We start from the raw sequence: 56,633 nt of genomic DNA on the forward strand, positions 1-56,633 counted from the left end.
GAGGCCGGGCCGCGCCGCGTCGTGGTCGCCAACCGCACCCTCGCCAAGGCCATCGCGCTGGTTCAGCGCCACGCCGCACTCGCGCTGCAGCACCACGTCGCACTCGAAGCGCAGGAACTCCGCGCCGTGCCCGGCACCTTCGACGTGGTGGTCAACGCCACGGCGTCGAGCCTGGCTGGCGGCGAGGTGCCGGTCGACGGCAGCGTGCTGAAGCCCGGTGCACTTGCGATCGACATGATGTACGGCCCCGCGGCGGCCGGCTTCATGGCGTGGGCCCGCGCGCACGGCGCCCTGCCGCGCGACGGACTCGGCATGCTGGTCGAGCAAGCGGCCGAAGCCTTCGAGACCTGGCGCGGCGTCCGGCCGCCCACGGCCACGGTGCTGGCCGAGCTGCGCGCCATCGTCGACGCGAAGTGAAGCCCCTTCTTCGCTGGCTGGGCTGCCTGCTGATCGCGGCCTTCGCGCTCGAGCTCTTCTTCATCCTGCGGATCGCCGCGATGGCGGCCATCGATCCCGAATCCACTGCATTCCAGCGCTCCGAGGCATGGCAGGTCGCCGTCCATGGACGCAGCAACGGCGAGCGCGACTGGAAGCAGCAATGGGTCCCGTATGCGCAGATCTCCGACTCGCTCAAGCGCGCCGTGATCGCCAGCGAGGACGGCGAATTCATCTACCACCAGGGCGTGGAATGGGAAGCCATCGAGCGCGCCCGCCAGCGCAACGCCAAGGCCGAGGAAATCGCCGCCCGGCGCGCCGCCCAGATGCGCGCGCGGGGCAAGGAGCCACGCGCGCCCCAACTGCGCGGCGGCTCGACCATCACCCAGCAACTGGCCAAGAACCTGCTGCTCTCCGGCGAACGCACGCTGCTTCGCAAAGGCCAGGAGCTGGTGCTCACCATGGCGCTCGAAGTGATGCTGAGCAAGCAGCGCATTCTGGAGATCTACCTCAACAATGTGGAATGGGGCGAAGGCATCTTCGGTGCCGAGGCAGCCGCCCAGCACTACTTCAGGAAGCCTGCTTCCCGGCTCACCGTCAGCGAGGCGGCACGGCTCGCCGTGATGCTGCCCAGTCCGAAATCCTTCGAACGCCGACTGGGCTCCAGCTATCTCGCCAGCCGGTCGGCCACGATCGCGGCGCGGATGCCCGCCGCCGAACTGCCTTAGCTCAACCTATCATCAGCCTCATGCTTGCCAAGTTCACGGGGTGGGGATTGCTGGCCTTGATCCGGTTGCTCACCGGCGCCCAGGCGCGGTGGTGGGGCTGCCCGCCCAAGGCCGAACAGCGGATCTACTTCGCCAATCACCAAAGCCATCTGGATCTCGTCATGATCTGGGCAGCCCTGCCCGAGGAACTGCGCGGCATCACGCGCCCGATCGCCGCGCGCGACTACTGGGCCAATACGCCCTTCAAGCGCTGGATCACGACTGAGGTTTTCAACGCGATCTACGTCGAGCGGGGTGGCGGTGCGCCGGTGGTGCCTCCCGCCCCGCCTGCGCAGCCACCTGCCGAGCGCATCGAACCGTCGTTCGACGACGTCCCGCCGCCGGACCCGGCGCCCGTCGAGCCATGGACGTCACAGGGCGAGCTGCCGCTGTCGCAGCCGGCCGCTGAGCCCGTACCGGCCGCGACGCCCGGCAGCCTCGAAGCACTCGCGCCACTGCAGCCCCTGATCGAGGCCCTGCAAAGCGGCGACTCGATCATCATCTTTCCCGAAGGCACGCGCGGCCACACGGGCATGCCGCAGAAATTCAAGTCGGGCCTCTTCACGCTTGCGCAGATGTTCCCCGAAGTGGTGCTCGTGCCGGCCTGGATCGACAACGTCCAACGCGTCATGCCCAAGGGCGAAGTGGTGCCGGTGCCAATCCTCTGCTCGGTCACCTTCGGCGCGCCGATCCAGCTGGAAGAAGGTGAAGAGCGCCGTCCCTTTCTCGATCGGGCTCGCGAGGCGGTGGTTGCGCTGCGTGAGGTCTAGATGAACCAGTACCTCCGCAATCTTTCATCGACCCATCAGGTCGCCGCGCTCTTCTTCATCGTGTTCGGGCTGCTCTTCGTCGTGAGCACGATGGTGTTCCTGCTGAGCTTGAGGGAACGCCGCAACCCGGTTCACGACGAGATCTGGCAGCGCGAGCTCCAACATTTCCGCTCGCTGCTGCGCACGACCTGGGTGATGGTGATCGTGTTCTGGGTCGGCTGGGCACTGGGCGAGAAGGTCGCGACGCTGCTCTTTGCGCTCATCTCCTTCTTCGCGCTGCGCGAGTTCATCACCCTGTCGCCGACGCGGCGCGGCGACCACCGCAGCCTGATCCTGGCCTTCTTCGTCGTGCTGCCGATCCAGTTCTGGCTGGTGGCGACCGCGCACTTCGACTTGTTCACTGTGTTCATCCCGGTGTACGTCTTCCTCGCGATTCCGGTCGTGAGCGCGCTGGCCGACGATCCGAGCCACTTCCTCGAGCGCAATGCCAAGCTGCAATGGGGAATAATGGTCTGCGTCTACGGCATGAGCCATGTGCCAGCGCTCCTGCTGCTGTCCTTTCCGGGCTACCAGGGCAAGAACGCGTTCCTTGTCTTCTATCTGGTGTTCGTGGTGCAGACGTGCATGCTGGTGCAGCACCTGGTTTCGCGCCGCAAGACAATGCCTGTGGAAGGCGCGCCACCGCCGGAGCCGCCCAGAGGTTGGCTGGCGAAGGCCCAGTATTGGCTCTTCATGCAGCCGCCCTTCGCACCGAACGTGAGCCGCAGCTTCAACTGGACCAGCTGGGCGCTGGGCATGGCGATCGCGAGCGTGGTCGGCGCGCTTCTTTCCTTCATCACCCCGTTCAAGTATGGCCAGGCGCTCGCGATGTCACTGATCGCTTGCGCAGCGGGCTCGATGGGCCATCTCGTGATGAAGGCCCTCAAGCGCGACCGCGGCATCCCCAACTGGGGCCGGCGCGGTGTCGGCGTCACGGGCGCCAACGGCTTGCTGGACCGCGTCGATGCGCTCTGCTTCGCCGCGCCGGTCTTCTTCCACGCGGTGCGCTGGTACTTCGACGTGTGAGCCTCTGATGCGCATCCTCGGCATCGACCCCGGACTGCAGACCACCGGCTTCGGCGTGGTCGACATGGACGGCCATGCGCTGCGCTACGTCGCGAGCGGCACCATCAGCACCAAGCACCTGGCACGCGGCGAACTTCCTGCGCGTCTCAAGGTGCTCTTCGACGGCATCGGCGAGATTGCCGAGCGCTACAAGCCCGATGCGGCGGCAGTGGAGATCGTGTTCGTCAACGTCAATCCGCAATCCACGCTGCTGCTGGGCCAGGCGCGCGGTGCCTGCATCACCGCGCTGGTCACCAGCAACCTCACGGTGGCCGAATACACGGCCCTGCAGATGAAGCAGGCCGTCGCGGGCCATGGAGGCGCCGCCAAGGCGCAGGTGCAGGAGATGGTCAAGCGGCTTCTCCAACTCCCCGGCGTGCCCGGCAGCGATGCGGCCGATGCACTGGGCATCGCGATCACGCATGCGCACGTCGGAGCATCGATGGCGCGACTCGGGCAAGCCACGGCGCTTGGGCGGAGCACCAGCGGGATGTATCGACAGGGGCGGACGCGCTAGAACGCCCGCTCGGCAATGAGCACCGCGAAGAAGCCGAAGGCTGCAAGCAAGGTCCACTTGAGCACGATCCAGCCGAAGCGGCGGTACTTGAGCTGACCGGTGCCGGCATAGAACGCGAAAGACATCCCGGCCACGAGCAGCAGCAGCAGGATGGCCCAGCGGAAGATCAGCATCGGATGGAGGGGCCGGGCTACCAGGCGCGGGCGACTTCGGCGAAGCCGACCGGTGCGCGCTTCTCATCGTCGAAGGTCACGATCTCGTGGGCGTCGTCGTGCGCGAGCAGTTCGCGCAGCAGCTTGTTGTTGAGCGCATGGCCCGAGCGGAAGGCGCTATAGGCGGCCAGGAGCGGCTGCCCGATGACGTAGAGGTCGCCCATCGCGTCCAGGATCTTGTGCTTGACGAACTCGTCGTCGTAGCGCAACCCGCCCGCATTGAGCACCTTGGTGTCGTCCATCACGATCGCGTTGTCGAGCCCGCCCCCGAGCGCCAGTCCCCTCGACCGCATGTACTCGACTTCCTTGGTGAAGCCGAAGGTGCGTGCGCGCGCGATGTCGCGGCTGTAGGAGCCGCTGCCGAGGTCGAACTCGACCCGTTGGCCGGTCGAGTTGACGACGCGATGGTCGAAATCGATCTCGAAGCTGAGCTTGAAGCCATGGTACGGGTCGAGCCGTGCCCACTTGGCATCGGCGCCCTCTCCCTCGCGTACCTCGACCGGCCGGGTGACGCGGATGAAACGGCGAGGCGCGCTCTGGAGTTCGATGCCCGCGCTTTGCAGCAGGAACACGAAGGACGAGGCGGAGCCGTCGAGGATTGGCACCTCGTCGGCCGTGATGTCGATCTGCAGATTGTCGATGCCGAGGCCTGCGCAGGCCGACATCAGATGCTCGACGGTCTGGACCTTGGCGCCGCCCGACGACACGGTCGAGGCGAGCCGGGTGTCGGTGACGGCCTCGGCCGTCATCGGGATCTCGACCGGTTCGGGCAGGTCCACACGGCGGAACACGATGCCGTGGTTCACCGGCGCCGGCCGGAGCGTGAGTTCCACGCGCTGCCCGCTGTGCAGGCCGACGCCTACCGCACGGGTAATGGATTTGAGGGTTCTTTGTGGAAGCACGGGCGAGATTTTAGAAGCGCGAGGCGTCCGGCGCACCGTCCGCCTCGCTATGTCCGCAATAGCCTCCACCGGGAACCCGTCAGTCGGCTTGGCGACGGAGGAAGGCCGGGATCTCGAAATCGTCCATGCCGCCCGACGACAGCGCGTCCACCTTGGCCGCGGCCATGGTGCGATTGGTGCGCCACACGCTGGGCACGGCCATGCCGTCGTAGTTGGGCTGGCTGCTTGCATGCCCATGTCCGCTGCCGAGCGTCGGGACGTTGAAAGGGATGTTGTCGGTGCCGGTGCGGATGACTTCGAGCGTCGGTGCCTGACGGCGTGCATCCTGGCGCGAGAGGCCGGTCGCGACCACGGTGACGCGCATCTCGTCGCCGAGGTTGTCGTCGTAGGCGGCGCCGTAGATCACGTGCGCATCAGGCGAGGCGTAGGCCCGGATCGTGTTCATCGCGAGCTTGGATTCGCTCAGCTTGAGCGAGGACTTCGACGCGGTCACGAGCACCAGCACGCCCTTGGCGCCCGATAGGTCGATGCCTTCGAGCAGCGGGCAGGCCACGGCCTGCTCGGCGGCGATGCGCGCGCGGTCCGGGCCGCTGGCGGCGGCCGTGCCCATCATGGCCTTGCCGGGTTCACCCATCACGGTGCGCACGTCTTCGAAGTCGACGTTCACGCCGCCGTACTCGTTGATGATCTCCGAGATGCCGCCCACGGCGTTCTTGAGCACGTCGTTGGCATGCGCGAAGGCTTCGTCCTGAGTGACGTCCTCGCCCAGCACGTCGAGCAGCTTCTCGTTGAGCACGACGATCAGCGAATCGACGTTGGCTTCGAGTTCGGCCAGGCCGGCATCGGCATTGGTCATGCGGCGGCCGCCTTCCCAATCGAAGGGCTTGGTCACCACGCCCACCGTGAGGATGCCCATTTCCTTGGCGACGCGCGCGATCACCGGCGCAGCGCCGGTGCCCGTGCCGCCGCCCATGCCGGCCGTGATGAACAGCATGTGCGCGCCGGCGATCGACTCTCGGATGTCGTCGATCGCCGCCTCTGCGGCGTCGCGGCCCTTCTCGGGCTTGCTGCCGGCGCCCAGCCCGTTGGTGCCGAGCTGGATGGTCTTGTGCGCATTGCTACGCGACAGGGCCTGAGCATCGGTGTTGGCGCAGACGAACTGCACGCCCTGCACGCCACGCTCCATCATGTGGGCGACCGCGTTCCCGCCACCGCCGCCGACGCCGATCACCTTGATCTGCGTACCTTGGTTGAACTCTTCGATCTCGATCATTTCGATAGCCATTTTTCTGACTCCTTGAATTTGCAGTTGCCGTTTGATTGCGAATGAATTTGTTGTTGGAACCGAGAACGCTTATGGCGGTGGACCTGTTCGTCGCCATCGCTCGTTGAAATGACGCGGCGGCCCGGCACGGGCCAGCCAAAGGGGAAAAGCATTCATCGCAGCGCCCCCATTCCAGAAACGCCATGGATCCGGCTCCGCCGGTCCGCCGGCGTTGCCCCCTGCAAGGGGGTGGGCGACCACAAGCAGTGGGCAAGCCTGGGGGTCATCAAAAGTTCCCCACGATGAAGTCCTTGAAGCGGCCAAAAGCCGTCTTCACGGAACCGTTCTTTTGTGCAACCTTGAAGCCGCGCAGGCGTGCGTAGCGCGCTTCCTCGAGCAGGCCCATCACTGTCGCGGCGCGCGGCTGGGCGACCATGTCCGACAGCGCACTCGAATACTTCGGGATGCCGCGACGCACGGGCTTCAGGAAGATGTCTTCGCCCAACTCGACCATCCCGGGCATCACCGCGCTGCCGCCGGTGAGCACCACGCCCGAAGAGAGCACTTCTTCATAGCCCGACTCGCGGATCACCTGCTGGACGAGCGAGAAGATCTCCTCGATGCGCGGCTCGATCACGCCGGCCAGCGCCTGCTTGCTCAGCATGCGCGGGCCGCGGTCGCCGAGGCCCGGCACTTCGACCTGCGTGTCAGGATCGGCCAGCAGCTGCTTCGCATAGCCGTTCTCGACCTTGATGTCTTCGGCGTCCTTGGTCGGCGTGCGCAGCGCCATTGCGATGTCGCTGGTGATCAGGTCCCCGGCGATCGGGATCACGGCCGTGTGTCGGATCGCGCCGTTGGTGAAGATCGCGACGTCCGTCGTGCCGGCACCGATATCGACCAGCACCACGCCGAGCTCTCGCTCGTCCTCGGTCAGCACTGCCTGGCTGGAAGCCAGCGGATTCAGCATCAGCTGGTCGACCTCGAGCCCGCAGCGGCGCACACACTTGATGATGTTCTCGGCCGCGCTCTGCGCGCCGGTGACGATGTGCACCTTCGCTTCCAGGCGCATGCCGCTCATGCCGATCGGCTCCTTCACGTCCTGGCCGTCGATCACGAATTCCTGCGGCTCGACCAGCAGCAAGCGCTGGTCGCTGGAGATGTTGATCGCGCGCGCCGTCTCGACCACGCGGGCTACATCGGCTGGCGTGACTTCCCTGTCCTTGACCGCGACCATGCCGCTCGAATTGATGCCACGGATGTGGCTGCCGGTGATGCCGGTGTAGACACGGCTGATCTTGCAGTCGGCCATCAGCTCGGCTTCCTTGAGCGCCTGCTGGATGCTCTGCACCGTGGCGTCGATGTTCACCACCACGCCGCGCTTGAGCCCGTTGCTCGGGGCGATGCCGAGACCGGCCAGTTTGAGCTCGCCGTTGGACTGCACCTCGGCTACCACCGCCATCACCTTGGCGGTGCCGATGTCGAGGCCGACAACGAGATCTTTGTACTCTTTGGACATGAAGCTTCCTCTAATCGCTATTTCTTCTTGGGGTCGGGAACGACCGTGGTGACGCCGCGCAGCCGCAGCGCGTAACCCTCGTTGTGCCGCAAGTCGGCACCCTCGACCGCCGCAACCGTGCGCCCGTACTGGCTCGCCACCGGCGTCACGGTCCGCAGAAAACGCTGCGTGCGGGCGGCGACCTCGTCGCCCTGCCCGCGCCCCAGTTCGATGACGGCCCCCGAATCGAGCACCGCCCGCCAACTGCCGCGGCTCGACAGGCTCAACTCTTCGATCGACAGGTCGTAGGGCTGGAACAGCGGCGCGAGCACCCGGTACATGCCCAGCACCTGGCCCGCCTGTTCGGTCGGTCCGTCGAGGTGAGGGAGACGGTCGTCCACCTCCGCCACATTGGCCTCGAAGACTTCGCCGAAGCCGTTGATGAGCTTCGAGCCGGCTTCGTCGCCCCAATGCGCGACAGGCACATGCTCGGTCAGCGTGGCACGCAACTTGTTCGGGAACTCGCGGCGCACGACCGCCTTGCGCACCCAGGGCACCGTCTCGAAGGCGGTGCGCGCGCGCGCCAGGTCGACCGTGAAGAAGTTGCCCGCCAGCTGCGGCGCGACATTGGCGCGCAGCGTGACGACGTTGTTGTGCGTGACCTCGCCGTCCACCTTGATGCCGGCAAGCGGGAAGAAAGGCTGGCGCAGCACCCACCATGCACCCGCAGCCAGCAGGGTGAGCGCGAACAGCGCGAACACCAGTGTCGCGGTCACGTTCATCAGCTTGACGTCGAAGGGCACGGGGATGCTGTCGCTCACGGGCTGGCCTCTTTCAGTCCAGAGCCGGAATCCAGCGTCGCGGTGGCGAGCACGCGCAGGCACAGGTCCTCGTAGCCGATGCCTGCCGCGCGCGCCGACATGGGCACCAGCGAGTGCGAGGTCATGCCCGGCGATGTGTTCATCTCCAGCAGGAAAGGCTTGCGGTCGCTGGCGCGGATCATCAGATCGGCGCGCCCCCAGCCGCGGCAACCGAGCTGGTGGTAGGCCGCCAGCGTGATGCGCCTGATCTCATGCTCCTCGTCGGCCGGCAGGCCGCTCGGGCAGTGGTACTTCACGTCGTCGGTGAAGTACTTGTTCTGGTAGTCATAGGCGCCTTCGGGTGCGGCGATGCGCACCACCGGCAGCGCGACGGCGTCCAGGCCGCTGCCCAGCACGGCACAGGTGACTTCCTCGCCCTCGATGAATTCCTCGCAGAGCACATCGGCGTCGTAGCGGATCGCGAGCGAGACGGCGTCCTGCATCTGCGAGTACCCGACCACCTTCGTCACGCCAATGGATGAGCCCTCGCGCGGCGGCTTCACGATCAGCGGCAGGCCCAGCACGTCGGGGACGGCGTTGATCTGCTCGCGGCTTTGCTGGTCGAAGGCCAGCCGCACATAGCGCGGGGTCGGCAAGCCGTCGGCGTGCCAGATGCGCTTGGTCATGACCTTGTCCATCGCCACGCTCGACGCCATCACGCCGGATCCGGTGTACGGAATGCCGAGCAGTTCGAGCGCGCCCTGCACCGTGCCATCTTCGCCATGGCGGCCGTGCAGCACGACGAAGCAGCGCGCGAAGCCCTCGCGCTTGAGTTCGCTCAGCTCACGCTCTGCCGGGTCGAAGGCATGCGCGTCGACGCCGCGCGATCGCAACGCCTCGAGCACGCCCGTGCCGGACATGATGGAGATCTCGCGTTCGGCCGAACTGCCGCCAAAAAGGACGGCGACCTTGCCGAAGCCCTTGGGATCCACAAGGCTCACAGCGCCCTCCCTTCGCCCGTCGGGCGCTCTGATTTCGGAGGCACCGTGGCGCCACCCAGTTCAACCACTTTCGCGGGCACGGCGCCGATCGAGCCCGCACCCATGCAGATCACGACGTCACCCTCGCGCGCGTTGTCCAGGATCGCCTGAGGCATCGCGGCGATTTCGTCGACGAACACGGGCTCGACCTTGCCCGCCACGCGCAGGGCGCGCGCCAGCGAGCGGCCGTCCGCCGCCACGATCGGCGCTTCGCCGGCCGCGTAGACCTCGCCCAGCAGCACCGCATCGGCCTGCCCGATGACCTTCACGAAGTCCTCGAAGCAGTCCCGCGTGCGCGTGAAGCGGTGCGGCTGGAAGGCCAGCATCAGGCGCCGGCCCGGGAAGGCACCGCGCGCGGCGGCGATCGTCGCCGCCATCTCGACTGGATGGTGGCCATAGTCGTCGATCAGCGTGAAGCTGCCCGCGTCGTGCGACGGGACTTCGCCATAGCGCTGGAAGCGCCGGCCCACGCCCTTGAAATCGGCGAGGCCGTGTTGCACCGCCTCATCGGGCACACCGAGCTCGACCGCCACCGCGATCACCGACAGCGCATTGCGCACGTTGTGCTCGCCGGGCAGGTTCAGCACGATGTCCAGGTCCGGCAACGTCACGCCGTTGCGGCGCTGCGCGGTGAAGTGCATCTGCGAACCCACTGCGCGCACATTGACCGCGCGCACCTGGGCGTCCTCGCCGAAGCCGTAGCTCGTCACCGGGCACGACACTTCCGTGACGATCTCGCGCACGGCAGGATCGTCGGTGCACAGGATCGCGACGCCGTAGAAGGGCATGCGATGCAGGAAGTCGACGAAGGCCTTCTTGAGCTTCGCGAAATCGTGCCCGTAGGTCTCCATGTGGTCGGCGTCGATGTTCGTGACCACCGCCATCACGGGCAGCAGGTTCAGGAACGATGCGTCCGACTCGTCGGCCTCGACCACGATGTAGTCGCCGCTGCCGAGTTGCGCATTGGCGCCCGCGCTGTTGAGCCGGCCGCCGATCACGAAGGTCGGATCGAGCCCGGCGGCCGCGAGCACGCTCGCGACCAGGCTCGTCGTCGTGGTCTTGCCGTGAGTGCCGGCAATGGCGATGCCCTGCTTCAGCCGCATCAGCTCGGCCAGCATCAACGCACGCGGCACCACGGGGATGCGCTTCTCGCGCGCGGCAACCACTTCAGGGTTGTCGGCCTGCACGGCGGTCGAGGTGACGACCGCGTCCGCGCCGGCGATGTTCGTCGCGTCATGGCCTACGCAGGTCGTGATGCCGAGGCCGGCGAGGCGCCGCAGCGTCGCGCTGTCGGAAAGGTCCGAGCCCGAGATCTTGTAGCCAAGGTTGAGCAGCACTTCGGCGATGCCGCTCATGCCCGATCCTCCGACGCCGACGAAATGGATGTGACGAATCGCGTGCTTCATTTGGCAAGCTCCTCGCAGGCGCGGACGACGATGTCGACCGCTTGGGTTTTCTGCATCGTCTTGGCCTTCACGGCGCGTTCAATGAGCGCTTCGCGCCCGGTCTTCTTTAGCAAATCGGCCAGCAATTGAGGTGTGAGTTCGGTTTGTTGAACGAGCCAGCCGCCACCCGCGTCGACAAGAAAGCGGGCGTTGGTGGTCTGGTGATCGTCCACAGCGGATGGGAAAGGCACGAACAGCGCTGCTGCGCCGACGGCCGCGATTTCGGTGACGGTGCTTGCGCCGGCGCGCGCGACGATCAGGTCGGCATCGGCGTAAGCGCGAGCGGTATCCTCGATGAAGGGCGTCAATTCGCCTTCGACGCCCGCGGCCGCATAGTTGGCCCGGAGTTCGTCGATCTGCTTGGCGCCGCTCTGGTGCGTGACACGGGGGCGTTGTGCCGGCGCGATCAGGGCCAGCGCCTTCGGCACCACGGCATTGAGCGCCTTCGCACCGAGACTACCGCCGACCACGAGCAATTGCAGCGGACCCGTGCGGTTCGCAAAACGCGTCGCCGGGTCGGGCTGCGAAGTGAACGCTGCGCGCAGCGGATTGCCGACCCATTGCGCTTTCTTGAGCACATTGGGGAACGCGGTGAAGACCCGGTCGGCCACGCTCGCGAGCACCTTGTTGGCAAGCCCGGCCACCGAGTTCTGCTCGTGCAGCACCAGCGGCTTGCCGAGCAGCACGCTCATCATGCCGCCCGGAAAGGTGATGTAGCCGCCCAGGCCGACCACCACGTCCGGCCGCACGCGGCGCACGACGCCGATGCTCTGCCAGAAGGCGCGCAGCAGGCGCATGGGCAGCAGCGCCAGCGTGATCGGCCCCTTGCCCCGCACGCCGCCGAACTGCACCGGCTCGAAGGCGAAGCCGCGCGGCGGCACGAGTTGATGTTCCATGCTGCCGGGCGCACCCAGCCAATGCACGCGCCAGCCGCGCTCGCGCAGAGCCTCGGCCACGGCGAGACCCGGGAAGATGTGCCCTCCGGTGCCGCCGGCCATGACGAGCGCGGTCCGCGTCATACCCTGCCCCCACGCATCAGCACACGGTTTTCGTAGTCGATGCGCAGCACGACGGCCAGCGCCACCACGTTCATCAGGATGGCCGAGCCGCCGAAGCTCATCAGTGGCAAGGTCAAGCCCTTGGTCGGCAGCGCGCCGAGGTTCACGCCCATGTTGATGAAGGTCTGAAAGCCGATCCAGATGCCGACACCCTGCGCCACCAGGCCGGAGAACACACGGTCGAGCGCGATGGCCTGGCGGCCGATGTGCATGACCCGCCGCGTGAGCCAGAGAAACAGGCCGATCGCGAGCAGCACGCCGACCAGGCCGAATTCCTCGCCGATCACGGCGAGCAGGAAGTCGGTGTGCGCTTCGGGCAGCCAGTGGAGCTTTTCGACGCTGCCACCGAGGCCGACACCGAAGACTTCGCCGCGCCCGATCGCGATCAGCGAATGCGAGAGCTGGTAGCCCTTGCCGAGCGCGTGCTCTTCGCTCCAGGGATCAAGGTACGCGAAGATCCGTTCGCGCCGCCATGGGCTCGTCGCCACGATGGTGCCGAAGGCGATGACCACCAGCGTGGCGATCACGAAGAACATGCGGGCGTTGACGCCGCCCAGGAAGAGGATGCCCATCGCGATGACCGCGATCACCATGAAGGCGCCCATGTCGGGCTCGGCCATCACGAGCATGCCGACCACCACGACCGCTACGCCCATCGGCAGCACGGCGCGGAAGAAGCGCTCCTTGATCTCCATCTTGCGCACCATGTAGCTGGCGGCATAGAAGATCATTGCGAGCTTGGCCAGCTCCGAGGGCTGGAAGCGCATGAAGCCGAGCGGCAGCCAGCGGCGCGCGCCATTGACGTTGATGCCGATGTGCGGAATGAGCACTGCCATCAGAAGCAGCAGCGACACCACGAAGAGCCACGGCGCCGCGCGCTCCCAGGTCTTCATCGGCACCTGGAAGGTCAGCAGGCCCGCCACGAAGGCGATCGCGAGCGAAGCCGCGTGCCGCGTAAGGAAGAAGGTGGGGCTGTAACCGGCGCGCGCGAACCGCGGGTTGTCGGGCAGGGCGATGGATGCCGAATACACCATCACCAGCCCCCATGCCAGGAGCGCAAGCGTGACCCAGACCAGGGCCTGGTCGAAGCCGAGCACGCGGACGGGCACCGCCTTGGTCTGCGTCATGCCGGCGTTGCCGAGGCGCACCGGCAGATGCATGGGCAGTGCGTCGATGCCGCTCTTGGCGCGGCTGAACCAGCCGCTGAAGCGGCCGGTCTTGTTCGGCGTTGCGGCTGCCGTCGTGGTCATGCCGCCTCCCCCGTGTCGTCGCCACGCGGCGTTTCGGCAAGCGCCTCGACGGCCTCGCAGAAGACGGCGGCGCGGTGGGCGTAATCCTTGAACATGTCGAAGCTCGCGCAGGCCGGCGACAGCAGCACGGCATCGCCGGGATGCGCGCGGCCGGCGGCCATGGTCACGGCTTCGGGCAAGGACGCGGCGGACTGCACCGAGATGCCGGTGGACGCGAGCGCGGCCTCGATCAGTGGCGCATCGCGGCCGATGAGAACGACAGCGCGCGCGTACTCGCGAACCGGCACGGCCAGCGGCGCGAAGTCCTGGCCCTTGCCCTCGCCGCCGAGGATCACGACGACCCTGCGTTCCTCGCCGAGCCCGACCAGCGCCGCGACCGTTGCGCCAACGTTGGTGCCCTTGCTGTCGTCGAAGTACTCGACTTCGTCCACGACGGCTACCGGCTCGACCCGGTGCGGCTCGCCGCGGTACTCGCGCAAACCATAGAGCATCGGTGCGAGCTGGCAGCCGGCCGCCGTGGCGAGCGCCAGCGACGCCAGCGCGTTGAGCGCGTTGTGGCGGCCGCGGATGCGCAAGGCATTGGCTGGCATCAGGCGCTGGAAGTAGATCTCTTCTTCTTCGGCGGCGGCGCCGCGCTTGCGCTTCTGCGTCTCGTCGGCTTCCAGCGCGCGGACCAGCCAGGCCATGCCGTTGAGCCGCTCGATGCCATAGTCGCCGGGGCGCGTCGGCATGTCCGCGCCGAAGGTGATGACGGTGCGCGCAACCTGGCCCTTGGGCAGCTTGACGGGCGAGGGCCGCATGGCCATGACCGCGTCGTCGTCGCGATTGAGCACCATCGTGCCCTTCTTGCCGAAGACGCGTGCCTTGGCGCCCGCATAGGCGGCCATGTCGCCGTGCCAGTCGAGGTGGTCTTGCGACAGGTTCAGCACCGTGGCCGCCGTCGGCTCGAAACCCTCGACGCCGTCGAGTTGGAAGCTGGACAACTCCAGCACCCAGACGTCCGGCAGTGTCTCGGCGTCCATGCGGGCCGACAGCGTGTCGAGCAAGGTGGGGCCGATGTTGCCGGCGACCGCGACCGTCTTGCCAGCGCGCTCCACCAGTTGGCCCGTGAGCGCGGTAACCGTGGTCTTGCCATTGGTGCCAGTGACCGCCAGCACCGCCGGGGTGTAGCCCTTGGGCTCCGGCGGCGGGATGATGACTTCAGGGGTCGGCGCGAAGGAGTCGTCGTCCTCGTCGGGCGTTGCGACGGGCTCGGCGGCTTCGGCGGCATCCTGGACTGGGGTCTCCGATTCTTCCGTCGGCAACGCCTCGGCCGGTTCCACGACGGCATCGACCGTCTCCGGCACCTCCGCAACTTCGACAATGCGCAAGTCCGCGAGCGCGCGTGCAAACAGATCCAGTTCGCCTCCCACCGGCAGGCCCACCGCCTTGGCCGCGTTGACCACGACAGCCACCGATTCCGGAGACAGCCCCGGCGAGCGGTACACGGCGCGAATCGGCGTGCCTTCCACCATCGCGGCCGAGAACGGCCCGCCGACGAAGTCCACATCGGGCAACTCGTCGTGCAGCCTTGCCAGTTGCGGCGGCGCTTCGCGCGTATCGGCTACCGTGACCTTCGCGCCGTGACGCACGCACCAGCGCGCCATCGCCAGCCCGGACGCACCGAGGCCCAGGATGAGAATGTGGAGATCCTTGAGGTGTCGCATCGACTTAGCGCAACTTCAAGGTGGAAAGGCCCACGAGGCACAACAGCATCGTGATGATCCAGAAGCGCACCACGACCTGCGTCTCGCGCCAGCCGCTTTTCTCGAAGTGGTGGTGCAGCGGTGCCATCTTGAGCACGCGCCGTCCTTCGCCGAAGCGCTTCTTGGTGTACTTGAAGTACGTGACTTGCGCCATCACCGAGATCGCCTCGACCACGAAGATGCCGCCCATCACGAAGAACACGATCTCCTGCCGCACGATCACGGCGATGGTGCCGAGCGCGCCGCCGAGCGCGAGCGCGCCCACGTCGCCCATGAACACCTGCGCCGGATGCGTGTTGAACCACAGGAACGCGAGGCCCGCGCCGGCCATGGCCGAGCAGAACACCAGCAGTTCGCCCGACCCCGGGATGTGCGGGAAGAGCAGGTAGCGCGAATACACCGCGCTGCCCGTGACGTACGCGAACACGCCGAGGGCGGAACCAACCATCACGACCGGCATGATCGCCAGGCCGTCCAAGCCGTCGGTGAGGTTCACCGCATTGCTCGCGCCGACGATCACCAGATAGGTCAGGATCACGAAGCCGATGCCGCCCAGCGGGTAGCTCACTTCCTTGAAGAAGGGCACCAGCAGGTTGATCTTCGGCGGAAAGTCCAGGTCGAAGCCCGAGCGGACCCAGGTGAAGAACAGTTCGAGCACGCGCCAGTTGGAGCTCTCGGAGATGCTGAAGAGCAGGTAGAAGCCCGCCACCAGCCCGACCACCGACTGCCAGAAATACTTCTCGCGCGAACGCATCCCCTCCGGATCCTTGCGCACCACCTTGCGCCAGTCATCGACCCAGCCGATCGCGCCGAAGCCCAGCGTGACCCACAGGACGATCCAGACGAAGCGATTCGAGAGGTCGAACCACAGCAGGGTCGAGAAGGCGATCGAGAACAGCACGAGCACGCCACCCATGGTCGGTGTTCCGCTCTTGGTCAGGTGGGTCTCCATGCCGTAGCTGCGTACCTGCTGGCCGATTTTGAGCGCCGTGAGGCGACTGATCACATAAGGGCCGGCGGCCAGGCCGAGCAGCAGCGCAGTCAGCGCCGCCATCAGCGCACGGAAGGTGAGGTATTGAAAGACGCGCAGGAAACCGAACTCCGGCGAGACCGTCTGCAGCCATTGGGCGAGGGTCATCAGCATGATGCGAATGGGCGCGGTTCATGCGGCATGACCGGCCTCCTTGTCTTGTTGTTGTGAGGCAGCGGCAATGGCCTGGACCACGCGCTCCATCTGCATGAAGCGCGATCCCTTCACCAGCACGCTCGCAGTGCCCGGCAATTGCGCGAGCACGGCCGCATTGAGAGAGTCGATGTCGTCGAAGTGGCGGGCGTCGGCGTCGCTCGCGCCCGCGAAGGCGGCGATGCTGTGCACCGATTCCTTGCCGAGTGCGAAGACGGTCTCGATACCGCGCTCGCGCGCCCACGCACCGACTTCGGCATGGAACTGCGGGCCCTGGTCACCGACTTCGCCCATGTCGCCGAGCACCAGAACGCGCGGGCCCGGCAGGCTGGCGAGCACGTCGACGGCGGCGCGCATCGAATCAGGGTTCGCGTTGTAGGTGTCGTCGACCAGGGTGATCGTGCGCTCGCCGGCAAAGCGGAGTTCAGTGGCCTTGGAACGCCCCTTGACCGGCTCGAACGCAGCGAGACCCTCGGCGATCTTGTCGAGCGATACGCCGCTCGCCAGCGAACAGGCGATCGCCGCCAGTGCATTGACCACGTTGTGGCGGCCGGCGATGCGCAGCGTGCTGCGCACCTCGCCCAGGGGCGTGCGGGCCTCGAACTGCCAAGCGCCGTGCTGCCAGTCGGCGGCCACCAGCGCGATGTCGGCGTCCTCATGCTCGCCGAAGGTCAGGCAGCGGCGGGTCGCGCCTTCGTGCGCGATCTCGTTCCACAGCGGTGTGAATTCGTCGCCGTACGGGAACACCGCGGTGCCCTCGGTTGGCAGGGCGGCGAAGATGGACGCGTTCTCGCGCGCGACGGCCTCGACCGTGGCCATGAATTCCTGGTGTTCACGCTGTGCGTTGTTGACCAGCGCGATATTGGGCCGCGAGATCGCGGCCAGCCGCGCGATCTCGCCCGGATGGTTCATGCCCAGCTCGACCACCGAACGCTGGTGGCGCGGGCGCAGGCGCAGCAGGGTCAGCGGCACGCCGATCTCGTTGTTGAAGTTGCCCGCCGTCGCAAGAGCGCCTTCGCCACAGGCCGTGCGCAGGATCGACGCGATCATCTGCGTCACGGTGGTCTTGCCGTTGCTGCCGGTAACGGCAATCAAGGGCAGTTCGAACTGGGAGCGCCAGCCGGACGCCAGCGCGCCGAGTGCGGCCAGGGTATCCGGCACCTCGAGTCCGGCGAGCCCGGCGGCTTCGAGCCCACGATGGGCAATGGCCGCCACCGCGCCGTGCGAGCGCGCGTCGGCCAGGAAGTCGTTGGCATCGAAACGTTCGCCCTTCAGCGCGACGAACAGGTCGCCAGCCGCGAGGGTGCGCGTGTCGGTGTGCACGCGGAGGATCGGCGTGGCGGCATCGCCGACGAGGCGTGCCCCGGGGATCCACGCCTGGGCCTGGCCGAGGGTCATCATGGGCACGGGTGCATCGGTCATACCGCGCTCCTCCGTGTCAGTGCATCGATCGCATGAGTGCGATCGGAGAAGGCGATGCGTTCGCCCGCGATTTCCTGCCACGCCTCGTGGCCCCGCCCTGCGAGCAGCACCACGTCTTCGGGCCGGGCCTGGGCCAGCGTGTCGGCAATCGCCTTCGCGCGATCGGGCTCGACCTGGGCGGCCTCGGGCCGTGCCAGGCCCAGCAAGATCTGGCTGATGATCGCTGCGGGCTTCTCGCTGCGCGGGTTGTCGCTGGTGACAACCACGCGGTCGGCCTGAGCTTCCGCCACCGCGGCCATCATGGGACGCTTGGCGTTGTCGCGATCGCCCCCGCAGCCGAATACGCACCACAGCGCGCCGCCGCGCTGCTTCGTCAGTGGCCGCAGACCGGCGAGCGCTTTCTCGAGCGCGTCCGGCGTGTGTGCGTAATCGACGACGGCCAACGGGTGGCCGGGCACGCTCAGGCGCTCCATGCGACCCGGCACGCTATCGAGCCCTGTGCACGCTTGCACGGCCTCTTCGAGCGACAGGCCGAGCGCGCGCAGAGTGCCTAGCACGCCCAGCAGGTTCGCTACGTTGTACTGGCCGATCAGTTGCGTCGACAGATGCTGCGTCGCCGCGCCCTGCTCCACCACGGAGAAGTGGAGGCCTTGCGCGTCGTAGCCGACGTCCTCGGCCCTCAGCCGCGCCGGGGCGCCTTCGGCCGATACAGTCCAGATATCGAGTGCCCCGACACCGGTTTCGACGAGATTGCCGACGAGGGAGGCACCGTGCAGGTCATCGATGTTGACGACAGCCGCGCGCAGTCCTGGCCAGCGGAAGAGTTCGACCTTGGCTTGCCAGTAGGCGTCCATGCTGCCGTGATAGTCCAGGTGGTCCTGCGTGAAATTGGTGAACACCGCAACGGCGATGCGCGTGCCGTCGAGCCGGCGCTCCACGATGCCGATGGACGAGGCCTCGATGGCGCAGGCGCGGAACCGGCGGTCCGCGAAGCCGCGCAGCTCGCGCTGCAGCAGCACCGGGTCGGGCGTGGTCAAGCCGGTGTAGGTGAGTTCAGGCGGAACGCCGACGCCCAATGTGCCAACGACGGCGCACGGCGTATCGACCGAATGTGCCGCCGACGACGACAAGGCTTGTGCCAGCCACCACGCGGTGGAAGTCTTGCCATTGGTACCGGTGACGGCCAGGACGTCGAGCTGCGTCGACGGCATGTGGTAATAGGCTGCGGCGATCGGTCCGGTTGCGGCCTTCAGGCCGGGGTAAGTGGCGATGGCCTCACCCTCGAAACCGAATGCTGCGCAGCCCTCCTCCTCGACCAGGCAAGCCACCGCGCCTTGCGCCAGCGCGGCTGCCACATAGCGCCGGCCGTCCGTCGCGGCGCCGGGCCAGGCGATGAAACCATCGCCCGCAGCCACCGCGCGGCTGTCGGCGTGCAGCACGCCGCGCACGCGGGACCGGAGCCAGCGTGCGGCTTCGTCGGGGCTGCGAAGCGTCATCGTCATCAGAAGCTCTCTTCCACACCCTTGGTCACGACCAGGGGTTTGACCGCGAGGTCGGGCGGTACGTTCATCATGCGCAGCGTCTGTTGCACGACTTCGCTGAAGACGGGCGCTGCGACGAGGCCGCCGAAATACTGGCCGTTGCTCGGCTCGTCGATCATGACCGCCACGATGATGCGCGGCTTGTCGATCGGCGCCATGCCCGTGAACCAGGAGCGGTATTGCTTGCTGGCGTAGCCCCTGCCGACCTGCTTGTGGGCCGTCCCGGACTTGCCGCCCACCGAGTAGCCGATGGTCTGCGCGAGCGGGCCGGTGCCGCCCGGGCCGGCCGCCATCTGCAGCATCTTGCGCACCGCCAGCGCGTTCTGCGGGGAGAAGACCTTCACGCCGACCGCCGGCTCGCTGCTCTTGAGAATGGTCGCCGCGATGACGTCGCCATCGTGCGCGAAGGCCGTGTACGAGTGCGCCATCTGGAACAGCGACGCCGACAGGCCGTAGCCGTAGGCCATCGTCGCCTGCTCGACCGGTTTCCAGGACTTCCACGGACGCAGGCGGCCCGTGACCGCCCCCGGAAATTGGACCTGCGGCTTCTGTCCGTAGCCCAGCGCCGTGTAGGTGTCCCACATCTCGTGAGGCGTCATCTTCTGGGCGATCTTCAGCGCGCCGATGTTGCTCGACTTCTGGATCACGCCCTCGACTGTCAACGACCCGTAGTTGTGGGTGTCGCTGATGGTGAAGCCCCCCAGGCTGTATCGGCCCGGCGCGGTATCGATCACGGTCTGCGGCTTGACCCGGCCGGCTTCGAGCGCCATTCCGACGGTGATCGGCTTCATCGTCGAGCCGGGCTCGAAGACGTCGGTCATCGCCCGGTTGCGAAGCTGCTCGCCGGTGAGGTTCTGGCGCTTGTCGGGCACGTAGCTCGGGTAGTTGGCCAGCGCCAGCACCTCGCCCGTGATCGTGTCGAGCACGACCACGCTGCCGGCCTTGGCCTTGTGCATCGTCACGGCGTCGCGCAGCTTCTGGTAGGCGAAGAACTGCACCTTGCTGTCGACGCTGAGCTGGATGTCCTTGCCGTCCACCGGCGGCACCTGCTCGCCCACGCCCTCGACGACGCGTCCGAGCCGGTCCTTGATCACTCGGCGCGAACCGGCCTTGCCCGCCAGGTCCTTGTTGAAGGCGAGTTCGATGCCTTCCTGGCCGTTGTCCTCGACATTGGTGAAGCCCACCACGTGCGCGGCCGCCTCGCCCTCGGGGTACTGGCGCTTGTATTCCTTGCGCTGGTAGATGCCCTTGATGTTGAGCGCGGCGATCTGCTTGGCGATGGGTTCGTCGACCTGGCGCTTGATCCAGACGAAGGTCTTGTCCTCGTCTTCCAGCTTCTTGTCGAAATCCTTCTGCGGCATGCCGAGCAGCTTCGCGACCTGCCTGAGCTTGGCCTTGACTTCGGGATCGTCGCGCTCGACGTCCTCCGGGATCGCCCAGATGCTGGGCGCGACGACGCTCGAAGCCAGCAGCAGGCCGTTGCGGTCGAGGATGCGGCCGCGATTGGCCGGCAGTTCCAGCGTGCGGGTGAAGCGAACTTCCCCCTGGCGCTGGAAGAAGGCATTGCCGATCACCTGCACGTACGCCGCGCGTGCGGCCAGCACACCGAAGCCGAGCGCGATGCCGGCGACGATGAACTTGCTGCGCCAGACCGGCGTCTTGCTCGCGAGCAAGGGGCTGGTCGTGTACTGGACGCTGCGGCTGCGGCGAGGCATTTAATGAGCCCCCTTCGTCGAAGCCGTGCGCGGTGCCGGCGCCGTCGGCGCCGGTGCGGCGACCGCCGGAATCACGGTGCCGTCCTGCCGCACGTACTGCGTGATGGCCGGCGTGGTCGTGCGCATCTTGAGCTGCTCCTTGGCCAGCTTCTCGACGCGCAGGGGCGTGGCCTGCGCGCGCTTCTCGACCTGTAGCCGATCCTGGTCCAGCTCGAGGCGACGAGCCTCCAGCTCGATGCGGTGCAGTTCGGTATAGAGCTGGCGCGACATGTACTGCGTATGGACGAGAAAAATCGCCGAGGCCAGCACGGCGATCAGAAGAAGCAGGTTGAGTCGAGTCATGTCAACTCTCCGCCGTGCGCTCGGCCACGCGCAGGATCGCGCTGCGTGAGCGCGGATTGCCGTCGACTTCGGCCTGCGAAGGCTTGATGCGCCCCAGGGCACGCAGTTTCATCGCTTTCGGCACGGCAAAAGGCGCGCGGCGGTCGTAGACCTCGCGCGAATGCCTGGCGATGAACTGCTTCACGATGCGATCTTCCAGCGAGTGGAAGCTGATCACCGCGAGCCGGCCTTGGGGTTGCAACACGGCAAGACTCGCTTCTAGCGCCTGTTGCAGCTCTTCAAGCTCGGCGTTGATGAAAATCCGAAGAGCCTGAAATGTGCGCGTTGCAGGGTTCTGGCCCGGCTCGCGGGTTTTGACCGTGCCAGCCACGAGCTCGGCCAGCTCGGTGGTGGTTGAAACTGGGCCCCGTTCTTGTCGGCGAGCAACAATCGCCTTTGCAATCTGAACAGCAAACCGTTCTTCGCCATAGTCACGAATCACCTCCGCAATCTGCTGTGTTTCGGCCGTTGCCAGCCACTCGGCCACGCTCTCGCCGCGCGTGGTGTCCATGCGCATGTCGAGCGGGCCGTCGAAACGAAAAGAAAAACCCCGTGCGGGGTTGTCGATCTGGGGAGAGCTGACACCGAGGTCCATCAGAAGACCTGACACACTCGCTGGCGGTAATTCCCCCAGGTCCTTGAATCCCTGGTGGCGGATGGAAAAACGCGCATCTTCGATGCGCGCTGCTTCGGCCACCGCTTCCGCGTCCTTGTCGAACGCAATCAGCCGGCCCGACGGCCCTAGCCTTTCCAGGATCGCGCGGCTGTGGCCGCCACGCCCGAAGGTCGCATCCACGTAGGTGCCGGTGACGTCCGAACCTTCCGGAAAGAGGGCGTCCACCGCTTCGTTCAACAAGACGGTCGTATGAATCCATGGCTGTTCCACGTTGGGCCTCAGAACGAAAAGTCCTGGAACACGTCAGGCATTTCGCCTTGGGTGGCTTCTGCTTCCTTGGCCTCGTAGGTGGCCTTGTCCCAGAGCTCGAAGTGGTTGCCCATGCCGAGCAGGAGCGCATCGCGGGTGATGCCTGTGGCAGCGCGCAGCTCGGGCGACACGAGCACGCGGCCGGTGCCGTCCATTTCGACATCCATGGCATTGCCGAGAAAGACGCGCTTCCACCACTGTGCCGACATCGGAAGTGCCGCGATGCGCTCGCGAAACTTTTCCCACTCGGGGCGCGGGAACACCATCAGGCAGCCGTGGGGATGCTTGGTGATCGTGAGCTGGCCGGCCGCGGTCGCGCTCAAGACGTCACGATGCCGGGTCGGCACGGAGAGCCGACCCTTTGCATCCAGACTGAGCGATGAAGCGCCTTGAAACACGAACACGAGACCCCGGTGTTGGGAGGCGTCGCGCGCCCGAAAGAGGCACTGCTCGACACTTTTTCCCACTTAACTGCACTTTTTTGCACTGTAGCAGGAAACGCCTACTGAGCAATGGAAGGCTGTGGGAATTTTTTGTAATGGAATCAATGACTTAGCGGTGTTTTTGCAACCACCAAAAACCGAATCCCGTTGCAAATGAAGCACTTAGCTCACGCAGTGAATGTGTTGCGTGAAGCGCCGGTAAGCAAGGGCCTACATCAGAGGATGAATCTGGAAAGGTCTTCGTCGTGACTTAGTGCCGCCAGCCGTGCGTCGACATAGGCCGCATCGATGTGCACGGCTTGGCCGCCAAGCTTGGTGGCGCCGAAGCTCACTTCGTCGAGCAGGCGCTCCATGACCGTCGACAACCGGCGCGCGCCGATGTTTTCGGTGCGCTCGTTGACGTCGAAAGCGATGCTCGCGAGCCGTGTGATGCCTTCCGGCGTGAACTCCAGCGTCACGCCCTCCGTGGCGAGCAGCGCCTGGTACTGCTTGACCAGCGATGCCTGCGTCTGCGTGAGGATGCTTTCGAAATCGGCGACCGACAGCGATTGCAGTTCCACCCGGATCGGAAAGCGCCCTTGCAGTTCGGGAATCAGGTCGCTCGGCTTGCTCAGGTGGAACGCGCCGCTCGCGATGAAGAGGATGTGATCGGTGCGGACCACGCCGTACTTCGTGCTCACTGCCGTGCCCTCGACCAGCGGTAGAAGGTCGCGCTGGACGCCCTGGCGCGACACGTCGGCGCCCTGCGCCTCGCTGCGCGTGGCGACCTTGTCGATCTCGTCGATGAAGACGATGCCGTTTTGCTCGGCGTTGTGGATGGCCTGGGCGCGGATCTCGTCCTCGTTGACCAGCTTGGCGGCCTCCTCATCGATCAGCAGGCGCATCGCCTCGGCGATCTTGAGCTTGCGCGTCTTGCGCTTGCCCTGCCCGAGCTGGCCGAACATGCCGCGCAGTTGCTCGGTCATTTCCTCCATGCCGGCCGGCCCCATGATCTCGAGCGGCGTGCGCGCGTCGGCGAGATCGATCTCGATCTCCTTGTCGTCGAGTTCGTGCTGGCGCAACTTCTTGCGGAAGGCCTGCCGCGTGGCATTGCTGCCGTCTGCGACCGTGCCATCGACCGTACGGGCCGGCGGCAGCAGCACGTCGAGGATGCGCTCCTCGGCGCCGTCCTCGGCCCGCATTCGGACCTTGGCGCTTTCGGCCTCGCGCGTCTGCTTGACTGCAATCTCGGCCAGGTCGCGAACGATCGAATCGACGTCCTTGCCGACATAGCCCACTTCGGTGAACTTGGTCGCCTCGACCTTGATGAAGGGTGCGTCGGCCAGGCGCGCCAGCCGGCGCGCGATCTCTGTCTTGCCCACGCCGGTGGGGCCGATCATGAGGATGTTCTTGGGCGTGATCTCTGAACGCAGCTTTTCCTCGACCTGCTGGCGGCGCCAGCGATTGCGCAGCGCGATGGCCACGGCGCGCTTGGCGTCCGGCTGGCCGACGATGTGGCGATCGAGCTCGGAGACGATTTCCTGGGGGGTCATGGACATGGGTTCACTCGATCCGTCTCACAGGGTTTCGACTGTGTGGTGCATGTTGGTGTAGATGCAGAGTTCGCCCGCGATTTCCAGCGCCTTCTTGACGATCTGGTCGGCGGGCATCTCCGTGTGGTCGACCAGCGCCTTGGCCGCTGCCTGCGCGTAGGCGCCGCCAGAGCCGATCGCGATGATGCCGTTCTCCGGCTCCAGCACGTCACCGTTGCCGGTGATGATCAGCGACGTGGTCGCGTCGGCGACGGCCAGCATGGCTTCGAGGCGGCGCAGGACGCGGTCGGTGCGCCAGTCTTTCGTGAGTTCGATGGCGGCGCGGGCTAGGTGCCCCTGGTGCTTCTCGAGCTTGGCCTCGAAGCGCTCGAACAGCGTGAATGCGTCGGCCGTTGCGCCAGCAAAGCCGGCGAGGACCTTGCCGTGATAGAGGCGGCGCACCTTGCGCGCACTGCCCTTGATGACGATGTTGCCCAGCGTGACCTGGCCGTCGCCGCCGATGGCCACCTGGTCGGCACCTGCAGCGGTCTTGCGGCGCACGCTGATGATGGTGGTTCCGTGAAATTGTTCCATGGAACATTATCTCGCCCCCCAGGCTTGCCCACTTCGTGTGGCCGCCCACCCCCTGACCGGGGGCAATACCGGCGGACCGGCGAAGCCGGTTCCGCGGTATTTCTGGATCGGGATTCCGAGGGGGGCAAGGGCGTCGCCGGTGGAGTCGGCTGCCCCCAAAGAAGGGCCGAGCCTGGGCGCTACTCTTTGATTTTGACAGTGGCGTGGTCGGCGATACCGATCACGTTGAAGAAGGCGGCGATCAGGCGGTGGGCGTCGACGAACTGGAGCTCGTGGCCGCGCGCGTGGTGGGCGCTGGCCCAGTTCAGGAGCGAGCCTCCGGCGGCGAAATCGACGCGGACGAGCGCCGAGCAGGAGATCGTTGGCGTCGATTCGCCGGTCAGTTCCTCGTCGAGACGCTGCCAGGTCGACAGCGATTCGCCGATCAGATCGCCTGCGAGCACGGACTGGCCGGCGCCAACGAGGGGCGCCGGTTCGGGTTCGTCGTGGCTGGCCGCTAGCGAGAAGCTCGGGGCCACTGGCTTGATGGCCCCCGGGATGTCGAGCGCGGCATAGTCGCCCTTGGGATCTTCCCAGGGAGGCGGCGACACCTCATAGGTGATGCAGTAATTGAGCGCCAGGAGTTCGAACTCATCAGCCCGGTGCATCACGCGCAAGGCCGCCATGTGCAATTGCCACCAGACGGCATCGACGCTGCGGTCGTTGGCCGGCGTGGCTTCGGCGAGCACGAGCAGCAACTGGTCTGCTGCCGCAAAGCGCAGTTGGACGGTCGAATCCGCCCAGTGCGTGAACAGGGCACGCAGCGGACCCGCGGCGTCACCCTCGATGGATCGGAGGACGCTCCAGTCGAGCTTCCAGGAAGGGCCGGCGGCGCCGAGCGCGCGCGTGAGGCCCATCAACCCTTCGCGGGTGAGGCGCGAAGGGCTCGACCAGTCGGCGTCGCCGGCGGCTTGAGGGGCGACGGGCCTGGCCTGGGCCGCGGCCGACGCGCGGGCGGTGTTCGCCAAGGCGCGGAACGAAATCCATTCGGGCGCAGCGCGCTTCATGCGCTGCGCATAGCGCGTGCTGGTGGCGACGAACTTCTCGTCGTCGCCAGTCGCGCGGTACAGGTCGAGCAAGGTGCGCCACGTGTCGTCGTGATCGTTCGTCGGACTGTCCGGCGCGAGCGCCTGAAGCAGAATGGCTTCGGCACCGGCGTCATCGCCATGGGCAAAGCGGATCGACGCTTCCTCGATGCAGCCGTCGTGTGCGGGCAGCTGAACCTGCTGTCCAGGGGCGGTGCCCTGCGGCACGCCGGGCACGGTGTCGGCGTAGGCGCGTGCGTGCTGCGCGGCCATGTGCCCGCCCTCGGCCGGAGCGCCCTCGGCGTCCGACTCGCTGCGGGGGCCGCGAGCCTTCCACCATTGCTGCGACATTTGCTCTTCGATCTCGTCGATCTTCTTGAGCGTGAGCGCTCGCCCCTCGGTCTTGCCGGAGGTGCTGCTGACATTGAAGGAGGATGGCGTCGCGGCGGGACCACCCGCCGCCTCGCGCTGCCGAAGCTTGCGCAGCATGTCGAACTCTCGGCGGCGCACGAAATCATTGCGCTGCCGACGCTCGATCATCTCCTTGAGCATTTCACGGCTGTAGCCGTTTTCGAGGGTCGACGAGTCATCGGCGTCGAGCTCGGACCAATCCTTGAGCGGATTGCGCACGAACTTCGCCACTTTGGACAGCAAGCGACCGGTTTCTTCCTTGGCCATGCTCAGTGTCTCCCTTCGGCCCTTGTCATCGGTGCCGAAATCAATCTCCGAACATTTTCTGTTTCAGTTCGCGGCGCTGCTGGGCCTCCAGCGACAGCGTGGCGGTCGGGCGGGCCAGCAGGCGGCCGACGCCGATGGGCTCGCCGGTTTCGTCGCAGTAGCCGTAGTCGCCGGCGTCGATGCGCTGGATCGACTGCTCGATCTTCTTCAGGAGCTTGCGTTCGCGGTCGCGCGTGCGCAGTTCGAGCGCGTGCTCTTCCTCGATGGTGGCGCGGTCGGCAGGATCGGGCACGACCACGGTGTCTTCACGCAGATGCTCGGTCGTCTCGCCGGCGTTCTCGAGGATGCCGCGCTTGAGTTCCTGCAGCTTCAGGCGGAAGTACGCCATCTGCTTTTCGTTCATGTACTCCGAATCCGGCATCGCGATCACTTCGGCGTCGGTCAGCTCTTCGGCCGATTTGGCCTTCCAGTTGTTGGCGAGCTTCGGGTCTTTCTTGACCGCGACCGGCGGCGGAGGCACCAGCGCGGTCGAAGTGATCTGCACGAAGCTGGATTTGGCCGCGGTGGAAGCCACCGATTGCGGCATGGACGGCACGGTCAACTGCGACAGCCGCGACACGCGCCCGCCGCGTGCGGGTGCAGGCGCGGTGGTGCTGGCGGTCGTGGGAGGTGTCGCCGTGGTGGAAGAAGAGGCGGCAGCCGTTTTTTTCATGGGAGTCGATGGTGCAGGTGGCGCGGCATGGGGGCCGGCCGGTTTGGATGACGGGGCACTCGCAATCGCCGCTTTGGCCTTGCTTGTGGCAGGGGCCTTCGACGGCGCAGCGGGCTTGGCGGCGGAAACCTTCTTTGCCGCGGGCACAGCCTGCTTGGCAACCGACGTCTTCTTGACGGCCGGTTTCGGCGCGGGCTTGGCTTTGGCGGCAGGCTTCTTCACAGTGACTGGCTCCTTCGACGATCTCGAACGCACATTCAATGGGTGTCTTCCCCATGGAATCCACGTCGCCTGTCGGTCTCGCGGAGCCCATGTTGTCAGGGTGCTCGCCGATGGCGAACCCCGGGGTTATACCCCCGAAATCAGCCCAGGAACGCACTCAGTCCTATGCTGGAAGTCACACTTCGTCCCAAAGAAGAACGGGGCATGCCTCCGCAACAGGCGCGCGATTGTATAGAGAACTCAGGCCGCTCGGGGAATCAGACGAGACACTGGTCGAGACCCTGTTCCAGGATCTCGCGCGGCAGGTCGATGCCGATGAATACCATGCGGCTGTTGCGCTTTTCGTCGGGGCCCCAAGCGGGGCCGAGGTCGCTGCCCATGAGCTGGTGCACGCCCTGGAAAATCACCTTGCGTTCGGTGCCCTGCATGTGCAGGACGCCCTTGTAGCGCAGCATGCGCGGACCGTAGATATTCACGATCGCGCCCAGGAAATCCTCCAGGCGGGCCGGGTCGAAAGCACGGTCGGAGCGGTAGACGAAGCTCTTGACGTCATCGTCATGGTGATGGTGGTGGCCATGGCCTTCGTGCGCGTGCGAGGGGTGGTCGCAATCTTCTCCATGCACGTGATCATGGTCGTGCTCGTCTTCTTCCTTGAGGAAGTCCGGATCGATGTCGAGCTTGGCATTGAGGTTGAAGCCACGCAGGTCGAACACATCCTTCAGCGGGACTTCGCCGAAATGCACCTTCTGTTGCGGCGCGCGCGGATTCATGTGCTTCAACCGATGGATCAGCGCTTCGGTTTCGTCGGCCGCGACCAGGTCGCTCTTGCTGATGAAGATCTGATCGGCAAAGCCGACCTGGCGACGCGCTTCCTGGCGGTCGTTGAGTTGCTGGGGGGCATGCTTGGCATCCACCAGCGTGAGGATCGAGTCCAGCAGATAGCTCTCGGCGATCTCGTCGTCCATGAAAAAGGTCTGCGCCACGGGGCCCGGATCGGCCAGGCCGGTGGTCTCGATCACGACGCGATCGAAATCGAGCAGGCCCTTGCGCTTCTTGGCCGCCAGCAATTGCAGCGCCTCGCGCAGGTCCTCACGGATCGTGCAACAGATGCAACCGTTGCTCATCTGGACGATCTGCTCCTTCGACTCGGTGACGAGGATGTCGGTGTCGATGTTTTCCTCGCCGAATTCGTTCTCGATCACCGCGATCTTCTGGCCGTGCGCCTCGCTCAGGATGCGCTTGAGCAGGGTCGTCTTGCCGGAGCCGAGGAAGCCGGTGAGGATGGTGGCGGGAATAAGGGCCATGGAGTGCTCCGGAGATCAGGATTCGGGGAAAGGCGGAAAGTTTAGCGACGGCGCCGCGGCCACGCTTCGGCAAGGTCAAACGCTATTTGCGCACCACGACGAGGCCTTTCAAGTACTCGCCCTCGGGAAACTCGATGGTCATGGGATGGTCGGGCGCCGCTCCGAGGCGCTCGGTGATGTAGCCGTCGACGCCGGCGTCGATGCCCGCGGAGGCCACGATCTTGTGGAACAGGTCGGCGCCGATGCCGCCGGAGCACGAGAAAGTGAGCAGATGCCCACCTGGCGCCAGCAGCTTGAACGCCTGCCGGTTGAGGTCCTTGTAGGCTCGCGCGGCGCGCTCGGCATGCGCCACCGTCGGAGCGAACTTCGGCGGATCGAGCACGATGGCGTCGAAAGTGCGGCCCTCCTCGACGAAACGGCGCAGTGTGGCATTGACGTCGGCATCGAGAAACTCCGTGCAGGCGCCCTCGAAGCCGTTGAGCGCCACATGGGCACGGGCCCGCTCCAGCGCAGGCAGCGATGAATCGATGGAAATCAGTTCCGCGCCTTCGACCGCGCCCGCCGCCTTCAGGCCGGCCAGTGCGGCGACGGTGAAACCGCCCGTGTAGCAGAAGCAATTCAGCACACGCCGGAATCTGCGATGCGTCGCCAGTTCGGCGAATCGCTGGCGGCTGTCGCGCTGGTCGAGGTAGAAGCCGGTCTTGTGGCCCGTAGCGACGTCGAGCGTCAGCCGCCAATCGTGCTCCCGGATGGTAATTTCGGTCGGCCCGCTACCACGCAGCCAGCCCGTCACGGGTTTCAGCCCTTCGCGCTCCCGGCCGCTTGCATCAGACCGCTCATAGAGCTTCTCGAGCCCCGTCGCGGCCAGCAGCGCATCGGCCAGCACCAGCTTCCAGCGCTCGACGCCCGCCGAGAGGAACTGCGCCACCAGCGTGTCCCCATAGCGATCGACGATCAGGCCCGGCAGACCATCGGCCTCGCCGTGGATCAGGCGCACGCCGTCGCTCTGCAGATCGAACACGCTCCGCGCGTCCACCGCACTAGCCACCCGCGCCGCGAGGAATGCCGCATCGATGCGATGTTTTTCATCGAAGCTCCACGCCCGGGCGCGGATCTTGGAGTGCGGGCTGAAGGCGGCCCAGGCGAGAAACTGGCCTTCGCCCGACTCGACACGTACCGTCTCGCCTGCATCGCCGCCGCCCTTCGCAATTGCGGATTCGAAAATCCATGGGTGGCGCCGCAACAGCGAGCGTTCCTTGCCGGACCGGAGGCGAATCAGCTTCATGAGTTTCTGCTCTTGTTCTTGCGGAGGGTCTCGCCCATCGGCGGGGCCTCGTCGCGCGCCTGAGCGCGCGGATGCGCGGCGTCATAGGCCTTGGCGAGATGCTGGAAATCCAGCCGCGTGTAGACCTGCGTGGTCGAGATGTTGGCGTGGCCCAGCAGTTCCTGCACGGCGCGCAAGTCGCTGCTGGACTGCAACAGGTGGCTCGCGAACGAATGACGCAGCATGTGCGGATGCACGGGCGCGTTCAGGCCGGCCTTGAGGCTGCGGCGGCGCAACTGGGTCCACACCGAATGCGCCGAGAAGCGCGTGCCGTTGCGGCCGATGAAAAGCGCCGCAGCGCTCTCCGGCTCGCGCAAGCGCGCGGCGCCGAGCGCCGGACAGTCGTCCCGCACGGCGAGCCATGCGCGCAAGGCCTCGGCCGCCTTCGCACCCAGCGGCACGATGCGGCGTTTGCTGCCTTTGCCCAGCACATTGGCCTCGCCGGATTCCAGGTCGACCCAGCCGCGTGCCGTAGTGCTGGCACGCGCGTCCAGCCCCGTCAGCTCGCCGACACGCAGCCCGCAGCCGTAAAGCAGTTCGACGATCGCGCGATCCCGTGCCTCGGTCCAGGGATCGGCCTCGGTGTCGCGAAGATCGGCAAGCTGCACCGCCTCGTCGACCGCCAGCGCCTTCGGCAGCGGCCGGCCGGCCTTGGGAGCGTGGACGTCCTGCACCGGATTCGCGACCACCAGCCCCTCATTGCCAAGCCAGCGGTAGAAGCTGCGCCAGCAAGACAGCACCAGCGCAATGCCGCGCGACTCCCGTCCCGCGCTGTGCAACTGCGCCATCCAGCGGCGAACGTGCGCGGTCTGCACCTTGTCGAGCGCCACCCCTGCCGACGCCGCCTTCTCCGCCAGCGTCGTCAAATGAATCGAATAAAGCTCGACCGTGCGCGCCGCAAGCCGCCGCTCCACCCGAACGTGTTCCAGATACCGGTCAATCAGCTCCAAACTCACGCGCCCTCTCCTTCCAGTAATACCGCGGATCCGGCTCCGCCGGTCCGCCGGTATTGCCCCCGGCGAGGGGGGTGGCGGCCACCCGAAGTGGGCGAGCCTGGGGGCGCGCTAAAAGTATCCATTGGCGGCATTGTTCGCGATTGCCAGAGGCTCGCGCAATGCGCCCTTGAAGGCCATGCCCCAACGCCGCCAGCACGAGGTCGGAGCGGCAGCGTACTGAACGTCGAAAGCCCGATCGAAACCTGAGGCGCGCGCCAACCGCTCGGCACGCCACAGGTGATAAGGCTCAGTCACGATGATCACGCTCTTCACCCCCGCGGCCTTCAGCACGGCGCGCGACATCGAGAGGTTCTCGCGCGTGGAGGATGACACCGGCTCCAGGAGCAGGGGGCCCCTGTAGCCCGACACGCGCGCGTGTCGCTCCATCACCTCGGCTTCGATACGGCCGTCTTCGCTGTCGATGCCGCCGCTCAGCACCAGGCCCCTCACGCGGCCCGCGTTCGCCAGTGCAATGCCGGCGTCGACGCGGCCGGTCAGGCAGGGGTTGGGCTTGCCGTCGCGGTACGCCCGGTTGCCCAGGATCAGCGCCGCATCGGCAACACGTTGCGGCGGATGATCGAGAAGGCGCAGCCCATGTCGCCAGATCACGACGTGGATCGCCGCGTAGCCCAGCAGCAGGACCAGCAATGCGCCGATCAGCGAGCGCTGGACCGTGGGGCTCAAGACCGCAGCCGAGACAGAGCGCCCGAGGCGAGTTCGGCGATGCGCTCGAGGAAGTCGGTGCCCATCTCGGGGTTGAAGCGCTGGGCGTCGGGCGATGCGAGCACCAGGAGGCCGAAAGCCGGCGCATCAGGTTCCTGCCGGAGCGGGATCAGCGCGATCGACACCGCGGCATGCGGCTCGGCCAGCCATTTGGCCGCCTCGAAGCCGGCGTTCAGGCCGCAGTAGGGAGCCGTCAACGAAGTTGCGAGGGCCTTCACGTCGTCGCTGACCCATTGGGCGTAGGACTCGTCCAGATAGGTGCTGTCGCAGTCCCAGATCTTGATCGCCGTCTGCGGCACCATGAACAGAGACTGCAACTGGGAGGCAACCTGGGTCGGCAGCGCGCGCGGATCGCGCGTGGTCAACAGCCCGCGCGTCCACCGCTGCAGGCGGTCGGCCGTGACCACGTTCTCCGTGCCGTGACGCACCATGTCCATCACGCGGTGCTCCAATGCCTTGATCTTCTCGCGCAGCATCTCGGCCTGGCGCTCCTGCAGGCTCACGGCGCGGTTGCCGTGCGGGCTGGTCAGCTGCACCTGCGCCAGCAACTGCGCGTGTCGCTCGAAAAAGTCCGGCGTGTTCGACAGGTAGTTGGCGATATCGTCTTCGGTGATGGGATTCATGGCGTTCTGGTTGTAATGATTCATGGCTGGTCCGGCACCTCGATGTCGCCTTCGAACACGGTGACGGCGGGGCCGGTCATCAGCACCGGCGCGCCGTCGCCGGCCCATTCGATGGTGAGGAGACCACCGCGCGTCTGGACGTCGACCCGCGGATCGAGCAGGCCCAAGCGGATGCCCGCGACCACAGCCGCACAGGCGCCCGTGCCGCAGGCGAGCGTTTCGCCGGCGCCGCGCTCGAACACACGCAGGCGCACGTGCGACCGGTCGACGACCTGCATGAAGCCGGCGTTGACCCGCTGCGGAAAGCGCGGATGGTGCTCGATGAGCGGGCCCTGGGTTTCGACCGGCGCGGTGTCGACGTCGTCGACGATCTGCACCGCGTGCGGATTGCCCATCGACAGGACGGCCACCGAAACGATGGCAGTGCCGGCGCGGGTGCCCATGGCAAGGTGCCATTTCTCCCACGCGCCTTCGGGTTGAGGATCGAGTCCGGCGGTGTCGAAGGGCACGCGGGCGGGATCGAAGATCGGCGCACCCATGTCGACCGTCACGCGGCCGTCGGCGCCCATGCGCGGCTCGATCACGCCGGAGAGCGTCTGCACGCGCACCGCATCCTTGCCCGTCAGGCCCCGTTCGCGCACGAAGCGCATGAAGCAGCGCGCGCCGTTGCCGCACTGCTCGACCTCGCCGCCGTCGGCGTTGTGGATCACGTATTGGAAATCGATGCCGTCGCCCGGCGAGCGCCGCACGGTGAGGATCTGGTCGGCGCCCACGCCGAAATGGCGGTCGGCCAGGAAGCGATATTGCGCCGTGTCCAGGCCGAGCGTGCCGCGGGTTTCGTCCAGCACGACGAAGTCGTTGCCGGCGCCTTGCATCTTGGTGAAGCGGATTCGCATCGCGGGATTATCCGCTGCGCTCAGCGTGCCGGCTCGCTGCGGCACGGACTACCGGGTCAGCCCTTCCAGACCTGCGTAGCTGCGTGGATCGCCAGGCCGACCAAACCGCCGACCAACGTCCCGTTCACCCGGATGAACTGCAAGTCCCTCCCGATGTTGAGTTCAAGCTCGCGGGTCATCTCGTCCGCATTCCATTCCGCGACCCGCTCGACGATGTAGCGGCGGATGTCTTCGCGGTAGCGTTCGATCGCGCGCGGCGCGGCGTCGACGATCTGCTCGTTGATCCAGCGTCGCATCGCGTCGTCGGCCCGCAGCCGCGCTCCCATCGCGCCGGCCATTCCGACGATGCGCTGGCGAATGCTCGAATCGGTCTTCGCCAGATCGTCGTGCAGCCACGCGAGCACCTCGCTCCAGAGACCATGCAGGTAGTCACCGAGCGCTGGGTGCGCCTGCAGGTCCGCGCGGATGGCCTCGCCACGTCGCTGGAACTCCGGGTCGGTCTTGAGGCGCTCGATGAAACCCGCCATGAAGGTATCGAATCGCAGCCGCAGCGGATGCCCGGGCTCGGCCGCCATCTCGCCGATGGTCCGCGCCACCGCGGCCACGATCTTGCGGGTCGCGAGCTTGGCGGCGACCTGGTCCAGCCCCACATAGCGCAAAGCCTTGACCTCGCGGGCGATCGCCTCGGTGATGCGCTCCTGCACCTCCTCGCCCTCGACCACGGCGGCGACCTGCACCAGCACGTCGTCCAGCAAGGCCTGGTGCCGGCCGCCCGCCGTCAGGGCATCGAGAGCCTGGCCGGCGAGGCGTGACACATCGACCTGCGCCAGCCCCGCAGTGGCCATGCGCCCCAGGAAGGCGCGGACTCGCGTGTCGTCGAAAGCGGTCAACCCATAGCGAACCGCGGCCACCAGATGCTCGCCGAGTTTCTCCGCGCGGTCGGGCCGCGAGAGCCAGTCCGCGAGCCTGGAAGCCGGATCGACCTGCTCCAGTTTGGCCAGCACCTGCGGCGTACTCAGGAAGTTGTTGCAGATGAAGCCGGCGAGCTTGGCGCCGATGCGATCCTTGTTGGCCGGGATGATCGCCGTGTGCGGAATCGGCAGCCCGAGCGGATGCCGGAACAGCGCCACGACGGCAAACCAGTCGGCAATTGCGCCGACCATGGCCGCTTCCGCGAAGGCGGCGACGTAGCCCCAACCGGAATGCCTCGGTTCGAGCGCCGTCGCCACCGCGTACAGCAGCGCGGCAGCGCACAGCAGGCCGAGTGCAACCCTTTTCAGCGGATCTCCCGGGTCGTCGCCAAGCCTTGAAGGAATTCCTCGCAGCGCGCCAGTTGCGCGAGCGTCACGTATTCGTCCGGTTGGTGCGCCTGCGTGATGCTCCCGGGGCCGCACACCACGGTCGGGATGCCGGCATTCTTGAAGAGACCCGCCTCGGTGCCAAACGCGACCAGCGTGGTGCGCGATTCCCCGGACAGGCGCTGCGCGAGCCGTGTCACGGGCTCGTTCTCGGAACTCAGGAAGCTCGGAATCTCGCAGATGGTCTCGAAGCTGAAGCCGGCATCGGGCGCGACCTTCTTCATCGCGGTTTCCGTGCGGCTCGCATAGCTCGTGATCTCCTTCTGCATCTGCCCGGCATCGGCCGTGGGCAGGTTGCGGAATTCGTAGCGGAACTCGGCGTCGCGGGGCACCACGTTGTCTGCGATGCCCCCGTGGAACTGGCCCACGCTCGCCGTGCTGAAAGGCACGTCGAATCCTGCGTAGCGTGGCTCGTCGCGCTCGAAGCCCTCCGCCATGTCGCGCAGCTTGCCGACCACGCGCGCCGCCATCTCGATCGCATTGACCGACTGCGGCGTGAGCGACGAATGCGCCTCCTTGCCGCGCACGCAGCACTTGTAGCGGTAGACGCCCTTGTGCGCGATGGCCGGCACCATGAGGGTCGGCTCGCCGATGATGCAGGCCAGCGGCTTGATGCCCTGGTCCTTCATGTCGGCGATCAGTTCGCGCACGCCGAAGCAGCCGACTTCCTCGTCGTAGCTGAAGGCGAAATGCACCGCGAAGGGCGAATCGCTTTCGATGAAGCGCTCCGCATTGGCCAGTGCGAGCGCGATGAAGCTCTTCATGTCGGCCGAACCCCGCCCGTAGAGCCTCGGCTCGACATGGGCGATATCCGCATCGGCGTCGTCCTGCGGCCAGTCCTGCACGATGGCCGACAGCGGATCGACGCTCCACTCCTGCCCGTCCCAGGGCACCGTATCGGTGTGGCCCGAGACGATGACGCCGGCCTTCTTGCCGGCACCCAGCGTGGCGAAGAGATTGGCCTTGGTCTTGTCGGCGTTGTAGGTGAGCCGGCTGCGCACGCCGAGCCCGGCCAGGTGGTCGCGCGCGAAGTCGATCAGCTCCAGGTTGCTGTTGGCGCTCACGGTGTTCATTCGCACGAGCGTCTGGGCGAGTTCGAGGCTGCGGGGGGAAAGCACATGTGACATGCGGGTCATTGTCCCGGAAGTCCGCGACGCCGCGCCAGGGAGGCCGAAGTGTCGAGCCGGCAGGGCACGATCTTTGCGGGCGCTCACAGCAAAGCCTAGACTCTTGCCCATGAAACTCATCGATTCCCTCGTCACCCAGGCGGCCGGCATCGCCGCAGTTCGACGCGATCTGCACGCCCATCCTGAACTCTGCTTCCATGAAGTCCGCACCGCCGACGTGGTGGCGGCCAAACTCACGGAATGGGGCATCCCGATCCACCGCGGGCTCGGCACCACCGGCGTCGTCGGCATCGTCAAGAACGGCACCAGCGGCCGCGCGATCGGGCTGCGCGCCGACATGGATGCGCTGCCGGTGACCGAACTCAACACCTTCGCGCACGCGAGCAAGCACCCCGGCAAGATGCACGCCTGCGGCCATGACGGCCACACGGCCATGCTGCTCGCGGCAGCGCAGCATCTGGCGAAGCACCGCAACTTCGACGGCACGGTCTACCTGATCTTCCAGCCCGCCGAAGAAGGCGGCGGCGGCGCGCGCGAGATGGTCAAGGAAGGGCTGTTCGAACAGTTCCCGATGGACGCCGTCTTCGGCATGCACAACTGGCCCGGCATGAAGGCAGGCCAGTTCGCGGTCAGCCCCGGTCCGGCCATGGCGTCGAGCAACGAATTCACCATCACGATCCGCGGCAAGGGCGGCCATGCTGCGCTGCCGCACACGGGCATCGATCCGGTGCCCGTGGCATGCGAAATGGTGCAGGCCTTCCAGACCATCATCACGCGCAACAAGAAGCCGACCGATGCCGGCGTGATTTCGGTCACGATGATCCACGCGGGCGAGGCCAACAACGTGATCCCCGACAGCTGCGAGCTCAAGGGAACGGTACGCACCTTCACGCTCGAAGTGCTCGATCTGATCGAGGCGCGCATGAAGAAGATCGCCGAGCATGTGAGCGCCGCACACGACGCGGAGTGCGACTTCCACTTCCACCGCAACTACCCGCCGACCATCAACACCGCCGACGAAGCGAACTTCGCGCGCCGCGTGATGGCCGGCATCGTCGGCGAGGACAACGTGCTGGTGCAGGAGCCCGCCATGACTGCCGAGGACTTCGCCTTCATGCTGCTCGCCAAGCCGGGCGCCTATGCCTTCATCGGCAACGGCGACGGCAGCCACCGCGACGTGCACCACGGCGGTGGGCCGTGCATGCTGCACAACGCGAGCTACGACTTCAACGACGACCTGATCCCATTGGGCGCGACCTGCTGGGTGCAGCTGGCCGAGCAGTTCCTCAACACGCCGAAAAGCTCGACAGGCCTGGAAGGGGCCGCCGCATGATCGCCGTCGGCGAAGCTTTCTCGTCCCGCTACGTGCTGGCGCGGCAGCAGTTTCTGCAGGCCTGTGCGAGCGCCGGCCTCGGAGTTCGCTCGCATGCTCATCCCCTGAAGGGACGCGATGGCGAGGAGCTGGCGATGGACGTCGCGCTGGACGGCAAACCCGATGCCGAGCGCCTTCTGATCGTGACCAGTGCCTGCCATGGCGTCGAAGGCTATTGCGGCAGCGGCGTGCAGATCTTCGCGCTGCACGATGACGAATGGCGCGGGAAAGCGCGCGACCAGGGTGTGGCGGTCCTGTATGTGCACGCGCTGAATCCGCACGGCTTTTCGCATGGACGGCGGGTAACGCACGAGAACGTCGACCTCAACCGCAATTTCTTCGATTTCGACGAGCCCTTGCCCGTCAACGAGCCCTACGCCAGCCTGCATGCGCTGCTGCTGCCCGCCGACTGGCCGCCCACCTCGGAGAACCAGGTAGCGATCGCCGCGTGGATCGACCAGCACGGCGCGTCCGCCTTCCAGGCGGCCGTGACCCGAGGCCAATACCAGTTCTCGAATGGACTCTTCTTCGGCGGCAACGCGCCAACGTGGAGCAACAAGACCTTTCGCGACGTCCTGCGCACCCATGCGCAATCGGCGCGCCAACTCGCGTGGATCGACCTGCACACGGGCCTGGGTCCGAACGGGATCGGGGAGCGCATCTTTTCGTGCAAGGACGACAAGGCCGCCTACGCGCGCGCCAACGCGTGGTGGGGCTCGCGGGCCGCACCCGTCACGTCGATCTACGACGGCTCGTCCACTTCCGCATTCCTCACCGGCCTGATGTTCAACGCGGTGTACGAAGAATGCCCGCGGGCCGAGTACACCGGCATCGCACTGGAATACGGGACCGTGCCCGTCATGGAGGTGATGGGCGCGCTGCGCGCGGATCACTGGCTGCATCAGCATCCCGAGGCGCCGGCGGAACTGGCGGCGTCGATTCGCGCAACGATGCTGGAGGCGTTCTACACGGACTCCGATGCCTGGCGCGGACAGATCATCAGCCAGGCCCGGCAAGCGATGTTCCAGGCGGTGGACGGCCTGGCCGCAACGGCTTGATCCGATCAGCCGGGCAGCATGCGCTCCTCGGCAATCACAAGCAGGCCGTCCATGATGAGGCTGTCCACGAGTTCGAAGTCGCCATTCATGCTCGGCGCCATCTTCCATCCCGCCCCGCCCGTCATGTAGCAGGCCGGCTCGGCGCCGCAATGCGCGCGCACGTGCTGCACCATGCGCTCGACTGCGCCCGCGATCGCATAGGTGCCGCCGCTGGTCAGGGCATCGCTGGTGTTGGTCGGGAACTCCCTCACATCGCCAGTCGGCACGTGCAGGCCGGCAGTGCCGGATTCGAGGGCGCGCAGCATGATCCCGTGGCCCGGCAGGATCAGCCCGCCGAGAAACTTTCCGTGGGTGTCGACAGCCTCCACGGTGACCGCCGTGCCGATCATCACAACGACCATCGGCCGTGCAGACCCTTGCGAGAGCATGCGGTGGCGCGCTCCGATCATCGCGACCCACCGGTCGGCGCCGAGGCGCGTCGGATGGTCGTAGCCGTTGACGATGCCGGCTTCCGCCACGCTGGACACCACCCATCGCGGCGAGCAGTCGAAGCGCTCGACCACCTGCTCTTCAGCGCGGCGCCGCACGGCATCGCCCGCCACGACGCAGCCGAGCATCGACGTCGGCGCGGGCAGGTCGGCCCAGGAGCCTTCGGCGAGCCGCTCGATGTGGTCGAGGAACTCGGCCCCGTGCGCGACCAAGGCGGCACCGGGCCGCGCCGCATCGTAGAGGGACCACTTGAGACGGGTGTTACCGATGTCGATCGCGAGGAATGCCATGCGCGGCATTATTGCGAGTTGTGCTTACGGTCGCTTGCACATGCGCCTGCTGCCTCGCCTGGACCGTCATTTTCCGCGGTTAAAGTGGCCTTTCCAATCATTCAAGGAGTAACCATGGGTTTGCTAAGTTTCATCAAGGAAGCGGGCGAAAAACTGTTCGGCGGTTCCACCGCGCACGCAGCGGAACCCGATGCGAACAAGGTGGCCGCAGACGCCATCAAGACGTACATCGAGACCCAGAATCTCGGCCTCACGAACCTGGCGGTGGCCTACGTCGCAACCAGCGGCGTGGTCACGCTGTCCGGCAACGCGCCTTCGCAGGAAGCTAGCGAGAAAGCCTCGCTCGCGGCAGGCAACGTTGCCAACGTCACGCAAGTCGACAACAACCTCGAGGCACCTGCAGCCGATCCGGCGCAGTACCACGACGTGGTGCGCGGCGACACGCTCTCGGCGATTTCCAAGAAGTACTACGGCGACGCCAACAAGTACAACGCGATCTTCGAGGCCAACAAGCCGATGCTGAGTCATCCGGACAAGATCTATCCGGGCCAGAAGCTCCGCATCCCCAAGCTCTAGCTCGCCCCCAGGCTGCGCGCACTTCGTGTCGCTTCGCCTACCCCCTGCCGGGGGCAACACCTGCGGCCCGGCAAAGCCGGTTCCGCGGTGTTTCTGGAAAGGTACGGCGCGCGGTCTTTTTAGTTTTGCTTCCAGGGGAGGCCGCGGAGGCGCCAGCCGCCTTTGTGGCCGCGATGGCCTTGTTCGTCGGCGTCGCCTTCGAAGCCTTCCAGGATGTTGTAGGCCTCGATGCCCAGCTCGGTGGCGCGCTTGGCGGCGGCGATCGAGCGTACGCCGCTGCGGCAGAGGAGCACCGCCTTCTTTCCTGACGGCACCGCAGTGCGCAGGCCTTCGTCGAAGACGGGGTTGAAGGCCATGCCGGGCCATTGCTTCCAGGCCAGGCCGACGGCGCCTGGAACGTAGCCGACCCACTCGCGCTCTGCATCACTGCGCACGTCGACCAGCACGGCGTCGCCGCTCTTCAGCCACTGAGCTGCCTGCTCGGGCGTCACGTCGCCGGCATAGCCTGCGGCGGGCTTCACGCCGAATCTGTCTCCGGTGGGTGCGTTCGCCTGAATCGGCGCGCTCGTATCCGGCTGGGTCATGATGCTTTCGTCCTTGCATGTTCTAGGGTTACTGCGGATGGCGGGCCTCGCTTTCGCTCTGGAGAGGCCGGCCGATGAGGTCAATTTTTCTCCAGTTCGTGAAAACCCTCTTTGTCACGAATGTTTACGTATCAAAGATGGCAGTCTGGATTGTCCAGACCCACCAACGGAGACACGCAATGACCGAGAAACAACCGACCCGTCGACGCAGTCTGCTGAAAGGAGCGGCCGTGGCGGCCGGCGCGATGTCCGCGCCGATGGTCAGCATGGCACAGACCACTTCGCTGCGATTCCAGAGTACCTGGCCGGCGAAGGACATCTTCCACGAGTACGCCAACGACTTCGCCAAGAAGGTGAACGACATGGCGGGCGGCCGCCTGAAGATCGAGGTGCTGCCTTCCGGCGCGGTCGTGCCGGCATTCCAGTTGCTCGAAGCAGTGAACAAGGGCACGCTCGATGGCGGCCATGGTGTGGTGGCCTACCACTACGGCAAGAATTCCGCGCTAGCGCTCTGGGGCTCGGGCCCGGCCTATGGCATGGACCCGAACATGGTGCTCGCGTGGCACTACTACGGCGGCGGAAAGGCGCTGCTGGAGGAAATCTACAAGTCGATCAACATGGACGTGGTGTCGTACCTCTACGGTCCGATGCCGACGCAGCCGCTGGGCTGGTTCAAGAAGCCGATCGCCAAGGCCGAAGACCTGAAAGGCTTGAAGTACCGCACCGTCGGCCTCGCCGTCGACATCTTTACCGAGATGGGCGCTGCGGTGAACCCGCTGCCCGGCGGCGAGATCGTGCCCGCGCTCGATCGTGGCCTGATCGATGCAGCCGAGTTCAACAACGCGTCGAGCGACCGCGTGCTCGGCTTCCCCGATGTGGCGAAGAACTGCATGCTGCAGAGCTTCCACCAGAGCGGCGAGCAGTTCGAGATCCTTTTCAACAAGGGCAAGTACAGCGCGCTGCCGCAGGAGCTGCGCTCCATCATCGACTACGCGGTCCAGGCGGCCAGCGCCGACATGAGCTGGAAGGCCGTCGCGCGCAACACGCAAGACTACGTCGAGATGAAGAAGACCGGCGTCAAGTTCTACAAGACCCCCGACGCCATCCTGCGCGCCCAACTCGCAGCGTGGGACAAGACCATCGCCAAGAAGGCTGGCGAAAACCCGCTGTTCAAGAAGGTTCTCGAATCGCAGAAGGCTTTCGCGCAGCCCGCCGGGCAGTGGCAGAACGACTACATGGTCGATTTCAAGATGGCCTACAACCACTACTTCTCCGGGCAGGCGAAGAAGGCCTGATCTCCATCCAACCCAGTCGCACTCGCGGCGCCCGCCTTCCGGTCCCGGCCGGAAGGCATCTTTTTGCCTGTCGTACTTCGGGGCACCGATGACTACCCAACAGATATTGCATGCGGCCGACCGCCTGAGCACGTGGACCGGCAAGACCTTTGCGTGGCTCATCGTCGCCCTGATGCTGGTGGTATGCGCCGAGGTCTTCAAGCGCTATGCGCTCAACGCGCCGACTGCCTGGATCTACGACGTCAACAACATGATGTACGGCACGCTCTTCATGATGTGCGGCGCCTACACGCTCTCGCAGGACGGGCACGTGCGCGGCGACTTCCTCTACGGAAGCATGAAGCCACGCACCCAGGCCACGCTGGACCTGGTGCTCTACATCGCCTTCTTCCTCCCCGGCATCGGCGCCCTGACCTGGGCCGGCTGGGGCTACTACCAGGATTCGCTGGCCATGCACGAGCAGACCTTCAATGCCACGCCGCTACCGGTGTACCCCTTCAAGTTCGTCATTCCGGTTGCGGGCGCCATCGTGATGCTGCAGGGCCTGGCCGAAATCCTGCGTTGCGTGGTGTGCCTGCGCACCGGCGAATGGACACCTCGCCTGAAGGACGCCGAGGAAATGGACGTGGTCGAACAGCAGCTCGCCAGCAGCACCTTCGTGGACGAGGAGGCGCGGCGCGATGTCATCGAACGCGCCAAGGACGTGGATGAAGCGGCTCGCCACCGTGGAAGGGAATCGGTATGAGCCAAGCTGCCATGGGGCTCACGATGCTGGGGCTCATCGTCGTCGTGATCATGCTGGGCTTTCCCACGGCGTTCACGCTGATGGGCCTGGGCATGCTGTTCGGCTTCGCCGCCTTCTACGACCCGGCCGTGCCGTGGTTCGACAACCACGTCTTCGACCTGATGGTGCAACGCACCTTCGGCGCGATGACCAACGAGACGCTGCTGTCGATCCCGCTGTTCGTACTGATGGGCTACGTGATGGAGCGCGGCGCCCTGGTCGACAAGATGTTCCACAGCGTGCAGCTCGCCTTCCGCCGCGTGCCGGGGTCGCTCGCGGTGGCGACGCTGATCATCTGCACCTTCTGGGGCATCGCGAGCGGCCTGGTCGGCGCGGTGGTGGTGCTGATGGGCGTGATCGCGATGCGACCGATGCTCAACGCAGGCTACGACACGCGACTCGCGGCCGGCGTCATCACTGCCGGGGGCACGCTGGGCATCCTGATCCCGCCGTCGGTGATGATCATCGTGTACGCCGCGGTGGCCGGGCAGTCGGTCGTCAAGCTCTACGCGGCGGCGATGTTCCCGGGATTCTTCCTGGCCTTCCTGTACCTGATCTACGTGATCGGATGGGCGCTGATCCAGCCGAAGGTCGCGCCCAAGCTGCCGCCCGAAGCGCAGCGCGCGCCGATCTCGCCGCAGGTGGCACACATTGCCGCGAGCTATTCGCAACGGCTGTTGCCGGCGCTGGCCGCGGCGGTGCTTGCGCCGGCGCGAGCGATCAGCTCGGCGGCAGCGGGCGCGCGTGTCAGTTGGCTGATGCTGGTGCGCTATCTGACGGTAGCGCTTGTGCCGGTTCTGCTCGCAGCCGTGACGCTGGGCTCCATCTGGTGGTACGTCACGATCTATTCGCAGAAGGACAACACGCCCCCTGCGCCGGAGGTGACGCAATCCCAGCCGGCGCCCCAGGAGAGCACCGGACTGGCGGAACCGCCCGGCACCAGCGACCTACAGGCGCCGCCCGGAGCCGAAGGACTGGAGGAGCCCCCCGGCGCCGAAGGCTCGACGCCCAAGGGGGAACAAGGTCTCCAGGCCCTCGGCGAGCCAGTTGCCGCGCCGCATGCGGAGGCAGTGCCCCAGACCTTCTACATCGGCTTCTGGCTGACCTGCGCATTCGTCCTTGCGCTGCTCGTCTGGTACTACGCGAAGATGGACGCCGAGCAGTTCGAGATCCTTCGCATGCTGGTGTCTTCGGTGATGCCGCTCGGCATCCTGACGCTGGTGGTGCTGGGCGTGATCCTGTTCGGCATCACGACGGCGACCGAATCGGCCGCGGTCGGCGCGGCGGGCGCGTTCCTCATGGCCTGGCAGGCGAAGACGCTCAACTTCCAACGCATCAAGGAAGCCGTGTTCCTGACGGCGAAGACGACAGCGATGGTGTGCTGGCTGTTCGTCGGCTCGGCGCTCTTCTCCGCGGTGTTCGCGCTGCTCGGCGGCCAACGCATCATCGAAGAATGGGTGATGGGCATGAACCTGACGCCGCTGCAGTTCCTGCTGCTGTCGCAGGCCATCATCTTCGTGCTCGGCTGGCCGCTGGAATGGACGGAGATCATCGTGATCTTCATTCCCATCTTCCTGCCGCTGCTAGCGCACTTCCAGATCGACCCGCTGCTCTTCGGCGTCCTGGTGTTCGTGAACCTGCAGGCGGCGTTCCTGTCGCCGCCGGTGGCGATGTCGGCCTTCTATCTGAAGGGGGTGTCACCGCCGCACGTGACGCTCAACCAGATCTTCGCGGGGATGATGCCGTACATGTTCATCGTGATCCTGTGCATGGTGTTCATGTACATCTGGCCGGGCCTGACGACGTGGCTGCCGAGATACCTGTACGGGGGCTAGAGGCTTCAGTCTAGAAATTACCATCCTATCACCATCCAATGGGATGGTGATAGGATGGCGACATGCAGACAGCTCCTACCCCGGTCACCCCACGGACCAAACTCCCCGACGCCGAGAAGATCACGATCAATCTCGGCTACGTCGATCTCGGCCATATCGACCTGATGGTGGCCGAAGGCTTCTATTCGAACCGCACAGACTTCATCCGCACCGCCATCCGCAACCAGCTCACCACCCACGGCGATGCGCTGAAGCAGGTGGTGGCGCGGAAGATGCTCGTGCTGGGGCTGCAGCAGTTCGGCGTCGGCGAGCTCGAAGCGATCCGCCGCGCCGGCGAGAAGCTCGAGATTCGCGTGCTCGGCCTCGCCAGCATCTCGGCGGACGTGACGCCCGAACTCGCGCTCGAAACCATCGGATCCATCACCGTACTCGGCGCGCTGCATGCGAGCCCCGCCGTCAAGGCGGCATTGGCCGACCGGATCCATTGACCGGCTTTCCCCCTTTTTCCTCCAACCCAAGGCCCCATGAATCCCCTTTTCAAACGGCTGATGCGTCAGGCCACCCGTCTGACCAGCACCGGCAACCTGCGCGAAGCGACGCGCGCCATCCAGCGCGCGCTGGGCGGATTGGGCGCCCAGGAATCCACTGCCGGTCGTCCGGCCGACGCCGCGTCCCCATCGGCCCGCGCCGCCAACGAGGACACGCTGGTCGTCGACGTCGAGGCACGCTTGGTCGAAGCGGCTCCCTCGGTAGTCGAGGCGCCCGCCGTCCAAACGCCCTCACTCACACCCGCCACCGAGTCGGAGGAGGAGTGGATCGACGGCCTCTTCGCCCACCAGCACCGGTCCATTGCGTACAAGCTCTTCGTGCCCGCGAAGGGCACGGGCGAGCCGCGTCCGCTTCTGCTGATGCTGCACGGCTGCACCCAGCACCCGGAAGACTTCGCGGCCGGCACGCAGATGAACCAGCTGGCGCGCGAACACGGCTTTCTCGTGCTCTACCCTGCGCAGACGCAGCACGCCAACTCGTCGAAATGCTGGAACTGGTTCAAGCCCCAGCACCAGCAGCGCGAACGCGGCGAGCCGGCGTTGCTGGCCGCCCTCACCCATTCGGTCATGGCCGTGCAGTCGGTCGACCCGGCCCGCGTCTATGTCGCCGGTCTCTCGGCCGGGGGCGCGATGGCGGACATCCTCGGGCGCACGCACCCGGACCTCTTCGCCGCTGTCGGCGTGCACTCGGGGTTGCCGACCGGCGCGGCAAGCGATCTGATGTCAGCGCTGTCCGCGATGAAAAGCGGCCACGCAAAGGGCGAAACGGCCGGCCGGATGCCCCCGACCATCGTCTTCCACGGCGATGCCGATTCCACGGTCCATCCGCGCAATGGCGAACAAGTGGTCGCGGCAGCGCTCGCCGGGCAGCCGGAAACCGCCGCCCCGGCCCCGCAGGAAGCCAGCGGCACATCGACGCAAGGCCGCACCTTCACCCGCCGCACCTACGCCAGCGCCGAAGGGCGCTCCGCGGTCGAGCATTGGGTACTGCATGGTGCCGGGCATGCCTGGGCCGGCGGGAGTTCGCAGGGATCCTTCACCGACCCTTCGGGACCGGATGCCAGCGCCGAAATGCTGCGCTTCTTTCTTGCGCACCCCCACGCCTCTCCCGCCACCGTGCAGTGAGGCCCACACCGGCACGCGCGCCGGACTTACACGCGGTTGCCTCCAGCACGAGATATTTCCTTTGCTTTGCAAAGCGGATGCCAGCGCGCAAGCCCGCTCGCGCGTTGATTCCGGAATGACGAAGGAATATCCATGAGACAACGCAGCACCTTGCTTCCAGGCCGCGTGGCCGCGTGGCTGCTGGGATTGGCATTGCTTCTGACAGGGTTTCAGGCTGCCGCGCAGCAGCAGGACCCGCCCGGAAGAGTCGGCCGGCTCAGTTTTCACCAGGGCGCGGTGAGCTTCTCGCCCGCCGGCGATGACAGCTGGTACGAAGTCGTGCCCAATCGCCCGCTGACCACCGGCGACCGACTCTGGACCGACCGCAATGCACGCGCCGAACTGCACGTTGGTTCGTCCGCGGTGCGGCTGGACGAGCAGACCAGCGTCACCTTGTCCGAAATCGACGACGACACCGCACGCATCACCGCCGAGCAGGGGAGCGTGCAAGTTCGCGTTCGCGACGACCTGGCCGGCCAGCGCTTCGAAGTCGATACGGGCAACCTCGCCGTGGTCATCGATGCGCCGGGCGACTACCGCATCGAGACGGACCCAACCGCGGGCACGACGCGGGTCGCCGTCGCCGCGGGGAATGTCACGCTGTACGGCGAAGGCGGCGAATCCATGCCGCTGGGCGCACACCAGCAGATCACGACCTCGGGCCGCAACCTCGCAGCCGCCAACGGCGCGCCCGCGCGCGCCAGCGGCGAATTCGATCGCTGGGTGGCCGAGCGCGACCGCATCGAAGACCAGTCAATTTCCGCGCGCTACGTCTCGCGCGATGTGGTCGGCTACCAGCAACTCGACGCCTACGGCGACTGGCAGAACGATCCGGACTACGGCAACGTGTGGTACCCGCGCGGCGTGGATACCGAGTGGGCGCCCTACCGCGACGGCCAATGGGTCGACGTGGCGCCATGGGGCTGGACCTGGATCGACGCCGCGCCCTGGGGCTTTGCGCCCGCCCACTACGGCCGCTGGGCGCGCATCGGCCCGCGATGGGGCTGGGTGCCCGGCCGGCCGCATGGGCGTCCGATCTATTCGCCCGCGGTGGTGGGCTTCGTGGGCGGTTCCGCCGGCAGGAACCCGAACCTGATCCCGGGCGGCCGCCATGGCGTCGGATGGTTCCCGCTCGCCCCGGGCGAAACCTGGCGGCCGGGTTACCACGCGAGCCAGAGGTACATCGACCAAGCCAACCGCGCGGCGGCCTACCAGCGACGCGGCGGCCGCAGCGGCTACGCGAACCCGCAAACGCCCGGCGCGGTCACGATCGTGCCCATCGACCTCTTCGGCCGAGGCCCCATCGCAAGACGTGATGTCGTGCGCGTCCCGCCCGACCGCCTCGTGAGCGTTCCGGTGGGCATGGGCGCCCCGATTCCGCTGCGGGGCGATCGACCGCACGGCGCATACGGCCGGCCCGCCACCATGCTCCCGCCGCCCGCATTCCAGGCACGGCAACAACAGCAGTTCCAGCAGGCGCGGCAGATGCAACAGGCGCAGCAGCAGCTCCAGCAAGCGCAGCGCCAACAGCAGGACGTGCAGCAGCGTGCCGCGGTGCAGGCCATCCAGGGCCAGCAAGCGCAGCAAGCCCAGCAGTTCCAGAACCTGCAACGGCAGCAGCAGGAAGTGCAACAGCGCGCCGCAGCGCAGGCCGTGCAAGCGCAGCAAATCCAGCAGGCCCAACGCCAGCAGCAGGAAGCGCAGCAGCGTGCCGCAGCCCAGGCGATCCAGGCCCAGCAAGCTCAGCAGTTCCAGCAGGCCCAGCGGCAACAGCAGGATATCCAGCAACGTGCCGCGGCGCAGGCGATGCAGGCTCAACAGGCGCAACAACTCCAACAACAGGCGATGCGCCAGCAGCAGGAAGTCCAGCAGCGCGCCGCACAGGCCCAGGCGCAACAGGCGCAGCAGATGCAACAGCAACAGCAGCAGGCCCTGCGACAGCAACAGGAAATGCAGCAGCGTGCGGCCCAGGCTCAAATCCAGCAGATGCAGCAAGTCCAGCAGCAACAGGCCTTGCGCGCGCAGCAGCAGATACAGGCGCAGCATCAAATGCAGGCGGCGCAGCAGCAGATGCTGCAAGCTCAGCAGGCGCAACAGCAACAGGCCATTCGCCAGGCGCAAGAGGTACAGCAACGCGCGCTGCAAGCGCAGCAGCAGCAACGGCAGCAACGGTCGGGCATCCCCGGCCGGGATCCCAATCAGCAGCCCGACCGCCCGTAGCACCCGGCGCAGCGACTCCTTCGTCCGCCGGCTACAGTCGGCGCGAAGGAGTTCCCATGCGCACATTCGACTTCGACCTTTTCGTGATCGGCGGCGGAAGTGGCGGCGTGCGCGCGGCACGAATGGCCGCCCAGCGCGGCGCCCGCGTCGCGCTCGCCGAATGCGCCGAACTGGGCGGCACCTGCGTCAACGTCGGTTGCATTCCCAAGAAGCTCTACAGCTACGCGGCGGGCTATGCAGACTCCTTCGAGGAAGCCGCGGGGTTCGGCTGGCACGTCGGTGAATCGCGCTTCGACTGGGCGCGGCTCAAGGCCAACCGCGCGCGCGAGATCGCGCGGCTCAACGGTGTCTACCGCAGCCTGCTCGAAGGTGCGGGCGTCCACCTCATCCAGGGTTGGGCGCAACTGACGGATGCCCACGGCGTCCAGATCGGCGAAAAGCACTGCACCGCACAGCATGTGCTCGTGGCGACCGGCGGCATGCCCTTCGTGCCAGACATCGCCGGTCGCGAGCATGGGATCGTCTCCGACGCGATGTTCGATCTCGACCCGTTTCCGAAGCGGTTGCTGGTGGTCGGCGGTGGCTACATCGCCTGCGAGTTCGCGTCGATCTTCAACGGACTTGGCGCCCAGGTCACGCAGGTGCAGCGCAGCGCGCACCTGCTGAACGAGTTCGACGAGGATGTTCGCCAGTTCCTCGCCAGGGAGATGACGCGCACGGGCGTCGACATCCGCTTCAATGCCGAGATCAGCATGGTGACGCGCCAGGAGAGCGGCCTGTGCGCTCTGCTCTCGCGCGGCCAGCGGGTAGAGGCCGACACCATCCTCTTCGCGACCGGCCGCGTTCCCAATACGGCCGGCATGGGCCTCGAAGCCGCGGGTGTCGAGCTGGACGAGCGCGGCGGCGTGGTCGTCGATGCGCACTACCGCAGCTCGGTGCCGTCGATCCTCGCGGTGGGCGATGTGTCAACCCGCCAGCAACTCACGCCGGTGGCGCTGGCCGAGGCGATGGTGGTGGTCGACACCCTCTTCGGCAAGGGCAAGCGCCAGCTTGACTACGACTACACGCCGACCGCCGTGTTCACGCACCCGAACATCGGCACCTGCGGCTACACCGAAGCCGCCGCGCGCATGAAGTTCGGCAAGGTCACGATCTTCTCCAGCGAATTCCGCGCGCTGCGCCACACGCTGTCGCAGAGCAAGGAGCGCACGTTCATGAAGCTGATCGTCGACAAGGCGAGCGACCGTGTCGTCGGCCTGCACATGGTGGGCCCCGAAGCGGGCGAGATCGTGCAGGGCTTTGCCGTCGCGATGCGCTGCGGTGCGACCAAGGCGGCGTTCGACAGCACCATCGGCATCCATCCCACCACCGCGGAAGAGCTTGTCACCATGCGAGAACCCATGCCCGGCTGAGTGAGCAAGCCTGGGGGTGAGCCACAATGCCTCATGCCTTACATGCCTGCTTTCATTGCGCCAGCCCGCTTTACCGATCCCGACGCTGCCCTGGAGCAGGTCCGACTCATCTACAACGGTGGCCTGCAGCACCTTCGCGAAGCGATGCAGCGCTTCGTGGCGGGCGAAAGCCTGCCGGGCCGCGTGCGGGCCTGCTACCCCTTCGTTCGGGTGCATACGCACACCGTGTCGCGGAGCACGCCGGTCGCCAACGCCGGGTTGAGCTATGGTTTCGTGTCGGGGCCGGGGCGCTACGAGACCACGCTGACGCGGCCCGACCTCTTTCTGCGCTACTACCGCGAGCAATTCAGGCTGCTGCTGGAGAACCACCGCGTCGAGCTGGAGATCGGCACCAGCACGCAGCCGATCCCGATTCATTTCTCCTTCGCCGAGAACGATCACATCGAAGGCACGATGTCCGCCGAGCGCCGCGCCCTGATGCGCGACGTGTTCGACCTGCCCGACCTCGGCGCGATGGACGACGGCATCGCCAACGGCACCTTCGAGGCCAAGCCGGGCGAGGCGCAGCCGCTGTCGCTCTTCACCGCGGCGCGGGTCGACTATTCGCTGCACCGCCTGCGCCACTACAGCGGAACCGCGCCCGAGTGGTTCCAGAACTTCGTGCTGTTCACCAACTACCAGTTCTACATCGACGAATTCGTGCGGCTCGGCCACGAGGCGATGACCGACGAGAAGAGCGAGTACATCGCCTTCATCGAGCCGGGCAACGTCGTCACCCGCCGGCGCGGGCTGTCTCCGGGTTCGAGCGAGCTGTACGGCGAGCTGCTCGACGGCACGCAGGGCACGCCGCCCGCCCGCCTGCCGCAGATGCCTGGCTATCACCTGGTGCGCGAGGACTGCACGGGCATCTCGATGGTCAACATCGGCGTCGGCCCGGCCAACGCCAAGACCATCACCGACCACGTCGCGGTGCTGCGGCCGCACGCGTGGATGATGCTCGGCCATTGCGCCGGCCTGCGCCAGGGGCAGCAGCTCGGCGACTACGTGCTGGCGCACGCCTATGTGCGCGAGGACCACGTGCTGGACGAGGAGCTGCCGCTGTGGGTGCCGATCCCGGCGCTCTCGGAGATCCAGCTCGCGCTCGAAAATGCGGTGGCCGAGGTCACCGGCACGCAGGGCACCGAACTCAAGAAGATCATGCGCACCGGCACGGTCGCCAGCACCGACAACCGCAACTGGGAACTGTTGCCCGGCAACCAGCCCCAGCGGCGATTCAGCCAGAGCCGCGCCGTCGCGCTCGACATGGAAAGCGCCACCATCGCCGCCAACGGCTTCCGCTTCCGCGTGCCCTACGGCACCTTGCTGTGCGTGAGCGACAAGCCGCTGCACGGCGAGATCAAGCTGCCCGGCATGGCCAACCAGTTCTATCGCGAGCGGGTCGAGCAGCATTTGCGCATCGGCATGGCCGCGATCGACATCCTGCGCCAGGAAGGCTCGAGCCGCCTCCATAGCCGCAAGCTCCGAAGCTTCGCCGAGGTAGCCTTCCAGTAGGAATCACCCCCAGGCTAGCCCACTTCGTGTGGCCGCCACCCCCTCTCCGGGGGCAATCCCTACGGCCCGGCTAAGCCGGTTCCGTGGGATTTCCCGGCTCAGCGTGTGCGTTGTCAGGGGGTGGAAAACATCTCGGGCATTTCGCGGTGGGCCTTGGGGGTGAGTGCCAGTGCGCGGCCGTCCAGGTCTTGGCGCACCCAGCCGCGGCGAATCGACAGTTGCAGCCATGCGGCGCCGAGCGCGCCGCCCAGGTGAGGGCGCCGTTCGCTCCAGTCGAGGCAGGCGCAGGCAAAGCGACGGCGGGTGTTGCGCGCATCCTCCACGTCGATGCCGAGGCTTTCGAGTGCGACGGCGCCTTCGGGGGTGAGTTCGTAGTCGCCTTCCGCAACCTCGTGCAGCCAGCCCTGCGCATGGAGACGGTCATGCAGCGCGACACCTGCCGTACCGGCCATGTGGTCATAGCAGGTGCGCGCGCTGCGCAGTCGGCTCGGCGTGGTCGGGCGGAACTCGTTACGCGGGGCGCCGGCGATCACCAGCAAGCCTTCGAGCGCGGCGGCGACCTCGCTGCCGGTGAGGCGGAAGTAGCGATGCTTGCCCTGCGCGACCGACTCGACGAGCCGCTGTTCCTTGAGCCGTGCCAGATGCGCGCTGGCCGTTGAAGCGGCAACCTCGGCGACCGCGGCCAGTTCTGTCGCAGTGCGGGCATTCCCGTCCAGCAGGCAGCACAGCATGCGGGCGCGTGCGGGTTCGGCGATGGCGCCGGCCAGGCGCGCGAGGTGGGTGTCGGCGGTGGATGCATCCATATTTCGATCGTAAACGAAGTGTGCTCGTTCGAAAAGCGCCAGACTGCGTGCATGAAACACATGGACCCACCGGCCGATGCGATCGCTGCCGTCACGCACTGCAATCCTTACCCGTGGTACGCCACGCTGCGCAGCGGTCCCGCGCTGGTCCGCGACGACCGCCTGCGGGCGTGGATCGCCAGCCGGGCTGACGTCGTTCGGGAAGTGCTCGCCAACGACGCACTGCGCGTTCGCCCCCCATCGGAGCCGGTGCCAGGCGCCATCGCCGGCACGCCGGCGGGCGAAGTGTTCGGGCGGCTGGTGCGCATGAACGACGGGGCGCCGCACGCGGCCCACAAGCCCATATTGCAGCGGGCACTGGCCGGGTTGGATCTCCGCGCAGCGCACGCCGCGGCGCGCCAGGTCGCCGAGGGCATGCCGATTGATTCATTGTCCGACGCCTGCTTCGCGATGCCGGTCCGCGGCGTCGCTCACCTGCTCGGCTTCGCCACCGATGAACTGCGGAGCGTTTCCGACTGGATGCGCGATTTCGTCGCCTGCCTGTCTCCGCTGTCAACGGCCGCCCAACTCGACGCCGCAAGTGAAGCCGCCGCCGCCCTGATGGCGCGCTTCGAGTCGTTGATCGCCACCCGGCCCGCACGCCACGGCACGCTGCTGGCGGCGGTTCAGGAACAGGCGCCGGTCGATCGCTCGCACGCCCTCGTGGCGAACCTCGTCGGCCTGCTGTCGCAGACCTGCGAGGCCACGGCCGGCTTGCTGGGCAACAGCCTCGTCGCGCTGGCGCGCGAGCCCGGTCTGCGCCGAAGGATCGACTCGCGCTGGGAACTGCTGCCCTCGTTGGTCGAGGAAGTGGCCCGCCACGATCCTTCGATCCAGAACACGCGCCGCTTCGTCGCACAACCGACGACCGTCGCCGGCATCGAACTCGCGCCGGGCGAGGCGGTGCTGCTGGTGCTCGGCGCCGCCAACCGCGATCCGTCGCTCAATCCTGCACCGGCAACCTTCGAGCTGATGCGCGCGGAGCGCCGGACACTGGGCTTCGGCCACGGGGCGCATGCCTGCCCCGGCCAGGCGCTGGCAGCGACGGTCGCAGCGGCTGGGCTCGAAACGCTGCTCTCGCGCGGTCTCGATACCGATGCGCTGCAGGAACGAGGGTGGGGCTACCGTCCTTCTGTCAACGCCCGGATTCCCACGCTCCACTGACTCGATGCTCAAGCGGCCTTTGGCCACTGTCCTGTCGGAGCGAGGAACGGCGACAGATCCCCTCGGCCCCAACGGAGTGGCAGCGCAGCCGGCATGAGGAGCGCAGACGCGACCTGCATGCGAAGCAACCGCTCCGCGCCGGCGAAGCCCGCGAGTTCGGGGCCGTCCCAGATCGTCTCGGCCGTCACGGCCAGCTGGAGCACATCGCCGGTCTCGAAGTCGATGAAGAGCAGGCCCGCCTTCGGATAGACGGCGATGTTGCCCAGCGTGTTGAAGAAGGAGTTGCCGACGAAATCCGGCACGGTCAGCGTCCCCTCGCCCGTCAGCTGGACAAAGCCTGACCGGCCGCCGCGGTGCGACACGTCGACGCCATGCGAGGCCGTCGCATCGCCGGCCGCAGGGTGGGCCGTGGCGATGAAGAAAGTGTCGGCCTTGGCCACGATCCGCCGAGCCGCCTCGTCCATGCGGTCGCTGCGGCGTGCGTTCGCAGCGGCATGCGCTCCGCCCACGAAGAGCGGCTCCCGTGTCTGGATGTACTTCGGGCAGTTGCCAAAGCTCTGCTGCACTTCGACCGAGAAGCCGCGTGCGTCGACCTGCTCCACCACGCCATTCATGCGGTTGCGGCGCCGCGTGTGCGGCTCGATGCCGAGCAGCCCGAGTGGCGCGCCGGACAACAGTGCCGATGACAATGGGTCCCCTGCGAGCGGACGCGCATCGATGCGCAGGTGATGCTCGTCGGGCGATTGCGCGAATCCGGGCGGCGCAGCGAGCACGCTCGCCCACGGCTGATGCGCCGGGTCGAGACTTCCCACGATCAGGAAAGGCAGTTGCGCGAAGAAGGTGCGATGCTGCTCTGGCATGTAGTCCCGGATCACACGCGGCCCGAGCGCATCCATCCGTTCACGCACGCCCGCGAGGGTTTGCACTTCACGCTCGCCCTCATGCCAGGGTGACGCGACGGCATCGACGGAGTTCATGCTGCCAACCCGATGCGTGAGGGTGTCATCGGCACGAAGCCCGGCAATTCCTCGACGCGTGCCAGCCACTCGCGCACGCGGGGATAGGCTTCGAGCGACACATTGCCCTCCGGCGCATGGGCGACGTAGGTGTGGTTGGCGATGTCCGCCAGCGTCGCGGACGAGCCTGCGAGGAAGGGGCGCTCCGCCAACTCGAGCTCCATCACGCGCAGAAGTTCGTGAGCGCGCGCGATCACATCGGTCGCATCCCTCGTCTGCCCGAACAACACGATGACGCGCGCCACCGACGGACCTGACGCGAGCTGTCCCGCCGCGACCGACAGCCAGCGCTGCACTCGGGCCGCACCGACCGGATCGCGCGGATACCAGCGCGCCGGGTCGGCGGCATAGCGCTCGTTGAGGTAGACCAGGATGGCGTTCGAATCAGCCAGTGTCGTGTCGCCGTCCTCGATGACCGGCACCTGTCCGAAGGCATTGCGCCGCAGGAATTCCGGGGTGCGATGTTCGCCCGCACGCAGATTGACCTCGATCGTCTCGAAGGGAAGCTCGAGCAGCGAGAGAAACAACTTCACGCGATGCGAGTGGCCGGAGATGGAAGCGCCGTAGACCTTGATGGGCTGGGCGGGACGAGTGGCTGGCATGTCGGGTTCTCCTGTTGCTGTGAGGTTGACGGTTCGATTCTGTTTTCTTCTCTCTTCCGAAGTAATGGCTACAGATGGAGTTGACTGTTGCGTTTTCCGGTTTAATCGCGCGATGGACCGTCTCAAGGCTATGCAGACCTTCGTGCAGATCGCCGACCAAGGCAACCTCACGAAAGCGGCCGACGCGCTCGACACCTCGCTTCCGGCGGTGGTGCGTTCGCTCGCCGCGCTCGAAGCCCATCTGGGCGTGCGGCTGTTCCACCGCACCACCCGGCGCATCTCCCTCACCGAGGAAGGCCGCAGCTACCTGCAAAGCGCGCGCGAGGTCCTGGCCGCCGCCGACGCGGCGGACCGTGCGCTTACCGTCGACGCAGCCGAACCCGCCGGGCAGCTCACCGTCACTGCGCCCGTGCTCTTCGGCCACATGTACGTGTCGCCTGCGATCGTTCGCTTTCTGCAGCGCTACGACAAGATGCGCTGCAGCGTGCTGCTGCACGACCGCAGCGTGAACCTGCTGGAGGAAGGCATCGATGTCGGTATCCGAATCAGCGCGCTGGAGGATTCGTCGCTGGTCGCCCAACGGCTCGGCAGCATCCGGCGCGTGGTGGTCGCGAGTCCGGCCTATCTGCAAGAGCACGGCGCGCCCCGACATCCGCGCGAGTTGCTCGACGCCAATTGCGTGCGCATCCATCCCAGCAGCACGGTCCACTGGACCTTTCGCGACCACGGGCGGACGGTGGCCATAGCGGCCCGGGGCAACCTGGAGTTCAATCACATCGCGCCGGCCGTCGAGGCCTGTGCAGCGGGCATCGGCTTCGGCATGTTCTTCTCCTACCAGGTGCTGCCCTTGGTGAAGCAGGGCCGGTTGACGATCGTGCTGGACGAGTTCGAGCTTCCGCCACGACCCGTGAGCGTGATCTATCCGCACGCACGGCTGCTGCCAGCGCGCACGCGCGCCTTCATCGACTGGATGAGGGCCGAATTCGCAGGCCTGATGCTCTGACATCGAAAGCCCAGCCCATGCGCCACAATGCCGCGGTGCCGACTCCCCTCTTCCACGCCAGCCACCTGCACAAGCGTTACGGCACGACCACCGTGGTGGACGACTTGTCCTTCGAGATCGCACCCGGCGAGTGCCTGGGCGTGATCGGGCCCAACGGCGCGGGCAAGACGACCACCATCCGCATGTGCCTCGGGCTGACCACGCCCGACGGCGGCACGATCGAGGCGCTGGGCGGCCTCTCGATGCCGGAAGATGCACGCGCCATCAAGGCACAGCTCGGCGTGGTGAGCCAGTTCGACACGCTCGACCCTGACTTCAGCTGCGCGGAGAACCTGATGGTCTACGCCCGCTACTTCGGCATGCGCCGCGCCGAGATCGCGCCGCGCATTCCCCAACTGCTGGAATTTGCCGCGCTCTCGCACAAGGCCGACGCCAAGCCCGGAGAGCTTTCGGGCGGCATGCGGCGGCGCTTGTCGCTCGCACGTGCGCTCGTCAACGACCCGAAGCTGCTGATGCTCGACGAGCCCACCACCGGCCTCGACCCGCAGGCGAGGCATCTCATGTGGGAGCGGCTCCAGGTGCTGTTGCAGCAAGGCAAATCGATCCTGCTGACCACCCACTTCATGGACGAAGCCGAGCGCCTGTGTTCGCGCCTGCTGGTGCTCGACCACGGCCGCAAGATCGCCGAAGGACGGCCGCGCGACCTGATCGCCGAGCACCTGGAGCCGGACGTGGTCGAGTTGTATGGCAACGGTGCCCTCGAACTCGCGCAGTCGCCGCTGAAGGACTACGCAGCCCGCGTCGAGGTCAGCGGCGAGACGGTGTTCTTCTACACACAGGACGCGCGCGGCCTGATGACGGCGCTGGGCGACCGCAGCGGCTTGCGCACCTTCCATCGGCCGGCGAACCTGGAGGATCTGTTCCTCAAGCTGACGGGCCGGCAAATCCGAGAGGACGGTTGATTCGCATGTCGAGCCTGGCTTCTTCGTCCGCTCTTCCACCGACGCGCTCCGTCTGGCGCCCACCCGAACTCTCGATGCGCTGGTGGCCGGTGTTCCTGCGCAACCTGCTGGTGTGGCGCAAACTCGCCATCCCCAGCCTCATCGGCAACATTGCGGAGCCCCTGATCTGGCTGGTGGCCTTCGGCTACGGCATGGGCGCGCTGGTGGGCGAGGTGCAGGTCAATGGCACCCACATTCCCTACATCCTCTTTCTCGCCAGCGGCTCGGTCTGCATGAGCGCGATGAATGCGGCCTCGTTCGAGGCGCTGTATTCGGCCTTCT

54 protein-coding genes (2 of these 54 cut by a window edge) are annotated in these 56,633 nt (G+C 66.6%); 20 read left to right on the forward strand and 34 right to left on the reverse strand.

Going from position 1 to position 56,633, the window contains the following annotated elements:
• The 5 genes in view from aroE to ruvC are tightly spaced (at most 20 nt apart) and all read left to right on the forward strand, a layout consistent with a single transcriptional unit that may run on beyond the window.
• On the forward strand, window positions 1–417 hold the 3' end of the coding sequence (gene aroE, locus QTI04_RS14775) for a shikimate dehydrogenase (protein WP_286616277.1). Its footprint begins 426 nt before the window's first position; 417 of the gene's 843 nt are visible here — the last part of the coding sequence; the start codon falls outside the window, past its left edge; the stop codon is at window positions 415–417.
• Window positions 414–1,163: a transglycosylase domain-containing protein gene (locus tag QTI04_RS14780; protein ID WP_286616278.1), complete on the forward strand. Its 750-nt coding sequence runs from the start codon at window positions 414–416 to the stop codon at window positions 1,161–1,163. Before aroE ends, QTI04_RS14780 begins: the two co-directional genes overlap by 4 nt.
• Before the next feature lie 20 nt (window positions 1,164–1,183).
• Complete coding sequence (locus QTI04_RS14785) at window positions 1,184–1,972, forward strand: lysophospholipid acyltransferase family protein (protein ID WP_286616279.1); 789 nt, start codon at window positions 1,184–1,186, stop codon at window positions 1,970–1,972.
• A complete protein-coding gene (locus tag QTI04_RS14790) occupies window positions 1,973–3,037 on the forward strand; it encodes a phosphatidate cytidylyltransferase (RefSeq protein WP_286616280.1) in 1,065 nt (354 codons plus the stop codon).
• 7 nt (window positions 3,038–3,044) lie between these two features.
• On the forward strand, window positions 3,045–3,593 hold the full coding sequence (ruvC, locus tag QTI04_RS14795) for a crossover junction endodeoxyribonuclease RuvC (RefSeq protein WP_286601801.1): 549 nt from the start codon (window positions 3,045–3,047) through the stop codon (window positions 3,591–3,593).
• Here the strand turns inward: ruvC and QTI04_RS14800 are convergent.
• The 29 genes from QTI04_RS14800 to argE form a co-directional block, all read right to left on the reverse strand.
• Entirely contained in the window at window positions 3,590–3,766 is a 177-nt protein-coding gene (locus QTI04_RS14800; RefSeq protein WP_286601799.1) for a hypothetical protein, read from the reverse strand. The genes ruvC and QTI04_RS14800 overlap by 4 nt on opposite strands.
• Window positions 3,767–3,783: 17 nt before the next feature.
• Entirely contained in the window at window positions 3,784–4,707 is a 924-nt protein-coding gene (gene lpxC, locus QTI04_RS14805) for a UDP-3-O-acyl-N-acetylglucosamine deacetylase (protein ID WP_286601798.1), read from the reverse strand.
• A 79-nt stretch (window positions 4,708–4,786) separates the two neighbouring features.
• Complete coding sequence (gene ftsZ / locus QTI04_RS14810; protein WP_286601797.1) at window positions 4,787–5,992, reverse strand: cell division protein FtsZ; 1,206 nt, start codon at window positions 5,990–5,992, stop codon at window positions 4,787–4,789.
• Window positions 5,993–6,257: 265 nt separating this feature from the next.
• Window positions 6,258–7,487 (reverse strand): cell division protein FtsA, encoded by a 1,230-nt coding sequence (gene ftsA / locus QTI04_RS14815; RefSeq protein WP_286567997.1) that lies wholly within the window; start codon window positions 7,485–7,487, stop codon window positions 6,258–6,260.
• A gap of 17 nt (window positions 7,488–7,504) precedes the next feature.
• Window positions 7,505–8,287: a cell division protein FtsQ/DivIB gene (locus QTI04_RS14820; RefSeq protein WP_286601796.1), complete on the reverse strand. Its 783-nt coding sequence runs from the start codon at window positions 8,285–8,287 to the stop codon at window positions 7,505–7,507.
• Window positions 8,284–9,267, reverse strand: a complete 984-nt coding sequence (locus tag QTI04_RS14825; protein WP_286601795.1) for a D-alanine--D-alanine ligase — start codon at window positions 9,265–9,267, stop codon at window positions 8,284–8,286. The genes QTI04_RS14820 and QTI04_RS14825 overlap by 4 nt, the downstream gene beginning before the upstream one ends.
• Window positions 9,264–10,712: a UDP-N-acetylmuramate--L-alanine ligase gene (gene murC, locus QTI04_RS14830; protein WP_286601793.1), complete on the reverse strand. Its 1,449-nt coding sequence runs from the start codon at window positions 10,710–10,712 to the stop codon at window positions 9,264–9,266. The genes QTI04_RS14825 and murC overlap by 4 nt, the downstream gene beginning before the upstream one ends.
• Window positions 10,709–11,770, reverse strand: a complete 1,062-nt coding sequence (murG, locus tag QTI04_RS14835; RefSeq protein ID WP_286601791.1) for an undecaprenyldiphospho-muramoylpentapeptide beta-N-acetylglucosaminyltransferase — start codon at window positions 11,768–11,770, stop codon at window positions 10,709–10,711. Before murG ends, murC begins: the two co-directional genes overlap by 4 nt.
• Window positions 11,767–13,059 carry a putative lipid II flippase FtsW gene (gene ftsW / locus QTI04_RS14840; protein WP_286601788.1) on the reverse strand — a complete coding sequence of 431 codons (1,293 nt, stop codon included), beginning with the start codon at window positions 13,057–13,059 and terminating at the stop codon, window positions 11,767–11,769. Before ftsW ends, murG begins: the two co-directional genes overlap by 4 nt.
• Entirely contained in the window at window positions 13,056–14,765 is a 1,710-nt protein-coding gene (gene murD, locus QTI04_RS14845) for a UDP-N-acetylmuramoyl-L-alanine--D-glutamate ligase (protein ID WP_286616281.1), read from the reverse strand. The genes ftsW and murD overlap by 4 nt, the downstream gene beginning before the upstream one ends.
• Before the next feature lie 4 nt (window positions 14,766–14,769).
• Window positions 14,770–15,948: a phospho-N-acetylmuramoyl-pentapeptide-transferase gene (gene mraY, locus QTI04_RS14850; protein ID WP_286601786.1), complete on the reverse strand. Its 1,179-nt coding sequence runs from the start codon at window positions 15,946–15,948 to the stop codon at window positions 14,770–14,772.
• An 18-nt stretch (window positions 15,949–15,966) separates the two neighbouring features.
• Window positions 15,967–17,409, reverse strand: coding sequence for a UDP-N-acetylmuramoyl-tripeptide--D-alanyl-D-alanine ligase (murF, locus tag QTI04_RS14855; RefSeq protein ID WP_286601784.1), 1,443 nt, complete (start codon window positions 17,407–17,409; stop codon window positions 15,967–15,969).
• On the reverse strand, window positions 17,406–18,911 hold the full coding sequence (locus QTI04_RS14860; protein ID WP_286616282.1) for a UDP-N-acetylmuramoyl-L-alanyl-D-glutamate--2,6-diaminopimelate ligase: 1,506 nt from the start codon (window positions 18,909–18,911) through the stop codon (window positions 17,406–17,408). The genes murF and QTI04_RS14860 overlap by 4 nt, the downstream gene beginning before the upstream one ends.
• Window positions 18,911–20,665, reverse strand: coding sequence for a penicillin-binding protein 2 (locus QTI04_RS14865; RefSeq protein ID WP_286616283.1), 1,755 nt, complete (start codon window positions 20,663–20,665; stop codon window positions 18,911–18,913). The genes QTI04_RS14860 and QTI04_RS14865 overlap by 1 nt, the downstream gene beginning before the upstream one ends.
• Window positions 20,666–21,007, reverse strand: coding sequence for a cell division protein FtsL (gene ftsL / locus QTI04_RS14870; RefSeq protein ID WP_286601778.1), 342 nt, complete (start codon window positions 21,005–21,007; stop codon window positions 20,666–20,668). It lies immediately after the preceding gene.
• Between the two features lies 1 nt (window position 21,008).
• Window positions 21,009–21,932 carry a 16S rRNA (cytosine(1402)-N(4))-methyltransferase RsmH gene (gene rsmH, locus QTI04_RS14875; protein ID WP_286601776.1) on the reverse strand — a complete coding sequence of 308 codons (924 nt, stop codon included), beginning with the start codon at window positions 21,930–21,932 and terminating at the stop codon, window positions 21,009–21,011.
• 8 nt (window positions 21,933–21,940) lie between these two features.
• A complete protein-coding gene (gene mraZ / locus QTI04_RS14880) occupies window positions 21,941–22,369 on the reverse strand; it encodes a division/cell wall cluster transcriptional repressor MraZ (protein WP_286616316.1) in 429 nt (142 codons plus the stop codon).
• A 260-nt stretch (window positions 22,370–22,629) separates the two neighbouring features.
• Window positions 22,630–23,952 carry an ATP-dependent protease ATPase subunit HslU gene (gene hslU, locus QTI04_RS14885; RefSeq protein WP_286601774.1) on the reverse strand — a complete coding sequence of 441 codons (1,323 nt, stop codon included), beginning with the start codon at window positions 23,950–23,952 and terminating at the stop codon, window positions 22,630–22,632.
• Window positions 23,953–23,970: 18 nt separating this feature from the next.
• Window positions 23,971–24,519, reverse strand: coding sequence for an ATP-dependent protease subunit HslV (gene hslV / locus QTI04_RS14890; protein ID WP_286616284.1), 549 nt, complete (start codon window positions 24,517–24,519; stop codon window positions 23,971–23,973).
• Window positions 24,520–24,698: 179 nt separating this feature from the next.
• A complete protein-coding gene (locus tag QTI04_RS14895) occupies window positions 24,699–26,261 on the reverse strand; it encodes an STAS domain-containing protein (protein WP_286601770.1) in 1,563 nt (520 codons plus the stop codon).
• A 40-nt stretch (window positions 26,262–26,301) separates the two neighbouring features.
• Entirely contained in the window at window positions 26,302–27,120 is an 819-nt protein-coding gene (gene dksA, locus QTI04_RS14900; RefSeq protein WP_286616317.1) for an RNA polymerase-binding protein DksA, read from the reverse strand.
• Between the two features lie 332 nt (window positions 27,121–27,452).
• Window positions 27,453–28,499: a GTP-binding protein gene (locus QTI04_RS14905; RefSeq protein WP_286601769.1), complete on the reverse strand. Its 1,047-nt coding sequence runs from the start codon at window positions 28,497–28,499 to the stop codon at window positions 27,453–27,455.
• A gap of 82 nt (window positions 28,500–28,581) precedes the next feature.
• Window positions 28,582–29,784 carry a class I SAM-dependent rRNA methyltransferase gene (locus QTI04_RS14910; protein WP_286601768.1) on the reverse strand — a complete coding sequence of 401 codons (1,203 nt, stop codon included), beginning with the start codon at window positions 29,782–29,784 and terminating at the stop codon, window positions 28,582–28,584.
• A complete protein-coding gene (locus QTI04_RS14915; protein ID WP_286601948.1) occupies window positions 29,781–30,773 on the reverse strand; it encodes a tyrosine recombinase XerC in 993 nt (330 codons plus the stop codon). Before QTI04_RS14915 ends, QTI04_RS14910 begins: the two co-directional genes overlap by 4 nt.
• Window positions 30,774–30,887: 114 nt before the next feature.
• On the reverse strand, window positions 30,888–31,502 hold the full coding sequence (locus tag QTI04_RS14920) for a YdcF family protein (protein WP_286616285.1): 615 nt from the start codon (window positions 31,500–31,502) through the stop codon (window positions 30,888–30,890).
• Window positions 31,499–32,188, reverse strand: coding sequence for a DUF484 family protein (locus QTI04_RS14925; protein ID WP_286601765.1), 690 nt, complete (start codon window positions 32,186–32,188; stop codon window positions 31,499–31,501). Before QTI04_RS14925 ends, QTI04_RS14920 begins: the two co-directional genes overlap by 4 nt.
• Window positions 32,185–33,060, reverse strand: a complete 876-nt coding sequence (dapF, locus tag QTI04_RS14930; RefSeq protein WP_286601763.1) for a diaminopimelate epimerase — start codon at window positions 33,058–33,060, stop codon at window positions 32,185–32,187. The genes QTI04_RS14925 and dapF overlap by 4 nt, the downstream gene beginning before the upstream one ends.
• A 56-nt stretch (window positions 33,061–33,116) precedes the next feature.
• Window positions 33,117–34,223 carry a DUF445 domain-containing protein gene (locus tag QTI04_RS14935; protein WP_286601761.1) on the reverse strand — a complete coding sequence of 369 codons (1,107 nt, stop codon included), beginning with the start codon at window positions 34,221–34,223 and terminating at the stop codon, window positions 33,117–33,119.
• 113 nt (window positions 34,224–34,336) lie between these two features.
• Window positions 34,337–35,545: an acetylornithine deacetylase gene (gene argE / locus QTI04_RS14940; RefSeq protein WP_286601947.1), complete on the reverse strand. Its 1,209-nt coding sequence runs from the start codon at window positions 35,543–35,545 to the stop codon at window positions 34,337–34,339.
• A 109-nt stretch (window positions 35,546–35,654) separates the two neighbouring features.
• On the opposite strand from argE, the gene QTI04_RS14945 reads away from it, so the two are divergent.
• Together QTI04_RS14945 and QTI04_RS14950 are read left to right on the forward strand one after the other, a co-directional pair.
• A complete protein-coding gene (locus tag QTI04_RS14945) occupies window positions 35,655–36,878 on the forward strand; it encodes a M20 aminoacylase family protein (RefSeq protein ID WP_286616286.1) in 1,224 nt (407 codons plus the stop codon).
• A complete protein-coding gene (locus QTI04_RS14950; RefSeq protein ID WP_286616287.1) occupies window positions 36,875–37,975 on the forward strand; it encodes a M14 family metallopeptidase in 1,101 nt (366 codons plus the stop codon). Before QTI04_RS14945 ends, QTI04_RS14950 begins: the two co-directional genes overlap by 4 nt.
• A 5-nt stretch (window positions 37,976–37,980) precedes the next feature.
• Here QTI04_RS14950 and QTI04_RS14955 read toward each other — a convergent pair whose 3' ends face one another.
• Window positions 37,981–38,754, reverse strand: coding sequence for a type III pantothenate kinase (locus QTI04_RS14955; protein ID WP_286616288.1), 774 nt, complete (start codon window positions 38,752–38,754; stop codon window positions 37,981–37,983).
• A 114-nt stretch (window positions 38,755–38,868) separates the two neighbouring features.
• On the opposite strand from QTI04_RS14955, the gene lysM reads away from it, so the two are divergent.
• Window positions 38,869–39,330 (forward strand): peptidoglycan-binding protein LysM, encoded by a 462-nt coding sequence (lysM, locus tag QTI04_RS14960; RefSeq protein WP_286601756.1) that lies wholly within the window; start codon window positions 38,869–38,871, stop codon window positions 39,328–39,330.
• Window positions 39,331–39,449: 119 nt separating this feature from the next.
• On the opposite strand, the gene QTI04_RS14965 is transcribed toward lysM, so the two are convergent.
• Window positions 39,450–39,914 (reverse strand): rhodanese-like domain-containing protein, encoded by a 465-nt coding sequence (locus QTI04_RS14965; protein WP_286616289.1) that lies wholly within the window; start codon window positions 39,912–39,914, stop codon window positions 39,450–39,452.
• A 179-nt stretch (window positions 39,915–40,093) separates the two neighbouring features.
• Between QTI04_RS14965 and QTI04_RS14970 the strand changes: the two genes are divergently transcribed.
• The 8 genes from QTI04_RS14970 to QTI04_RS15005 all read left to right on the forward strand — a co-directional run bounded on the left by QTI04_RS14970 (window position 40,094) and on the right by QTI04_RS15005 (window position 50,723).
• Complete coding sequence (locus tag QTI04_RS14970) at window positions 40,094–41,209, forward strand: TRAP transporter substrate-binding protein (protein ID WP_286616290.1); 1,116 nt, start codon at window positions 40,094–40,096, stop codon at window positions 41,207–41,209.
• A gap of 88 nt (window positions 41,210–41,297) precedes the next feature.
• Window positions 41,298–41,954 carry a TRAP transporter small permease subunit gene (locus QTI04_RS14975; RefSeq protein WP_286601752.1) on the forward strand — a complete coding sequence of 219 codons (657 nt, stop codon included), beginning with the start codon at window positions 41,298–41,300 and terminating at the stop codon, window positions 41,952–41,954.
• Window positions 41,951–43,828, forward strand: a complete 1,878-nt coding sequence (locus tag QTI04_RS14980) for a TRAP transporter large permease subunit (RefSeq protein ID WP_286601751.1) — start codon at window positions 41,951–41,953, stop codon at window positions 43,826–43,828. Before QTI04_RS14975 ends, QTI04_RS14980 begins: the two co-directional genes overlap by 4 nt.
• A gap of 62 nt (window positions 43,829–43,890) precedes the next feature.
• Complete coding sequence (locus tag QTI04_RS14985; RefSeq protein WP_286616291.1) at window positions 43,891–44,316, forward strand: CopG family transcriptional regulator; 426 nt, start codon at window positions 43,891–43,893, stop codon at window positions 44,314–44,316.
• 36 nt (window positions 44,317–44,352) lie between these two features.
• A complete protein-coding gene (locus QTI04_RS14990; RefSeq protein WP_286616292.1) occupies window positions 44,353–45,501 on the forward strand; it encodes a PHB depolymerase family esterase in 1,149 nt (382 codons plus the stop codon).
• 132 nt (window positions 45,502–45,633) lie between these two features.
• Complete coding sequence (locus QTI04_RS14995) at window positions 45,634–47,760, forward strand: DUF6600 domain-containing protein (RefSeq protein WP_286616293.1); 2,127 nt, start codon at window positions 45,634–45,636, stop codon at window positions 47,758–47,760.
• 56 nt (window positions 47,761–47,816) lie between these two features.
• The gene (gorA, locus tag QTI04_RS15000) at window positions 47,817–49,172 is read left to right on the forward strand and encodes a glutathione-disulfide reductase (protein WP_286616294.1); all 1,356 of its coding nucleotides are present in this window, start codon (window positions 47,817–47,819) and stop codon (window positions 49,170–49,172) included.
• A 33-nt stretch (window positions 49,173–49,205) separates the two neighbouring features.
• Window positions 49,206–50,723, forward strand: a complete 1,518-nt coding sequence (locus QTI04_RS15005; protein WP_286601745.1) for an AMP nucleosidase — start codon at window positions 49,206–49,208, stop codon at window positions 50,721–50,723.
• 113 nt (window positions 50,724–50,836) lie between these two features.
• Here QTI04_RS15005 and QTI04_RS15010 read toward each other — a convergent pair whose 3' ends face one another.
• Window positions 50,837–51,526 (reverse strand): helix-turn-helix transcriptional regulator, encoded by a 690-nt coding sequence (locus QTI04_RS15010; RefSeq protein ID WP_286616295.1) that lies wholly within the window; start codon window positions 51,524–51,526, stop codon window positions 50,837–50,839.
• Between the two features lie 51 nt (window positions 51,527–51,577).
• Here QTI04_RS15010 and QTI04_RS15015 point away from each other — a divergent pair, with 51 nt between their 5' ends.
• On the forward strand, window positions 51,578–52,729 hold the full coding sequence (locus QTI04_RS15015) for a cytochrome P450 (RefSeq protein WP_286616296.1): 1,152 nt from the start codon (window positions 51,578–51,580) through the stop codon (window positions 52,727–52,729).
• Between the two features lie 8 nt (window positions 52,730–52,737).
• Here the strand turns inward: QTI04_RS15015 and QTI04_RS15020 are convergent, their stop codons facing one another.
• Window positions 52,738–53,706, reverse strand: a complete 969-nt coding sequence (locus tag QTI04_RS15020; RefSeq protein WP_286616297.1) for a pyridoxamine 5'-phosphate oxidase family protein — start codon at window positions 53,704–53,706, stop codon at window positions 52,738–52,740.
• Entirely contained in the window at window positions 53,703–54,347 is a 645-nt protein-coding gene (locus QTI04_RS15025) for a glutathione S-transferase family protein (protein ID WP_286616298.1), read from the reverse strand. The genes QTI04_RS15020 and QTI04_RS15025 overlap by 4 nt, the downstream gene beginning before the upstream one ends.
• Before the next feature lie 112 nt (window positions 54,348–54,459).
• Between QTI04_RS15025 and QTI04_RS15030 the strand changes: the two genes are divergently transcribed.
• The 3 genes in view from QTI04_RS15030 to QTI04_RS15040 are tightly spaced (at most 17 nt apart) and all read left to right on the forward strand, a layout consistent with a single transcriptional unit that may run on beyond the window.
• Window positions 54,460–55,350 (forward strand): LysR family transcriptional regulator, encoded by an 891-nt coding sequence (locus QTI04_RS15030; protein ID WP_286616299.1) that lies wholly within the window; start codon window positions 54,460–54,462, stop codon window positions 55,348–55,350.
• Between the two features lie 17 nt (window positions 55,351–55,367).
• The gene (locus tag QTI04_RS15035) at window positions 55,368–56,312 is read left to right on the forward strand and encodes an ATP-binding cassette domain-containing protein (protein ID WP_286601736.1); all 945 of its coding nucleotides are present in this window, start codon (window positions 55,368–55,370) and stop codon (window positions 56,310–56,312) included.
• Between the two features lie 5 nt (window positions 56,313–56,317).
• Window positions 56,318–56,633: the beginning of an ABC transporter permease gene (locus QTI04_RS15040; RefSeq protein ID WP_286616300.1), read on the forward strand. It continues 515 nt past the right edge of the window; the window shows 316 of its 831 coding nt (coding positions 1–316); its start codon is at window positions 56,318–56,320; the stop codon falls past the right edge of the window.

It is taken from the genome of Variovorax sp. J22R115 (assembly GCF_030317005.1).
Lineage (GTDB): Bacteria > Pseudomonadota > Gammaproteobacteria > Burkholderiales > Burkholderiaceae_C > Variovorax.

Coding starts and splice junctions, on each gene's coding strand:
- QTI04_RS15030 (WP_286616299.1), top strand. CDS start 54,460: ATGGACCGTCTCAAGGCTATGCAGACCTTCGTGCAGATCGCCGACCAA.
- gorA (WP_286616294.1), top strand. CDS start 47,817: ATGCGCACATTCGACTTCGACCTTTTCGTGATCGGCGGCGGAAGTGGC.
- QTI04_RS14905 (WP_286601769.1), bottom strand. CDS start 28,499: ATGGCCCTTATTCCCGCCACCATCCTCACCGGCTTCCTCGGCTCCGGC.
- ftsW (WP_286601788.1), bottom strand. CDS start 13,059: ATGACCACGACGGCAGCCGCAACGCCGAACAAGACCGGCCGCTTCAGC.
- QTI04_RS14800 (WP_286601799.1), bottom strand. CDS start 3,766: ATGCTGATCTTCCGCTGGGCCATCCTGCTGCTGCTGCTCGTGGCCGGG.
- QTI04_RS14985 (WP_286616291.1), top strand. CDS start 43,891: ATGCAGACAGCTCCTACCCCGGTCACCCCACGGACCAAACTCCCCGAC.
- ftsA (WP_286567997.1), bottom strand. CDS start 7,487: ATGTCCAAAGAGTACAAAGATCTCGTTGTCGGCCTCGACATCGGCACC.
- murD (WP_286616281.1), bottom strand. CDS start 14,765: ATGCGACACCTCAAGGATCTCCACATTCTCATCCTGGGCCTCGGTGCG.
- QTI04_RS15015 (WP_286616296.1), top strand. CDS start 51,578: ATGAAACACATGGACCCACCGGCCGATGCGATCGCTGCCGTCACGCAC.
- argE (WP_286601947.1), bottom strand. CDS start 35,545: ATGTCACATGTGCTTTCCCCCCGCAGCCTCGAACTCGCCCAGACGCTC.
- QTI04_RS15025 (WP_286616298.1), bottom strand. CDS start 54,347: ATGCCAGCCACTCGTCCCGCCCAGCCCATCAAGGTCTACGGCGCTTCC.
- murG (WP_286601791.1), bottom strand. CDS start 11,770: ATGACGCGGACCGCGCTCGTCATGGCCGGCGGCACCGGAGGGCACATC.
- QTI04_RS14895 (WP_286601770.1), bottom strand. CDS start 26,261: ATGGCCAAGGAAGAAACCGGTCGCTTGCTGTCCAAAGTGGCGAAGTTC.
- QTI04_RS14975 (WP_286601752.1), top strand. CDS start 41,298: ATGACTACCCAACAGATATTGCATGCGGCCGACCGCCTGAGCACGTGG.
- murC (WP_286601793.1), bottom strand. CDS start 10,712: ATGAAGCACGCGATTCGTCACATCCATTTCGTCGGCGTCGGAGGATCG.
- QTI04_RS14970 (WP_286616290.1), top strand. CDS start 40,094: ATGACCGAGAAACAACCGACCCGTCGACGCAGTCTGCTGAAAGGAGCG.
- QTI04_RS14925 (WP_286601765.1), bottom strand. CDS start 32,188: ATGAATCATTACAACCAGAACGCCATGAATCCCATCACCGAAGACGAT.
- ftsZ (WP_286601797.1), bottom strand. CDS start 5,992: ATGGCTATCGAAATGATCGAGATCGAAGAGTTCAACCAAGGTACGCAG.
- hslU (WP_286601774.1), bottom strand. CDS start 23,952: ATGTCCATGACCCCCCAGGAAATCGTCTCCGAGCTCGATCGCCACATC.
- QTI04_RS14980 (WP_286601751.1), top strand. CDS start 41,951: ATGAGCCAAGCTGCCATGGGGCTCACGATGCTGGGGCTCATCGTCGTC.
- QTI04_RS14965 (WP_286616289.1), bottom strand. CDS start 39,914: ATGACCCAGCCGGATACGAGCGCGCCGATTCAGGCGAACGCACCCACC.
- lysM (WP_286601756.1), top strand. CDS start 38,869: ATGGGTTTGCTAAGTTTCATCAAGGAAGCGGGCGAAAAACTGTTCGGC.
- QTI04_RS14945 (WP_286616286.1), top strand. CDS start 35,655: ATGAAACTCATCGATTCCCTCGTCACCCAGGCGGCCGGCATCGCCGCA.
- ftsL (WP_286601778.1), bottom strand. CDS start 21,007: ATGACTCGACTCAACCTGCTTCTTCTGATCGCCGTGCTGGCCTCGGCG.
- QTI04_RS14950 (WP_286616287.1), top strand. CDS start 36,875: ATGATCGCCGTCGGCGAAGCTTTCTCGTCCCGCTACGTGCTGGCGCGG.
- hslV (WP_286616284.1), bottom strand. CDS start 24,519: ATGGAACAATTTCACGGAACCACCATCATCAGCGTGCGCCGCAAGACC.
- QTI04_RS14935 (WP_286601761.1), bottom strand. CDS start 34,223: ATGGTCGGCGCAATTGCCGACTGGTTTGCCGTCGTGGCGCTGTTCCGG.
- QTI04_RS14785 (WP_286616279.1), top strand. CDS start 1,184: ATGCTTGCCAAGTTCACGGGGTGGGGATTGCTGGCCTTGATCCGGTTG.
- QTI04_RS14990 (WP_286616292.1), top strand. CDS start 44,353: ATGAATCCCCTTTTCAAACGGCTGATGCGTCAGGCCACCCGTCTGACC.
- QTI04_RS14865 (WP_286616283.1), bottom strand. CDS start 20,665: ATGCCTCGCCGCAGCCGCAGCGTCCAGTACACGACCAGCCCCTTGCTC.
- QTI04_RS14790 (WP_286616280.1), top strand. CDS start 1,973: ATGAACCAGTACCTCCGCAATCTTTCATCGACCCATCAGGTCGCCGCG.
- dapF (WP_286601763.1), bottom strand. CDS start 33,060: ATGCGAATCCGCTTCACCAAGATGCAAGGCGCCGGCAACGACTTCGTC.
- mraY (WP_286601786.1), bottom strand. CDS start 15,948: ATGCTGATGACCCTCGCCCAATGGCTGCAGACGGTCTCGCCGGAGTTC.
- QTI04_RS14910 (WP_286601768.1), bottom strand. CDS start 29,784: ATGAAGCTGATTCGCCTCCGGTCCGGCAAGGAACGCTCGCTGTTGCGG.
- QTI04_RS14995 (WP_286616293.1), top strand. CDS start 45,634: ATGAGACAACGCAGCACCTTGCTTCCAGGCCGCGTGGCCGCGTGGCTG.
- QTI04_RS15005 (WP_286601745.1), top strand. CDS start 49,206: ATGCCTTACATGCCTGCTTTCATTGCGCCAGCCCGCTTTACCGATCCC.
- QTI04_RS15035 (WP_286601736.1), top strand. CDS start 55,368: ATGCGCCACAATGCCGCGGTGCCGACTCCCCTCTTCCACGCCAGCCAC.
- murF (WP_286601784.1), bottom strand. CDS start 17,409: ATGACCGATGCACCCGTGCCCATGATGACCCTCGGCCAGGCCCAGGCG.
- QTI04_RS15010 (WP_286616295.1), bottom strand. CDS start 51,526: ATGGATGCATCCACCGCCGACACCCACCTCGCGCGCCTGGCCGGCGCC.
- QTI04_RS15020 (WP_286616297.1), bottom strand. CDS start 53,706: ATGAACTCCGTCGATGCCGTCGCGTCACCCTGGCATGAGGGCGAGCGT.
- ruvC (WP_286601801.1), top strand. CDS start 3,045: ATGCGCATCCTCGGCATCGACCCCGGACTGCAGACCACCGGCTTCGGC.
- QTI04_RS14955 (WP_286616288.1), bottom strand. CDS start 38,754: ATGGCATTCCTCGCGATCGACATCGGTAACACCCGTCTCAAGTGGTCC.
- QTI04_RS14860 (WP_286616282.1), bottom strand. CDS start 18,911: ATGACGATGACGCTTCGCAGCCCCGACGAAGCCGCACGCTGGCTCCGG.